Consider the following 56,677-nt stretch of genomic DNA (forward strand, 5'->3'; position numbering starts at 1 on the left):
CATCACCGGACGCAACCTGGCCGAGGCGGTCTACCGGGCGGCGTCCATCGAGCGCGTGTGCCGGCTGGCCTACGACGTGATGCTGACCGGCCGGAAGCCCTCGCCGATGAATCGAGGCGACATGGTGGGCATGCAGGCATCGCTGATCGAACGCGCCGCGAATCGCTGACGCCAGCGGAGGTGTTCACCCGCAACTTCTGGTTCTGCGCGGTGGAGGACCAGTCGTCGTTCCTCCAGCACGAGCGGATCGGCGCGGGCAACATCATGCTCGAAGCCGATTATCCGCACTGCGATTCGACCTGGCCGCACACCCAAAAGACCGTCCACGAGCAGATCAGCGGTCTGCCGGATGACATCATCCGCAAGGTGACGTGGGAGAACGCGTCGCGGCTCTATCAGCATCCCGGGCCTACGGCGGTCCAGGAGAATCCGGACGCCTACTGAGGCCGAGAGCGGCCGCCGACTGCACCGCGTCGGTGACGCTCGCGACCAACGGACTGTCGAGCTTCCAGCACTGCCAGTACAGCGGCACGTCGAGGTACAGCTCGGAGATCCTGGCCAGATCCTTGGTCGAATCCGCCAGCTGTTCGGGAAACATCCCCCAACCGAGGCCGCAGCGAACCGCCGCACCGAACCCCTCCGCCGTCGGCACGAAGTGGGTCGGCGGGGTCAGCTGACGGCGAAACAGCTTGCGCAGAAACATATCCTGCAGAGCGTCGTCACGGTTCCAGGCAATGGACGGAGCCTGCGCGGCCGCCCGGGCGGTGAATCCGTCCGGCAGGTACCGCTGCACGAAGGCCGTGGCCGCCGCCGGGATGTAGCGCATGACGCCCAATGACTGGACGCGGCATCCCGGCACCGCGGCGCGCTCCGTGGTCACCGCACCCATCACGGTGCCCTCGCGCAGCAGACGCGCGGAGTGATCCTGATCCTCGATCCGGACGTCGAACAGCACGGAGTCCAGCCGCTCGAACACCGATGCGAACCACGTCGCCATCGAATCGGCGTTGACAGCCAACGCGATTCGGGCCGAGGTGGCGTCGCCGCCGCCGAGTTCGGCGAGCGCCTCGGCCTCCAGCAGGGCCGATTGTGCCGCGAGCCGCAGCAGGGGCACACCCGCCGCCGTCACCGTGCAGGGCCGCTCGCGTCGCACCAGCACCTGACCCACGCGTTGCTCGAGCGCCTTGACCCGCTGGCTCACCGCAGACGGTGTGACGTGCAGCGTCGCGGCCGCCGCGTCGAACGATCCCGTCTCGACGACGGCCGCCAGGGCCGCCAACTGCTGACTGTCCAGCGCCACATTAGGAAGCCTAATCCTGCACCCAATACATTAGCGGGGCTACGCCCAGTCAGTGCGAGTCCACACTCACTATCCGGTCGATCACCGCTAGCAGCCCGGCCTCGTCGTCATCACTCTCGGTGCGATCGTCGAGCGCGCTGTGCAGGGCGGTGTAGTACAAGCCGTCACCGATCAGTTTGACTGCACGTGCGACGTCAAGGTCACCGAGCGCCTCGTGCAGGACACGCAACCACGTGCCCGATACGTCTTCGAGAACTTCCCGTGCTCGGGTGTCGCCACCTTGGCGCAATCTGGCGACCGCCACCAGCGCGCGATCCAACGGGGTGCCCGCATAACGCGACGTTCTGATGTAGTAGCGGGCGGGCCCGTCGGGCGCGGTGCGCATCTGGTCGACATCTTCGACGGCCAGGGCCAGCACTCGGTCGTATAGCGCCTCGGCCAATCGGTCCTTCGACGGGAAGTGATACAGCACCCCCCCTTTCGACACACCCGCCTTGGCTGCGACAGCCTCCACCGTGGTGTAGCGCTCGCCCTCCGCGGCCAGCACATCCTCGTACGCGTCGAGAATTCGCTGCCGCGAAGAAGTCATTTGCCCAGCCTACGACAGGAGAGCAATACTGTACCGTCTGGACGGTACAGTCCAGTCGTACCGTCAGATCAAGGCGCGCGTGCGCTCCTGTCAGGACGGATGACGGAAGGATTTGCTTGATGGCGGGCTATCGCGACCTGGTCCGAGTACCGGGCGTGTTGAATGTGACCGCCTCACAACTGTTCGCCCGCCTGCCCTTGGGCATGCTCAACCTCGCGATATTGCTGCACGTGCAGTCCAGTTCCGGCTCCTACGCTGTTGCTGGCGCGGTGGTGGCCTGCGTCAGCGTGGGGGAAGCCGTCGCCATGCCGATCACCGCTCGTCTGGCCGGGCGGTTTGGCATGACACCGATTCTGCTGGTGGCAGCCGTGGCCAATGGGGCCAGCATGTTGGCGCTTGCATTCGCCGATCCAGCGCCGATAGTCCTCATGGGAATGGGCGTGCTCATCGGAGCCTCGGTGCCGCCGCTGATACCGGTGTGCCGCGCGCTCTATCCGCTGATGGTGCCTCGCGACGGTGTGCGGGTGCTATTCGCACTCGACACCACAGCTCAGGAACTGATCTGGGTCGTCGGCCCCGTTGCGGCGACGATTCTCGCCTCCGCGGTGTCCACTGCCGCCCCGTTGGTCCTGTCCGCCGGCGTCACGATAGTCGGGACGGGCTGGTTCCTGTGGAGCGCAAGGAGTTTCAAACCGCGAGTCGGACGCAGCACGTCGGCATTCGGCAGGGTCCTGGCTAGCCGGGCAGTTCTACTCGCCATGGTCGCCAGCTTGGCGCTAGTCGCATCGTTCATGGCCCTCGAGGTCGGCATTGTCGCTACGTTTGGCGGCAGCGGTGTCATGGCCGGTGCCGCGATCGCCGTGGCGAGCGTCGGATCTCTGATCGGTGGGCTCACTTTCGGGCATCGGCGGATCGGCGTGGTCGGCGTGGTGGCGGCTCTCGCACTGGTTGGTGTCGGCGTGGCGTTGTTCGGAGTCGTCGAACATCTTGCGCTCCAATTCATCGCGCTGTTCGTCTCCGGATTGGGTTTCGCCCCGGCGATGTCGGTCCTGTACATCATGGTGTCGCACGAGATTGCCGAACACGCGGCGTCCGAGGCTTTCGGATGGCTCACCAGTGCGGCCCTCGCCGGTGGCGCCATCGGCACGGCCATCGCGGGGGTGGCGACAGACGTCTACGGCCCAGACGGTGCGATCGCCGTCGCTGTCGTGCTCGCGGTGTTCGCCGCAGTCAGCCCACTTATCGCTCGCGTCGCGGGGCCCTTGCACGGACTGTCGAACGACACCGTGAAGGAAGCAAAGACAGTGGGCGACATGTGCGTTTCGAACACCAATCCCGCTGACAAGTAGCCCCTATCTCTTTTCGGGCTTCACATAGAGGACTATCGCCTCGCCGACCATACCCACCGAACTCCACGCTCGCGTCGAGCGACAGCCGTATCGACTCAGCGGAGCAGCCCGGGCATTCAAGGCGCACGCGCTGGCCGCGGTATCGATCTACCCGCCGAGTTCGCCCGCGATGCCGCGCTCGAGGCTCGCACGTGTGGTCTCCGGCAGCACGAGGAGACCGTCGAGTTCGACGTCGGCGAGGGTCAGCGACTGCGCGCGTTCCTGCACTGTCGCCGACGGGTCCGCCGCCACCCGAAGCAGGCTCTGCGCGCGGGCGATGCGCTGCTGCGCCTCCCGGGTGAAGTCGCTGCGCCGAAGCCGGATGGCCTCGGCCTCGGCCGCGTTGAAGGTCGTCACGTAGTCCTGCACCGCCGCCAGGTAATCACCGGCCGACTCCCGGTCGTCGAGCAGATCCTCCGCTCGGGCCGGGCGCAGCAGGTCGGCCCGCAGCTTGGCCTTGTGGAAGGCCATGACCTGGGGCGCGCTCAGATCGGTCATCAGCGGGAAGTCGAGAAGCTTCGCCGCGTCCAGTTCATAGTCCAGCCAGCGCGACTCCGTGCGGTCATGCTGCTCGACCGTGCGGGTGATGGTGCGCCACTGGGTGGCCTGATCGGCGGAGCGCCGCGCGACGGGGACACCGTCGGCCGCCTGCCCGGCGGGCTCTTCGGCACCTCCGACGCGGCGAAACGTGCGCCACCCGGCGTACAGCACCCCGGCCAAGGGCACCAGGATGAGCAACAGCTCGGCCAGTCGGAACAACAACCCCACCACACAAGCATGCCACTGCGGCCGAACGGGGCTCCGAACTCAAAGACAGGAAAGGATCGTTCGCCGAACTTAGGGTCGAGGCATGAACCGCCTGGATCGCTTCTTCGAGATCTCTGCGCGCCAGTCGACGGTCGCCGCAGAACTCCGTGGTGGTGTGGTCACGTTCATCGCGATGGCTTACATCATCGTGTTGAACCCGATCATCCTGTCCAGCGCCCCGGACGTCGCCGGGAACAGCCTGGAGTTCACACAGGTCTCGGCGGTCACGTCGCTGGCGGCAGGCGTGATGACGATCCTGTTCGGTGTTATCGCGCGGCTTCCGTTCGCGTTCGCCGCCGGGCTCGGCATCAACTCGTTCCTCGCCACGACGGTGGTCGGCTCACTCACCTGGCCCGAGGCGATGGGCCTCGTCGTCATCAACGGCCTCATTATCGTGATCCTCGCAGCCACTGGGCTACGCAGACTCGTATTCGACGCAGTGCCAATGCAACTCAAGCTCGCTATCACCGCGGGTATCGGGCTGTTCCTCCTGTTCATCGGGTTGGTCGACGCGGGCTTCATCAGCTCCACCGGCCGGCCGTCACCACCGGTCGGCCTCGGCGCCGGCGGAGTCGGCTCGATCAGCACGGTGCCGACACTGGTCTTCGTCTTCACGCTGCTGGCGACCGGCATCCTCGTCGTGCGCAAGGTGCGCGGAGGCATCCTCATTGGACTGGTCGCAGGCACCGTCATCGCGGTCGTGATCGAGGCGATCTGGCACCTCGGGTCCGCGGCCGAGCGTCCCGGCGGCTGGAGCCTGTCGGTGCCCACGCTGTCCGGGTCGCCCTTCGCGGTACCCGACTTGTCACTGGTTGGCGAGTTCAGCTTCGCCAGCTTCGGCCGGATCGGCATCCTCGCCGCGGTCATGCTGGTGTTCACGCTGGTGTTCGCGAACTTCTTCGACGCGATGGGCGTATTCACCGGCGTGTCCCGCGAGGCCGGGCTCTCCGACGAACAGGGAAACTTCCCACGGCTGCGCGCGTCATTGATCGTGGAGGGCGCGGGCGCGGTGGTCGGCGGCGCGACATCGTCGTCGTCGAACACCGTGTTCATCGAATCCGGCGCGGGCATCGAGGAGGGCGCCCGCACTGGTCTCGCCAACCTGGTGACGGGAGCGCTATTCCTCGCCGCCATGTTCATCTCACCGCTCGCGTCGATCGTGCCGACCGAGGTCGCCGCGGCCGCACTCGTGATCGTCGGCTCAATGATGGTGGCTCATCTGCGTCACGTCGACATCTCCGAGTTCTCCGTGGCGCTGCCTGTGGTGCTGACCGTCGCGGTGATGCCGTTCAGCTACTCGATCGCCAACGGTATCGGCGTTGGCTTCATCGCGTGGGTCGTAATGCGTTCCGCGGCAGGCAAGGTGCGCGAGATCAGTCCGCTGCTGTGGATCGTCACGGTGGGCTTCGTCGTGTATTTCGCACGCGGCGGCATCGAGTCCCTGATCGGAATGTGACGCCGGTACACCCGCGAGTTGGCCTCAGTGGCCGTGCCACGGCTCTCGTCCCGGCGGTTGCGGTGGTGGCGGCAACAGCGCGACACGAGGTATGAGCGGCAGGGTCGTCGGAGCGTGGGTAGTCAAGTCCACGTGACGGTTTCCGTGCCTGACCGTCATCGTGCCCTCGGGGCCATCCCGCAGGGTATAGGTCACCTCATCGTGGTCGACATCGATGAGCAGTCGAAAGTTGCGCCAGCGGAGCCTGAACCGTAGCCGCGCGATACCCTCCGGCAACGCCGGATTCAGCATCAGCTCACCCTCGTCGTCGCGCATCCCACCGAAGCCAGCCACCAGTGCGGTCCACGCTCCGGCGAGCGACGCCATGTGCAGTCCGTCACCGGTGTTGTGGTGCAGATCCCGCAAATCGATCAACGCGGCCTCGTAGGCGTAGTCGTGCGCCAGTTCCAGGTGCCCGACCTCGGCGCACAACACCGCCTGCGTGCACGCCGACAATGAGGAATCGCGGGTGGTGCGTCGCTCGTAGTAGTCGACGTTGCGCGCCTTCTGCTCCTGCGAGAACGCGTGGCCCTGCCAGTGCATCGCCAACACCAGATCCGCCTGCTTGATCACCTGAGCCGGGTACAGCCGCACATACGCCTCGTGGAGCAGCAGCGGATACACGGTGTTGTCCTTGAAGTTCCATTCCCGCCGTGTCGTGAACCCCTTGCACTGCTCGTGTACGCCCAGTTCCACGTCGTACGGGATGTGCACTGCCGCAGCGGCATCCCACCACGTCGCCATCTCCTCGGTCGTGACACCGAGTTCACTCGCCTCGTTCGGATGGCGCTCGCAGGCCTCTGCCGCGATGCGCAGGTTGTGCGCGGCCATCAGGTTGGTGAACACGTTGTCACGCACCACCGCGGTGTACTCGTCCGGGCCGGTCACCCCGTCCAGATGCCACACCCCGTGGCGGTCGTGGTGCCCGAGCGATATCCACAGCCGGGCCGTCTCGATCAGGACGGAGAGGCCGCACTCCCTCTCGAGGGTCTCGTCTCCCGTCACCACGCGGTAGCGCTCGAAGGCCATCGCGATATCGGCGTTGACGTGCCACGCCGCGGTCCCCGCCGGCCAGTAGGCCGAACACTCCTCCCCCGCGATGGTCCGCCACGGGAAGGCGGCACCAACCAGGTCGAGTTCTGCGGCACGCGCGCGGGCCAGATCGAGGGTGGACGCCCGCCACCGCAGCGCGTCGGCGGCGGCGTCAGGTGCCGTATAGGTCAGCAGCGGCAGCACGAATCCCTCAGTGTCCCAGAAGGCGTGGCCGTCGTAGCCGGTGCCGGTCAGCCCCTTGCCCGGGATCGCGCGACGCTCAGCCCGCGCGCTGGCCTGGAGTACGTGGAAGAGCCCGAACCGCACCGCCTGCTGACAGTCGGGGTCCCCCTCGACCTCGACGTCAGCGCTGTCCCAGAAGTCGTCGAGATAGGCACGCTGCGCATCCAGCAGTCCCTGCCACCCCGTGTAGCGCGCTCCCGCGATGGCCCCCGCGACCTGATCGCGCAGCGCAGGACGCGAGCGCAGGCTCGACCACCCGTAGGCGAGGTACTTCACGATCCGCAGCTTCTGACCCGGCCGCAGCCCGCAGATGACGGTCGTGCGCGCCCAGTCCTCGCCGACGTCGGTGTCGACCTCCACGCGCCCGGGCACCTCCACGAGGTGGTCCGCAGCAGCCGCCATCGTGAGGCCGCTGGACCGCGTCCGATGTATCAACATCGCACCGCGGTCGGCGATTTCGTGCGCCACCGCCTCCAGCGGTGCCTTGAGCACCGCCGCGACCCGCGGATCACCTGACGGGATGGGCTGATCCTCGTTGGCGACGAGTTCGGACTGCACCGTCACCCGGGTGAACTGGTCGATAGCCTCGACCACATACTCGATGGCGGCGACGCTGCGTTGCGTGAGAGACACCAGCCGAGTGGAGGTCACCAGCACCTCCTTGCCTGCCGGTGACCGCCAGCGGGAGCGTCTGCCCAGCGTGCCGGCCCGCATGTCGAGCACCCGCTCGTGTTCGATCAACTCGCCGTACCGCACGTCGAACGGTTCGTCGTCGACCAGCAGCCGCACGATCTTCCCGTTGGTGACGTCGATAAGCGATTGGCCGTCCTCGGGGTAGCCGAAACCCGCCTCGGCGTAGGGCAGTGGGCGGGTCTCGTAGAACGAGTTGAGATAGGTGCCGGGCAGACCGTGCGGCTCCCCCTCGTCGAGGTTGCCCCGCAGCCCGATGTGGCCGTTCGACAGTGCGAAAACCGATTCGGATTGTGCGAGCAGGTCGAGATTCAGGGTCGTCTCGCGAATGTGCCAGGGCTCGACGGGATATGCGTCGTGGCTGTTCACGTGGTCCCGATCAGTTCGGCGAGATCGGATACCACGACGTCGGCGCCGTTGCGCCGCAGCGCTTCTGCGTGACCGACCCGGTCGACGCCGACGACCACACCGAAGTGGCCCGCCCGCCCGGCCTGCACACCGGCGATCGCGTCCTCGAAGACCGCCGCCTCTTTCGGCGGCACGTCGAGCAGCTGCGCCGCCCGCAGGAACGAGTCGGGTGCAGGCTTACCCGCGATGTTCTCGTCGCGCATCGTCAGCGCGTCGACACGTTGCGAGACGAGGCTCTCCAGTCCGGTGATCCGCAGCACCTCACGGGTGTTGGCGCTCGACGAGACCACCGCCACCGACAGCCCGGCGTCGTGCACCGCCTGCAGATACTTCCTGGATCCCTCGAACACATCGACGCCCTCACCGCGCAGCACCTCTTGAAACAGCGCGTTCTTGCGATTGCCCAGGCCGTACACCGTGTCCGCACCGGGGTCGTCGGATGGCGCACCGTCTGGCAGGGTGATGTCGCGGCTCGCGAGGAACGCCCGCACCCCGTCCTCACGCTTCTTGCCATCGACGTAGTCGCGGTAGTCGCGGTCAGCGTCGAACGGGCGCGCGGGCTCGCCTCGGCTCTTCGCACGTGCGGCCAGGTAGTCGTCGAACATGGCCTTCCACGCCTTGCGGTGCACGCTCGCGGTATCGGTGAGCACACCATCCAGGTCGAAGAGGCAGGCACGGATGTCCTCGGGTAGTCCCAACGCTGTCCTTCTCACTCCCTGGTACCCACTCACTTCCCAATCGCAGCAGCTTCACCGAACCCCCGTACCCATTTCGGGCGATTTTCAGGTGAGCGCCAGCCAGATGCGTGCGCGGCAGCGGCGCCAGGGAGCGAAGACTCCCAGTACGTAGAGCGCGGTTACATCTGCTGTTGGGCCGCCCCGAGCAGCATCGTCGCGAGTCGTTCGGCGGCTGGGCTGGTGTTCTGGGGCCTGGGTCGGGCCAGATGGATCTGCCAGATGATGGGTGCCGTCACCGCGATGCCGACCAGATCGTCGAATCGCACCAGTTCGCTGCCCGGCATGAAGGCGGTCCCCAGGTTGTTGCGGATGAGTCCCGCAGCGACGGTGTAGTCGGCGGGCACCTCGTACTGTGTGCGCGCCGTGACGCCTTCGGCGGCGAACGCGTCGTCGATCAGTCGCCTGATGCCGAAACCCGCTGGAAAGCCCACGAAATCCTCATCCGCGAGTTCAGTCAGCCGCAGCCGCTTACGCGTGGCCAGGGGGTGGTCGGTACGGCAGGCGAACACCATCGACTCCTCCGCCAGCAGGTGCATCTCGATGGCCGGTGGAAAACGGTCCGCCCCGGACACCAGCGCCAGATCCAACGAGCCGTCGGCGACCGATGTCATGTACGCCGAGGAACCGGCCTGGCTCAGGCGCAGCCGGAGCCGCACGAACGGATGCGCCTCATGGAAGTCCCCGAGCACCCGTGCGACGTCCAGGCCGCCGAATGTGACCAGTGAGCCGAACTCGACCGTTCCGGTCAGATGCCCGCGGTAGTCGCTCAGCGAGTCCTTCGCCATACGGGCCGAGCGAAGGAGTTCACGGGCGTGGCCACACAGCGCCTCACCGGCGGGCGTCAGCCGGATCTGTTGTCTCGATCGGTCGAAAAGCTGCACAGCCAGTTCATCTTCGAGCTTCTTGATCGACGTTGACAACGCCGACTGCACGACGTGCACCCTTTGCGCGGCGCGGGTGAAACTCAATTCGTCGGCGACCGCTATGAAGTACTCGAGCTGGCGCAGTTCCATCCTCACGAAGTTATCAGTCGGACAGATGCAGTTCTGCCTGTTCAATCGCTCGCTGCGATGACCGTCACGCACGAGTGGCCTCATGGCTTCATGAACGCGCGACGCGGCCGAGGGATTCTCCACCCCTGCGACTAGGTCATCGCTGAAATCGATGGGTTTCATCAAAAACGATCGTTGGACTCGATGATCGGTCGTTGATGTGATGGATGAGTCCACCCGCCACAACCCCCGAAGGGGCCACCATGACGCTCAGTCATCTCACCCAATCCGACTCTCGCCCAACATCTTCAATGCCGGACCACAGCGATCGCTTCATCGCCGACGCACTGCCACTGCGCCCACAGTTGGCGCGGGCGGCGCGCGGATACACCAAGAATGCCCAGGACGCCGAGGACCTCGTGCAGGAGACCTACGCCAAGGCCTGGGCTGCCTACGCCTCGTTCGACGCGGGCACCAACCTGCGAGCGTGGATGTTTCGGATCATGGTGAACACGTGGATCAGCACGCACCGCAGGGCGGAGCGCCGCCCCCAGGAATCCCTCACCGACTCGTTCACCGATTCCCAGCTCGCCGCCGAGAACCGCTGGTCCCCCGCCCTGTCGTCGGCTGAGTCCCAGGCACTGACGCGGCTGCCGAACGACGATATCGCGCGGGCGATGCGGAAGCTGCCTCAAAACCTGCAGACGGTCGTCTACTACGCCGATATCAGCCAGCTGTCCTACAAGGAGATCGCCGCAGCCGAGGGCATTCCGGTGGGAACGGTCATGTCTCGAGTCCACCGGGCACGCCGCCGTTTGCGTCTCGAACTGTGCGAGATCGCGCGGGAACGCGGCTATGAGGGATGCGGTCCACATGATGTCGCGGCGTAGCGCGTCGACGGCCGCCGCGGCAGCCATGCTCGCGCTGACAATGCTGGTGGCCGCCGGTCAGTAGCCGGCCACCTCGATGACCGCATCGGCGAACTGGCGCGGCGCCTCCTGCGGCACGTCGTGCCCGATACCGTCCAGCACTCGGTGGGAGTACTTCCCGGTGAACTGCTTGCGGTAACCGCTGCCGTCCTTGGCCGGACCGTCGAAGTCACTGGACACCGTGATCGTTGGCACGGTGATGACGGGCTTGGCCGCCAACCGGCGTTCCAGCTCGTCGTAGCGGGCCTCGCCAGGGGCCAGGCTCTGCCGCCAGCGGTAGTTGTGGATCACGATGTCGACGTGGTCGGGGTTGGCGAACGCCGCGGCGCTGCGGTCGTAGGTGGCGTCGTCGAACGCCCACAACGGTGACGCCTCGGTCCAGATCAGCCTGTTGAAGTCACGGGTGTTCTGCGCGTAGCCTCTCGCGCCGCGATCGGTCACGAAGTAGTACTGGTACCACCAGCCGTGCTCCGCCTGCGGAGTGAGAGGTTCGAGATTCGCGACCAGGTTCACGATGAGATAGCCGCTCACCGACACCAACGCCGTGCAGCGCTGCGGCCACAGCGCCGCGACCGCACACGCCGACCGGGCGCCCCAGTCGAAACCGCCGATGACGGCGTCGGGGATGTCGAGCGCGTCCATCAACGCGACGACGTCGCTGGCGAGCGCCGCCTGCTGGCCATTGCGGACGGTGCTCGCCGAGAGAAAGGACGTCCTGCCGAAGCCCCGAAGGTACGGGACGATCACACGAAATCCGCGCTGCGCCAACAACGGTGCGACGTCGACGTAGCTGTGGATATCGTAGGGCCAGCCATGTAACAGGATGACCGGCCGACCGTCGGCAGGGCCGTCCTCGGCATAGCCGATGTCCAGGTCGCCGGCCTTGATGTGCTTGATGCTCGGGAAACCGGTGTACCCCATGGACTGCACCGGTGCGGGTTCCTGCTTGGGCGTGCACGCGCCGACCGTGGCACCTGCCGCTGCCAGCCCGACGACTCGAGCGAGGTCTCTTCTGTTCATCATGAGACACAGAACGTACGACGGCACATATCGATTCACCGTGCCAACCGAGTGAATACGTCATGATCCGAATGCGTTTGGACGCAGGAGCGCGTACGACCGCCGGTCGACGGCGCCACAACGAAGGGAACCGCCATGGACATGAGGCTCGAGGTCGTCGTGATACCCGTCTCCGACGTCGACCGCGCGAAGGAGTTCTACGAGGCACTGGGGTGGCGTCTGGACGCCGACTTCAGCACCGCTCCGGACTTCCGGGTCATCCAGGTCACCCCGCCCGGCTCGCCCGCCTCGGTCATCTTCGGCACCGGCGTCAGCGCCGCCGCGCCGGGTTCGGTGGAGGGCCTTCACCTGGTGGTGACCGACATCGAGGCGGCCCGAACGGATCTCGCTTCCCGTGGCGTCGCCGTGAGCGAGGTCTTCCATGACGCGGGTGGGGTGTTCCACCATGCCGGAACCGCGGCGCGTGTCCCCGGCCCCGATGCGCAGCGCACCAGTTATGGATCCTTCGCCTCGTTCAGCGATCCTGACGGCAACGGATGGATCCTCCAGGAAGTGACCACGCGGCTTCCCGGTCGGTGACCGTCCTAGACTCATCGATCATGGGAGCGATACCGGTCATCGCGTTAACCGGGTACCTCGGCGCGGGCAAGACGAGCCTGCTCAACCACGTCCTGCGGGCACCGGGGGCACGGATCGGGGTCGTCATCAACGACTTCGGCGAACTCAACGTGGACGCCGCGCTGGTGACCGGGCAGGTCGATGAGGCCGCGTCGATCACGGGCGGATGCATCTGCTGCCTACCCGACGACGGCGGACTGGACGAGGCACTGGCCAAGCTCGCCGACCCCAAGCTGGACCTCGACGCCATCATCGTCGAGGCCAGCGGGTTGGCCGATCCCATCGCCATCTCCCGGATCATCCGCTTCAGTGGGGTCGAGCGCATCCGGCACGGAGGTGTCGTCGAAGTCATCGACGCCGCCACACACTTCGACACCGTCGACCGCGGCACCAATCCACCCGCCCGGTACGGCGCGGCGTCACTGGTCGTGGTCAACAAACTCGACCAGATCCCCGAGGCCGACCGCTCCGCCTCACTCGAGCGCATCGAACTCCGTGTGCGGGAACGCAATCCGGATGTCCACGTGGTCGGGGCCATCGGGGCGAAGATCGACCCCACCCTGCTCTATGACGTGGCCGACGCAGCGGAGGGCTCCGGCCAGCTGTCATTCCGGGAACTGCTGATCGACACCCCACACCCCGACCACGGCGATCACCACCACAACGCGCACGTTCATGCCGCAGCCGTCACCGCGACCAGCGACGGCTGCGTGGACCCCGGCGCACTGCTCGACCTGCTCGAAGCGCCGCCCACCGGGGTGTACCGGCTCAAGGGCACCGTCGCCGTCAATTACCGCGCCCGGGCGCGCACCTACGTCGTCAACGTGGTCGGCACGTCGGTGCACATCGCACCCGCGCCACCCGCGGCACGTGCCAACAGTCTCGTCGCGATCGGCACGGACTTCGACGTCGACGCCGTTCGCGCCCTGGTCGATGCCGCATTGCTGCCGCACGACGGTTCCGCGCCGACTGCCGGCATCCGACGACTTCAGCGACACCGGCGGCTCAGCGTGTGACGTCAAGGCTGCAGGTAGCCTTCGGTGTCATGGTGGCGACCCGATGAGTGCTGGACTGTTCGGACTGCTCGACGACGTCGCGGCGCTGGCGCGGCTCGCGGCGGCCTCGGTCGACGATATCGGTGCGGCCGCGGGGCGGGCCACGGCCAAGGCCGCGGGCGTCGTGATCGATGACACCGCCGTCACGCCGCAGTACGTGCACGGCATCACCGCCGACCGCGAGCTTCCGATGATCAAGCGCATCGCGATCGGATCGCTGCGCAACAAGCTGCTGTTCATCCTGCCCGCGGCGTTGCTGCTCAGCCAGTTCGTGCCATGGCTGCTGACTCCCATCCTCATGCTCGGCGCGACCTACCTCTGTTACGAGGGTGCCGAGAAGGTGTGGGGCCGGATCCGCGGGCACGACAGCCACGCCGTACCCACCGCCGCCGTCGGCGAGGACGCCGAGAAGCAGATGACGGCCGGCGCCATCCGCACCGACTTCATTCTGTCGGCCGAGATCATGGTGATCGCGCTCAACGAGGTGGCCGACCAGTCGTTCTGGCCGCGTCTCATCATCCTGATCGTCGTCGCCCTGGTCATCACGGTCGCCGTCTACGGTGTGGTCGCCGTGATCGTGAAGATGGACGACGTCGGCCTGAGCCTGGCGCAACGCTCGTCGACGTTCGCGCAGAAGACGGGCCGGGGCCTGGTCGCCGGAATGCCCAAGGTGCTGGCGGCACTGTCAACCATCGGCACCGTCGCGATGCTGTGGGTCGGCGGCCACATCCTGTTGACCGGAACGAACACTCTCGGCTGGCGCGGGCCGTACGCCCTGGTCCACCACGGCGAGGAGTACGTCCACCACGCCACCGACCAATACGGTGTCGGCGGTGTGCTGGCCTGGCTGGTCAACACCGGCGCGTCCGCGGTGATCGGTCTTGTGGTCGGAGCGATCGTCGTGGCCATCGTGAGTGTCCTGCCGTTCGGCAAGAAGGCCGCGCACTAAGGGTTTTCGGCTAGGCCGGCAGCAGGCACAGCTGAACCATCGCCAACGAGCGTGGGCTGCGCAGGCTGATGCCGGTGGCCTCCTCGAACCTGCGGATCCGGTTCATGACCGTGTTGCGGTGACAGTAGAGCGCGGACGCCGTGTCGGCGACTGAACCACTGTCGGCGAACACCTGGATCGTCTCGATAATCAACTCGCAGTCGTGCAGGTCGTGGAGTGGACCGAGAACGTACCCGCGCAGGTCCTCGATCACCTCCGAGAGCTGAGTTATCGACAGCTGGGCCCAGGAGCGACGCAGTGTGGTCGCCTTGGTGTCCAGATCGACAAGCATTCGGACAGTCGCCGCAGCACGATGCACCTCCGACAGCGGGACCGATCGCGGTGCGACGGCTCCTTCGAGGCCGGGTAGCAGGTCCGCCACCACTGACTCATCGTCGGTCCAGCGGCCGTCCGCGGCCACCAGGATGAGCGTCACACCGCGGTTGACGTAGTCCAGCGCCGCGTGGTGTCGACTGAGCAGACGCCGTGTGACGCTGCGTCCAGCGTCCTCACCGGCAACTCCGATCACCCAGTACGTGGCCGCCTCATCTAGGCCCAGGATCTGGGTGGCACGACGAACGCTGGTCGGTGTCGGCTCTCCGGAGAACACGTCGGACAGGCTTTGCTGCTGTTCCAGCGTGCTGGTCCTTGCCATCGCCAGCCGCTGGTCCACATAGCCCCGCTGCACTCTGATCGCGAAGTCGTCGACAGCCTTCCAGAGCACGTCGACATGCAGCGTCAGCACCGTCATGTCATCGTCACCGGCGAGCCTCAGCAGGGCCGACCACGCTACGAGGAAGTCCGTGCGCACCGCCGCGGTGAGGTTCTCCAACGCGATGCCCTGGCTGGCGCGCAAGGCTCCGACCGCGGCGGGAAACTCCGCCAGTTCCGGGGTCATCGGACGGTCCAGGAGCGTCGCCAGAAGATAGCGGAACGCCAGTCGCGCCGCCTCGAGCAAATCATCTTCCGCGGGCACGCTGTCGTAGAACCGGGCACCCCGGTCGATCTGCACCAGGTACTCGGCGGCGAGGTCGTCGTCCAGGTCGTCGAGCTTCTGCAGCAGCCACCGCCAGCGAAGCCGGGTGTCGTCGCGGCGACCGGACAGATTGCGCATCACCCGGCAGGCTACTGCACTCCTGAACGGTGTGTAGGGCGTGCGACCGGGACCAGACCTGGGCGACACCTGATCACCGATGCCCAATTCGGGCCACGAATCTCGGGCGCATACCGCCCCCCGGTGTGCTCATGCACAATTTGCACGGGTCAACCAGTTGCACCGTGGCTATGGGTTCGATCACCTTGCCGCCCATACGATCAGTTGCCATGACCACGACGTACATCCGCGGCGGCACCGTCGTCTCACCCACAGGTTGTCAGGCGCTCGACGTACTCATCGACGGTGAGCGCATCGCCGCCCTGGTCGATCCGGAGCTGGCTCCCTTCGGCGATCCCCAGCAGACGTTCGACCGCGTTCTGGACGCCTCGGGCAAGTACGTCATCCCCGGCGGCGTCGACGCCCACACCCACATGGAGATGCCCTTCGGCGGCACCGTCGCCTCCGACACCTTCGAGACCGGCACCCGCGCGGCCGCACACGGCGGCACCACCACGATCATCGACTTCGCGATCCAGCGACAAGGCGAGCGGGTCCAGGACACGTTGGCTGCCTGGCATTCGAAGGCCGCGGGCAACTGTGCGATCGACTACGGCTTTCATCAAATCCTGGGCGGCGTGGACTCCGACGCGCTCAAAGCGATGGATGAACTGGTCGATGAGGGCGTGACGAGCTTCAAGCTCTTCATGGCTTACCCGGGGGTGTACTACTCCGACGACGGACAGATCCTGCGGGCCATGCAGCAGTGCGCCAGCAACGGCGCTTTGACGATGATGCATGCAGAGAACGGCATCGCCATCGATCAGCTGGTGGCTCAGCACATCGACCGTGGTGAGACCTCGCCGTACTTCCACGGTGTGTCACGGCCGTGGGAACTGGAAGAGGAGGCCACCCACCGCGCCATCATGCTGGCGCGGGTCACCGGTGCCCCGCTGTACGTGGTGCACGTTTCGGCCAAGCAAGCGATGGAACAGATCGCCACGGCCCGCGGTACCGGAGCCAACGTCTTCGCCGAGACCTGCCCGCAATATCTGTACCTGTCGCTCGAGGAGCAGCTGGGCGCCGCCGGGTTCGAAGGCGCCAAGTGGGTGTGTTCCACACCGTTGCGCTCCCGCGAGGAGCACCATCAGGACGAGCTGTGGCGCTACATCCGCACCGGGGACGTGGCGACGGTGTCCACCGACCACTGCCCGTTCTGCTTCAAGGGGCAGAAGGACATGGGGCTCGACGACTTCTCCAAGATCCCCAACGGGATGGCCGGCGTCGAACACCGCATCGACCTGATGTATCAGGGCGTCGTGAACGGCAACATCAGCCTGCAGCGGTGGGTCGACGTCTGCGCAACCACCCCTGCGCGCATGTTCGGGCTCTATCCCCGCAAGGGCATCATCTCCCCGGGGGCCGATGCCGACGTCGTGATCTACGACCCGAAAGCGCACACCTCGATCGGCTTCGAGAAGACCCACCACTCGAATGTCGATCACTCCACGTGGGAGGGCTTCGAGATCGACGGCGGCGTGCAGACCGTGCTGTCGCGCGGCAAGGTCATAGTCGATCGTGGTCAATACCTCGGCCGAAAAGGCCACGGCGCCTACCTCAAACGCGGACTCTCGCAATATCTGATCTGAGCCCCGATCGACCACATCTGCACAACCTGATCCCGAGCGGGATCATGCAATCCATCATGTCTGGAGGCAAGTCATGACCGCGCGAGCCAACAAGGCCAATTTGCGCATCACCCTCGACTCGACTCGCGACCGCGAGTTCCTGGACTCGTGGGCCGAACTGGAGGTCATCGGGGCGACCCCGGCCGGCGGCGTGGAGCGACAAGCCGCCACCGCCGAAGACGGCCAGATGCGTGAGTGGTTCTCGCAGTGGCTGCGCGAACGGGGATTCACCGTCGAAGTCGACAGGGTGGGAAACCTGTTTGGACTGCTGGAATTTCAAGCCGGCGCACCATACGTTCTGGTCGGCTCACACCTCGACAGTCAACCCCGCGGCGGCCGATTCGACGGCGCCTACGGCGTGCTGGCCGGCGCCGCCGCGGCTGACCGGATTCGCCGTCAAGTCGCCGAATCCGGTGTGACACCGCGCTACAACATCGCCGTAGTGGACTGGTTCAACGAGGAAGGCTCACGGTTCAAGCCGTCCCTGATGGGCAGCGCGGTGTTCACCGGCGCAGCAGATCTCGAGGAGACGCTCAACATCACCGACCACGATGGTGTCACCGTCCGTGAGGCTTTGACGGCCATCGACAGCATCGGCGAGCGAGACGTGTTCGGAGCCGACGAGGACGCGCGGCGGCTGGCGGCCTATGCCGAGATCCATATCGAACAGGGTCGCGAGCTGGAAAAGGACAACGTCACCATCGGGTTGGTGGACCGCACGTGGGCCGCCAACAAGTACGAGTTGAATGTCATTGGAGCCCAAGGCCACACCGGAGCCACAGCGATCGACGACCGTCAGGATGCACTGCTGGGTGCGTCGCTGATCGTGGTGGCGCTGCGCGACATCGCCGACGAGTTCGGAGATGAACTGCACACCAGCTGTGGGCAGATGACCGTGCTGCCCAACTCTCCGGTGGTCGTACCGCGCGAGGTCCACATGCACCTGGACCTGCGTTCCGACAACGATGAACTGCTTGCAGCCGCCGACGCCGCGCTGCGAAAGCGTATCGCCGAGGCCGAGATCCGCGCCAAGGTCAAGGTCGAGCACCGGAAGGCCCACGTCTGGCCCGGCCACCACTATCAGCCGCAGGGCGTGGAGTTGGCGCGCACCGTTGCCGATGACCTCGGCGTGTCGAGCATGCTGGTGCAGACCCGAGCCGGCCACGACTCGACGAACATGAAGGAGATCGTCCCTTCGGTGATGTTGTTCGTCCCCAGCGTGGACGGAATCTCGCACGCCGAGGCCGAATACACTGCGGACGAGGATCTGTGCACCGGAGTGGATCTTCTCACCGAGACGCTGGCCCGCATGCTCGATGGCGCGCTCGATTCGGCTATGGCCGACCGCCCTTGATCCGACGAATACCACCGAACCTCAACAAACCTCACATCTCGACAGGAGAAAACCATGGACCTCGGACTGCAGGGAATGCGGGCACTGATCTCCGGCGCCAGCGACGGCATCGGGCTGGCGACCGCTGAGTTGCTGGCTGAAGAGGGGGCCGACGTGGCCCTGGTGGCCCGCCGCGGCGATGCGTTGAAGGATGCCTGCGCCTCGATCTCGGCCAAGACCGGTGTCAAAGCTGTGTCCGTGGCCGCAGACCTGAGCGACAAGACCGTCTTCGACTCGGTGGTCACCAATGTCGTCGACGAACTCGGCGGCCTGGACATCCTGATCAACAACGCCGGCGCGTCATCCTTCGGCGGCTTCGGTGACCTCACCGACGAGCAGTGGGTCGCTGACATCAACCTCAAGCTGTTCGGTTTCATCCGCATGACGCGGGCGGCACTGCCGCACCTGCTCAAGAACGGCAGCGGGCGCATCGTCAATGTCGCGGGCAACTCCGGTAAGCAGGCGTTGGAGTACCACATGCCGGGAGCCGCCGCCAACGCCGCGATCCTGAACTTCAGCAAGTCGCTGTCGCTGCAGGTCGGCGCTCAGGGCGTCATGATCAACACGGTGTGCCCGGGCCCGGTCCGGACCGCGCGGCTGGTCAAGCAGTTCGCTGCCAACGCCAAGGACTGGGATTGCACACCCGAGGAGGCCGAAGAGCGCTACCTGGAGAACCTCCCGCTGTCCTACATCCCCAGCGCACGCGATATCGCCTACTCGGTTGTGTTCTTGGCCTCGCCGCGGGCCGCCTATCTCAACGGAACCACCATCACCAATGACGGCGGAATCACCCGTGCCGTCTGAGCATTCGCACGCCGCTGGGCCGCGGGTGTCCCGCATCGGAATGATCGTGCCGTCGTCGAATACCTGCCTGGAGCCCACCACGTACCAGATGCTGGACGGCCGGGCCGACGTGAGCGTCCACTTCACCCGCGTCCAGGTCGGCCGGGTTGGGCTCGACGGCGCCTCGGATGCCCAGTTCGACACGGCCGGAATGGAGTCGGCCGCGGCCCTGCTGGCCACCGCCGACGTCGATGTGATCGCATGGAACGGTACCGCGGGTTCGTGGCTGGGCACGGCGCATGACCGCGCGATCACCGACGCCATCACCGCTGCGACCGGCGTGCGGGCTCTCACCAGCACCCAGGCCTACATGGCGGTGTTCGGCGCGCTGGGCGTGCGCCGCCTCGGCATTGTCACCCCCTACCCCGACGATATGAACGCCAAGATCGGCGAGTGCTACGGCGACGAGGGCATCACGGTGACCGCAGCACACGGCTTCGGTCTCACCGAGACCACCGATATCGCCCGGATCCGACCCGAGGAGCTGCTGGCGCCCACCCGGGAAGTCGCACACAGCAAGCCTGACGCGATCGCCTACGTGTGCACCAATCTGCACGGCGCCAACGCCGTCGAGACAGCCGAAGCCGAAATCATGCTGCCCGTGCTTGATTCGGTGGCGGTGACCCTCGCGGCGTGCCTAGCGGCGGTGGGAGCCGATCCCTTGAACCCCCGATGGGGGTCTCATCTTGCGGGGCCGTTGGGTTGACCAGTGCAGCACTTGCCGGAACTTGACGAAGCCCACCGGCGGTGGCAGATCCTCCTTGAGAAACTCGCCGTCATTGACGAACAGCTCGCGGCCGAGTATCTCGAGCGCATCGAGGGTGGCGCACGCTACTACGACAGCGTGCCCGATCCGAACGACCTGAAAGACAGTGCCCGAGACGCATTTCGATACCTTCTCGGACGCCTGCTGAAGAGGCCCCTTTCGGACGAGCTCATCGCGTTCCCGACAGCGGTCGGGGCGCTACGCGCGCGTCAGGGCATAGCGTTGGAGAATCTGAGCGCCGCGGTCCGCAGCGACTTCCTGGTCGCGTGGTCGGCGTTGTTACGCATGGCCGATGACACCGATATGCGCGTACTCGCCATGCACGTGGGTCAACTCTGGAAAGTGGTCGACGACTTCGCCGGCGCGGTCCAACAGGGCTACCTGGATCAGCGACTGCAAATCGCGCGCAACAACATCATCGAACAGCAGCAGAGCCTGTCTGACTTGCTGTCCGACGAGCCGAGCCCCACCACGGTGCGTCGCGCGGCCGAGGTCCTGGGTCTCGACGAGACGGCCTCCTACTGGGTCGTGGGGCTCGCCGCAGAGGGAGTCCCCGCTGCAGCGATCCCACGACTCGTTGGCGTCGACGTTGCGGCGTTGCATCACACGAGTACGGGAGTCACGCTGATCCTGCTGCCCGCACACCGCCGCTGGCCTGATGACGAGACGTTGGCAGCCGACCTGCTGTCTGGACTTATCGGAGCAGTGGCGCCACGAACTGTTCAGCTACAGAACGTCTTCCGATCAGCATCGACCGTGCGGATGCTCACCCAGCTGGGTGTCGAGGCGACGACTCTTCGCCGTTCTTGGTCGAAGTTGTCGATTTCACAACTGTGCACGGTGATCGACGACCTTCGCAGTTACGTGGATGCACCTCTGGCCGCGATGAACGATCGCGTCCTCGTCGTCGAGACGATACTGGCATTCGCCGAGAGCGGGTCGGTCTCGACCACGGCCGCCAAGCTGTACTGCCACCGCAACACAGTGCTCAATCGCCTCCGGAAGTTCGAGGATGCCACCGGGATCAGCCTCCGGACACCTCGGTCGCAGGCCATGGTGCAACTGTGTCTGCTGCGGCCATGAGTTTGGTCGCTCGCACGGACCGAACCTGCCTCGATTGTGCAGGCGCACACTGTGCGAGCTGGATCACGTTGCACCAGGACTATGGGTACAGCCACATCGCGGCTCTAGCATTTTCGCTATGACCGGCAACTATCAGAGGACTACATGAGCCAATCAGTTCCTGCCGCAGCCACTGACACTGCGAGCGCGAAATCGCGTCGTCGGAGAACGATCGTCGCGAGCATGGTCGGCACCACCATCGAGTGGTACGACTTCAACATCTACGGCGCAGTCGCCGCCCTGGTGTTCAGCAAGATCTTCTTTCCCGACGTGGACCCGGCGGCAGGAACACTGTTGGCGCTCGCCACATTCGGAGTCGGGTTCGCTGCCCGCCCCATTGGTGGAATCATCTTCGGGCACATCGGTGACCGGGTTGGGCGCAAGGCAGCCCTGATCGCGACCATCATGATGATGGGTCTCGCAACAGTGGCCATTGGACTGCTGCCCACTTACGACTCCATCGGCATCCTGGCACCCATCCTGCTGGTGGTGTGTCGCCTGTTTCAAGGCATCGGCCTGGGCGGTGAATGGGGCGGTGCCGTGCTGATGGTGGTGGAGCAGGACGAATCCTCGGACAGTCGGGGACGTGCCGGCAGCTGGATGCAGTCCGCCTCACCAATGGGCTTCCTCCTGGCCACCGCCACCCTGGCGGCAGTGAGCGGGCTCATGACCGACGAACAGTTCTTGGCCTGGGGCTGGCGCATTCCGTTCCTGCTCAGTGCGCCACTGGTGTTGGTAGGCCTACTGATTCGCGTGAAGATCATCGAATCCACCGTCTTCACTCGAAATCAAGAGAAACTCAAGGAGAAGGACACCAAGGCCCCGATCCTTCAGGTGCTGCGGCACGCACCGAAGATGATCCTGCTGGTCGTGTTTCTCGGGCTTGGCCAACAGGTCGCGTACTTCGTGATCAACGTGTTCTCGTTGTCCTACGTGACACAGCACACCGATATCTCGAAGGCAACGGTGCTCAACGCCGTCGCCGTCGGCGCCGTCGCGCAGCTCTTGTCAATTCTGTACTTCGGACGACTCAGCGATCGGGTGGGGCGGCGTATTCCATTCCTCATCGGCGGCGTCGGGATGGCGGTGTGGGCATTCGCGGTGTATCCGCTGATGGGCACCGGCAACTTCGCACTCATGGCGCTCTCGGTATCGGTCGCGATGGTGTTCCAGGGCGCGATGTACGGCGTTCTCGCGGCCTTCATCGCCGAGCTGTTCGATACCAGCTACCGCTACACCGGCGTCTCGCTGGGCTACATGCTCATCGGTGTCATCGGTGGAGGGTTCGCGCCGTTGATCGCCTCGGCGCTGCTGGACGCCACCGGCTCGGTGACCTCGGTGGCGATATACATCTCGGCGTCATCGGTGCTGACGCTGATCGCCGTGTACTTCGCGCCGGAGACCTCGAAGCGCAATCTCAACAACATCCTCAACAACGGCACCACCGATCCCGCTCCTCGGCACGGTGAGAGTGTGGCGCACACCGGGTAGGGACCCACTCGATTGCAGTCCTCATCTGCCGTTGCCTGGCCAGCCATGGTCAGGCAACGGCAGATGTGTGACTACGAGCCCCCGCCCTCCTCTGCGGGTAGCGGCGGCGGCAACGGTGTGGTCGGCGCGGCCTTGGTCGACGGCGCACTCGCCGCGCCTCCCCCGTGGAAGTCGATCCACGGTTCCTCCCGGATCACCTTCTCGCCAGCGCTGATGATCAACGACTTCGCCGCAACGGTGTACTCGACACCGTTGTTCTCGGCGATGAACGCGCCATCGTCGGATCGGGTGGCAGACAGAATCAGCTTGGCGCCGTCACGGAGCCGCACGCCCCGGTACTGGTACTCACCTTCGGAGGACTTGCAGACTGCGACGCGCGAGTCGGCGGTGCTACCGAACTCCACCACGGTGTTCGGCTCGGCGCACCGTGCGGTGGAGTCGACGTAACCCAGTTCGTCGGTGGCTGGTGCGGCCGCGGCCGACGGCACCCCGATTGTCAGAAGCGCCGCGCACGCCGCAACCGACGCACACAGGCGAGGGGACAGTCCGAAGGAAGGCATCAAAGACAGCTGATCACGTCAGGCCTATTTACGCGACCGTCGATGCTGAAATTCGACCGATTCGTTCTCCCATCGACACACGCGATGCCGCGCCATTGCCGATTCCTAGACTTGCACTCGCGGGCGCATACCCACGACAATCACGCCCTTTGAAGGGAACCGACGAATCGTGCTGGAAAACAATCCGTCGTGCGAGATGACTCCTGCGACATGGCGAGACAGATTGCAGGGCTACAAGTGGACTCAACAGACGATCGGCTGTTCGGAGGCTGCCGTGTCCCGCCTTCACGCGCAGAGCATGCCGACTCTCTTCGTCAAGTCCGAGCCGGCCCATCCCTTGGGCGAGCTACGGGAAGAGGCGGCACGACTGCGTTGGCTGAGCACGACCGGAATCGGATGCCCACAAGTCCTTGACGAGAAGTGCGAAGCACAGCAGAACTGGCTTCTACTGACAGCCGTGCCGGGCGACGACCTGCTAGCGGCCCCTCTCGATTCTCCAGACAAGGCGGCGATCATGGGTGATGCGCTGCGCCAACTGCACAGCCTCGACCCCGCCACGTGCCCTTTCGACCACAGAGCCGCGTTACGTATCGACCGCGCACACGCACGGATGAAGGCTGGCCTCGTCGACCTAGAGGACCTCGATGACGAACATCAGGGAACCGAACTCGGCCAGCTTTTCGCCAAGCTGCGGGCCGGCCAACCGATGCACGAGGACCTGGTGGTCACGCACGGCGATGCCTGCCTGCCCAACATCATGGTGGAACACGGTCGGTTCACCGGCTTCATTGACTGTGGCCGACTGGGAACGGCTGACCGGTATCAGGATTTGGCGTTGGCCACCCGTGACATCGCAGCAGAGCTGGGCGAGGAATGGGTGGTGCCGTTCCTCCAGCGCTATGGGCTCGACCATCTCGACGTCGACCTCATAGCTTTCTACCGCCTGCTCGACGAGTTCTTCTGAGGCCGGCTTCGCGGGATCGAGCCGGTCGAAAATTGACGAGCCCACGAACCGGGCTTTGTGCTACACATTGTGACTACTCACCACCCGACTCCGATCGAACGGTATGAACATGCATGAGGCGGAGGCAATTGCCGCCAACCGGGCCAACTGGGACGACCGCGCCGATGTTCACGCGCGTTCCGAGATGTATGACGTCGCAGGATTTTTGGCCGATCCCGCAGATATCTCCACAGTGGTGCAGAACGACCTATCGGTCCTAGCTCCTCATCTGCCGGAGGCCGGTGTCCGCGATCGCTCGCTGCTGCACCTGCAGTGCCACATCGGCACCGACACCGTCTCCTGGGCCCGACTCGGAGCCGTCGATGTACACGGACTCGATTTGTCGCCCAACTCCCTGCACCACGCGGCCCGCATCGCCAATGCCGACTCGCGCGACATCACCTGGGTCGAGGGCGATGCCCGGTTCGCCTCGACGCTGATCGATCGCCACTTCGACATCGTCGTCACCAGCGCCGGAACCATCGTGTGGCTACCGGAACTCGGCGATTGGGCTCAGTCGATCCACGATCTCCTGGAGCCAGGTGGGCTGTTCATGATCCGCGACGATCACCCCATCCTCGGCGCGATGGATTTCGAACCGTGGGATATCACCGATGACTACCTCAGCGGTGGTGGCGTCCACAGCTACGAGGACTCGGGCAGCTACACCGACAACTCGGCCGGACAGATTGTGCACACCGCCAATCACGAGTGGCGCCATGATCTGGGCGAGGTCGTCGGTGCACTCCTGCACGCCGGTCTCGAGATCGTGGCGCTGCGGGAACTGCCCTACATGGACTGGCGCGCCTTCCCCGAGTTGGTCTCGTGTGCACAGGGATGGACACTGCCGCCCGGTTCACCGAGCATCCCGCTGAACTTCGCGATCGTCGCCCGACGCCGGTAGGGATCGGACTGTTTCTTGCAGGCCGGCGTCGATCATGTCCTGCATCTGCTCGCGGCCGACCGGACCGAGGGCCCCGCCAAGCGCATCGGCGAGGATCTCGAAGGTGTCGGGATATGACAGCCCCGCGATCCGATCGGCAAGTTCGTCGACTGTCCACTGCTCGGCGTCCTTGGTCACACTGCCCCCACGTGACCACCCGTGGCCGACAGTCACCGCAGGGCCGCGCACGGCCAGGACCTGACCAGTGAGCGCGCAGCGCGCGCTGGCGAGGTATGCGGCCACAGGTGCGACCACAGCAGGCGAGTAGGGGTCGTATTCTCCGGCCGGCGGGAGATCCTGAATACCCGGCACCGGCAGCGTCATCCGCGTCCGAATCATCGACGGTGCAAGGCAATTCACCCGAACACCCAAGGATCCCAATTCCAGCGCCTGCACAATAGTCATCGCCGCGACCCCGGCATTGGCCGCGGCGTAGTTCGATTGGCCTGGCAGCGGGTTGAACAACCCCGACCCAGACACCGTGTTCACGATCGCTCGATCGACTTGCGTGTCACGGCGTTGTTGGTGGCGCCAGTATCGGGCCGCCGCGGCGCTGACGTTGAAAGTTCCCTTCAGTTTGACGTCGCACACGGTGTCGAAATCTTCGGAGGTCATGAAATAGATCGCTCGGTTGCGTTCAATCGCAGCATTATTCACCACGATGTGCAGGTCGCCGAAGGTCTGCACAGCGGTGTCGACCATGCGCTGGGCGCCCGACGGTTCGGTGACGGAGTCGGTGTTCGCGACTGCCTCACCGCCATTCGCGCGAATCTCGTCGACGACGGCAGCGGCAACATCGCGGTCACCGCCCGTGCCGTCGAGATCCACGCCCGCATCGTTGACGACGACTCGGGCGCCTTGGGCGGCGAAGAACACGGCTTCGTGACGCCCAATGCCTCGACCGCCTCCGGTAATCAACGCGACACGTCCAGTAAGGCTTCCCATCAAGAACTCCCAACGCAGATTCCCATTGAAATGACTACATCCAATGTAGCGTTTCACTTGATGTACTGCTACATGCAATGTAGTAATATGTCGCCCATGGCCGATGAAACAGGGCTGCGCGAACGCAAGAAGCAGCGCACCCGGGATGCGCTGATCGCCGCAGCTGTCCGACTGTTCGAGAGGAACGGGTACGAGCAGACCACCGTCGCGCAGATCGCCGCAGCCGCCGATGTCACCACTCGGACGTTCTTTCTGCACTTTCCCGCCAAGGAGGATGTGCTGTTCGCCAACGCCGAGGTCCGGGTCGACATCGGCCTTAAGGCCATCGCCGACCGCAGCCCCGGCGAGTCGATCTCCGATGTGCTGGCCCGCAGCATGGCCGACATGATGGCCAACACCTTCGCCGGCGACTTGACCACCGGACTGGCGGCGCTCCGCGCGCGGTTGGTGATGTCAACGCCAAGCTTGCTGGCCCGGCAGTTGCACAGGCTGCTGGCAGCCCAATCCGAGCTGGCTCAAGCCCTACAGCGGGCGTACCCCGACGAACTGGACCTACTCGGCGCCGCCGCCCGCGTCGGCGCCGTCACCGGCGCGGTCAGTGCTGCAGCCGCGACCAGCCTGGCCCAGGGCGATGGCCCCGAACAAGTGCAAGCGGCCATGTCGCGCGCCTTGGACATCGCACTGCACCGCGCGCGCAGCTGAGGCCGGTGGCGGCGTAATGCCGTGTGCCAGACCGTTGGCCGCGTGCAATCCCGCGGCGAGGGATATCAGTTGGCGAAGCGCGGGGTGGCGGCGCGCCCGCGCCCAGATCGATGGTCGTTGATGCAGCATCTCTCGATCGTGGCCGGGAAGCGACAAAAGCGGGAGTGGCACCAGTGACACTCTTCGATAAGATAGTGACATGCACTCGGTGGCGATCCTCGCCTATGACGGGATGTCCGGATTCGAGTCCGGCCTGGCTGCGGAGATCTTCGGGATCACCGAACTCTCCCCGATGTTCTCCGCAGGCATCTCGCGCCCCTGGTACTCGGTCAAGCTGTGCGCCGAGACACCCGAGGTTCGGATGCTGGGTGGCGCGACCGTGCACACCGCCTACGGGCTGGCTGATCTATCGGAAGCCGATACGGTGATCATCCCGAGCGTGCGCGATGTCAACGAGCCGACATCGCCGGGACTCATCGAGGCGATTCGGACCGCGCACGCGCGAGAGTCGCGGCTGGTGTCCATCTGCTCGGGGGCGTTCGCGCTGGCCGCCGCCGGACTTCTCGACGGTCGGTCCGCCACGACGCACTGGGTCTACGTGGATCTGCTCCAAGCGCGCCATCCCGACGTCAACGTCGATCCCACCCCGCTCTACATCGATGGCGGAGACGTGCTCACCAGCGCGGGATGCGCCGCGGGTCTGGATCTGTGCCTGCACATCGTGCGCACCGACCATGGCGCGCGTATCGCGAACGACGTGGCACGGAGGCTGGTGATCTCGCCGCACCGCGCCGGTGGACAGGCCCAGTACATCGAGACACCAGTACCCGAGCCCACGACGGACGGCGCGATCGCGGCAGGCATGGAGTGGGCGCTGGCGAACCTCGACGCACCGATCACTCTCGACGACATGGCCAGGAAGTCACTGATGTCCCGGCGCACCTATCTACGGCAGTTCGCCGATGCCACCGGAACCACGCCGATCAAATGGCTTATCGGGCAACGCATCCAGGCCAGCATGGAGCTTCTCGAGTCCTCGTCGCTGTCGATCGAGCAGATCGCCACCCGAGTCGGCTTCGAGTCCCCGGTGACGTATCGACATCACTTCGTCCGCAGGTGCAAGACCACACCCACCGAGTACCGCAGCTGCTTCGCGGGCGGTCACGCCTGAGCGACCGTCGAATCCCAGTCCTCGAGCCGGGTGTCGAAGATCGTCGCGTCCTCACGTGGCGTGAGGCTGTGCTCGCTGATCTCGGCGCCGAAGTACCGGGCGCTCGGGTCCGCCAGCACCGTCCGGGGGTCGTCGCGCGATGCCAGGGTCGTGCGGACCAGTTCATCGAGACGGAACCGCTGGGGCCCGGCGACCTCGGTGATGCGATTCAGCGGGGTGTTGACCGCCGTGATCGCCACGGCCTCGGCGACGTCGGCCGCCGCCATCGGCTGGATGTAGACCGGTGCCAGCCGCACGGTGTCACCATCTGTGGCCTCGTCGGTGATGCCCCTCAGGAACTCGAAGAACTGCGTCGCGTGAACAATCGAGTACGGGACGTGTGCCTTCGCGATCAGCGTCTCCTGGGCCAGCTTCGCGCGGAAGTAGCCGCTTCCAGCCGCAGCGAGTTCCCCGGTGCCCACGACTGACAGCGCGACGTGGTGTCCGACCCCGGCTGCGGCCTCCGCGGCGAGCAGGTTGGACGTCGAGGTCTGGAAGAACTGCAGCGCCGCATCACCTTCCAGCGACGGCGAATTCGAGACATCGACCACCACCGCGGCGTTGGTCAGGGCCTCGGCGAGCCCCTCGCCGGTCAGGGTGTTCACACCGGTGTTCGGCGCTGCCGCGATGGCCTCGTGTCCGTGCTCATCAAGAAGTGCCACCAGCTTGGATCCCACTAGACCCGTTCCTCCGATGACGACGATCTTCACATCCAACCCCTCAATGATTGCGCCACACGGCCTGCGTGGCCGTCCAGTCACTAGCAAGGACCGAACACAACCCCAATTCGTGACAATCCCAGCGGAATTGATCGCAGGTGTCACAGACCGCTGGTCAGCCTTGTCCTAACTGATGAGACCAGCGCGAATAGCGATAGCCCGCACCGAAGGAGCCGACATGCCCGACGAGAAGGCAGCACCCAGGCCACACAGTGACGCCTGGCAGACCGCCGTCACCGTCCTTCAGGAGGCCATGCCGCCCGCGATTCCCGAGGGGTCGCACGCCATGACGGTCGTGGTGGAGTTTCCCCCCGGCGATCCCGGCACCCCGCCGCACCGGCACTCGGGACCAGCCTTCGGCTACGTGCTGGAGGGCGAGATGCTCTTCGAACTCGAGGGTGAAGCTCCGCGCGTCATTCGCGCCGGCGAGACCTTCTGGGAACCCGGGGGCGACGTCATCCACTACCAGGACGGCAACAATCGGGACGACGTCAAGAGCCGGTTCACCGTGACGATGTTCTGCGTTCCGGGGCAACCCATGCTCACGCTTGTCGACGACGACGAACTCGAGGCACGTCGAGACCGTCGCGTGCCAGCACCGAACGCCCAATAGTCGAGGAACGTGGCGATGTCGAAGATTCTGTTGCAGAGCACGATTCACAAGAGCCCCGAGGATTGGGATATCAGCCGCTTCGCCCTGCTTGCAGACGAGCTGCGGTCCAGGGGCCACGATGTGACCGCCCGCAACCGGGAGGACGCCGACCAGGATCCGATCTTGATTCGCATCGACGAACTCGACTTCGATCAGCTGTGGTTGATGGCCGTCGACGGTGGTGACGGGCTCACCGCCGCCGAGGCCGACGCCATCATGAGGTTCCGCGAGAGCGGCGGCGGCGTGCTGACCGCGCGCGATCACCAAGATCTGGGCAGCTGCCTGGTCAGGCTTGGCTCATTGGGCATGGTCAACCAGTTCCACGACGAGAGTGTGGATCCGGCGACCATGTGCGATGACCAGGACACCCCGGAGATCTCCTGGCCGAACTACCACTCGGGGGCCAACGGCGACTACCAACCGGTGCTGATCAGCGGGTCGGCCCACCCACTCCTGCGGACCACCCGGACGCCGAGCGGACGAATCGAGTGGTTCCCGGCACATCCGCACGAGGGGCTGGTATCGCCGGATGGCCCATTCGCCACGGCCCTCGCCCAGGGCCGAAGCACCACCACCGGCCGGCACTTCAACCTCGCGGTGCTGCTGGAAGGGGAAACCGGATCGGATGGCAGACCGATGGGCCGCGCGCTCGCCGCATCGACGTTTCACCACTTTGCCGACTACAACTGGGATCTGCGCTCCGGTGCCCCCTCGTTCGTCACCGAACCGCCGGGCACGCAGATCCAGGACGACCCGATCCACCTCGACGTCTTCAAGGACTACGTCGGCAACATCGCGGACTGGCTGCATCCGACGGATGGCCCTCACGCGTCGTCCTCGGTGACGGGAATGCGCGCTACCGTGTGAGAGGAACCGGATGAGGGAGAGGGTCGATGACACAGCCCCACATGGATTGGGAGAGCGCCTATCAGCAGGACGCGCCGCCACCGTGGAGCATCGGCCAGCCCCAGCCCGAGCTGGCCGCGCTCATCGCCGACGGCAGGGTGCGCAGCGAGGTTCTCGACGCCGGCTGCGGACACGCCGAACTCTCACTGGAACTGGCCAGGCAGGGCTATCAGGTGGTCGGGCTGGACTTCAGCCCAACCGCGGTGGCGGCGGCCGCGGCGGCCGCCGCCGAGCGCGGCCTTACCTCGGCGCGCTTCGCGCAAGCCGACATCGCCGACTTTGGCGGATATGACGACAGGTTCTCCACCGTCATCGACAGCGGGCTGCTCCATTCGCTGCCGGTCGAGCGACGAGCGGACTACCTGCGGTGCATAGCGCGGGCCGCCGCTCCAGGCGCAGCGCTCTACATCTTGTCCTTCAACTCCGAGGTCGGCGGTGATGGACAGCAACGCGGCCCCCGCGGCGTCTCCGAGGACGAGTTCCGCGAGGCCGTGGGCGCGTACTGGGTGGTGGACGACGTGCGTCCCGCCGTCCTGTACGGCAACGCCACCGCTGTCCCCGAGGGAACGGACGCACCGAACATGGCGCGTTTCGTCGACGGGGATCACCTGAAGATGCCGGGATTCCTGCTCAGCGCCCACAAGGGCGCCTGACTGCCCAAACTCAGCCGACGATCGCGGGCATGGTCTCCCAGCCCCGCACGGTTGAGGTGGATGACATCTTGGCGTTGGGTAGGTCGATGTCCCACTCGGGGAAACGTTTGAGGATCTCCTCGATCGCAACCCGCCCCTCCAGGCGCGCCAGCGCGGAGCCGATGCAGTAGTGCGTCCCGACACCCAGGGCAAGATGCGAACGGACGTCGCGGTGAATGTCGAAGACATCAGGATCGGGGAACTGACGCTCATCGCGATTGGCGGCACCGGCGAGCAGGATCATCGCGCTGCCCTCGGGCACAGACTGTCCGTAGTACTCGACATCGCGGGTGACGTATCGGGCGAAGTGCGGGGCGGGCGGCTCGAAGCGCAACAGCTCCTCGACCGCCTTGGGGATCAACGATGGATCGGCCACCAGCTCGCGACGCTGATCGGGATGCTCGGCAAGCACTTTGGCCGCCCAGCCGATCAGCCGCGTGGTGGTCTCGTTGCCCGCGGCCGCGACCACGCTGACATACATCAGCAGCTCATCGCGATGCAGCCGCCGAACCACACCGTCCTCGTCGGTGAACTCGACGTTGAGCAGTTCGGTCACGATGTCATCCGAGGGATTCTTGGAACGCCACTCGATGTAGTCGACGAATATCGAGCCGTCATCGAATCCGTCGGACGCAATCTCCATCGGCTCCCCGGCGTCGGTGACCATGTGCGAGTTCGAGTGATCGCGGATAGCCTCCTGGTTCTCCTCCGGAATCCCCAGCAGCTTGCTGATCACGCGCATCGGCATCTGCGCGCCCAGATCGGCGATGAAGTCGAAACCCGCGGAACCGACCAGCGGGTCGAGGCTGCGCGCACAGTACTGGCGAATGGTGTCCTCGAGTTCGCTGATCTTGCGGGGTGTGAACATCCGCGACAACAACTTGCGGTGGATGTCGTGACGCGGCGGATCCTCCATCACGAGCAGCCCCGACGGGACGTCCATATTGGCCTTGATCAACTCCAGGATGTTGCCGCGGGCGGAGCTGAAGGTCTGGTGGTCGACCGCCGCCGCGTTCACGTCGGCGAATCGACTCAGCGCGTAGAAGTCGAACTGCTCGTTGTAGTACAGCGGCATCTCGTCCCGTAGCCGACGGAACATCGGATACGGGTCGACGACGAGGTCGGCGTCGTAGGGATCGAACGAGATCTCACTGGTCGCACCCGCGCTCATGGCCTCAACATACCTGTCCGTATGTGCGATACGGAAGCGTATGCGCACATCCTTTTGGCAGTATGTGCCCAATGGTGGAGCGCTTTACCAAGGAGCGGCGGCTCGAGCACACACGCAATCTGCTGGTCGACGCGGCCGAGGAGGTCTTCGCCAACAAGGGGTTCAGCGCAGCGACTCTCGATGACATCGCCGCCGCCGCCGGCTACACCCGCGGGGCGATCTATGTGCACTTCAAGGCCAAGGAAGACCTGTTCTTCGCCGTCAGCGACCGCTACTGGCGTCGCTACTTCGACAACTTCGCCGAGGTGCTCGCCGCTGTGGACGAGATCGGCGACGACGAGCTGAGCGAGATCGCGCAACGCTGGATCCAGCTCACCCGCAGCGGCGGTGCACGACATGCGGCCCTGGGCTACGAGTTCACCCTCTACCTGCTGCGCAACCCCGACGCTCGCGAGCGCGTCGCCGACAAGCGCCGTGAGGTCGTCGACGCACTCACGGAATTCGTCATCAGCGGCTCACAACGGCTCGGCCTGACCTTGTCCGTCCCGGCAAGGGAATTCGCGCAAGCTCTCATCGCCACAAGCGACGGCATCATGCTCGCCGGTGAACTCGATGACGTCGACCTATTTCAGACCGCCCTGAGGATGTACACGTCGGTCGTCACGCCGAAGGCGTAGGCGAAGCCATCGGCGGCTACTCCTTGAGGTCCAGTGTGGGCGTCGGGCGGGAGAATCCGCGCGTCACACCCAGCAGCCAGATGAAACCGACTGCCAGCCAGCACAACCCGACGATCAGCGTCTCCGACGACAAACTGGTCCACAACCAGACCGTCAACGCGAAACCGATGAACGGCAACACCAGGCTGTTCACGATCTGGCCACCCGAGCGCTGCCGCAGGTCCACGAAGTAGTGCTTGATCACCGACAGATTGACCACCGAGAATGCCACCAGCGCACCGAAGCTGATTAGTGATGCCAACGTCGCCAGGTCAATGACCACAGCCAGCAGTGACACCACCGACACCACCAGGATCGCGTACACCGGGGTGGCGTATCTGGCCGACAACCGACCGAACACCCGCCGCGGCAGAATCCCGTCGCGGCCCATGGCGAAGAGGATGCGGGCCACCGAGGCCTGCGAGGTGATGGCCGATCCGAGCGCGCCGGCAACGTAGGCGGCAGTGAAGAACGTCTTGGCGAAATCGCCGCCGACGGCGGCCATCACGTCCAGCGCACCCGAGTCGACATCGGTGAACTCGTTCGACGGGAACACCACCTGCGACAGGTAGGACAGCCCGATGAAGATCAATCCGGATACCAGCGTTGCGATCATGATTGCCTGCGGCACAGTACGTTTAGGGTCTTTCGCCTCCTCCGACAGGGTGGACACCGCGTCGAAGCCCAGGAATGACAGACACAGGATCGCCGCACCGGCGAACACCGGGGCCAGGCCCGACGTCGTACCGTCACCGCTGAATGGAGCTGCCGGATCCACCGAGCCGCTGCCGAACAACGTCACGCACGACAGCACCACGAACGTCACAATGAAGATGGCCTGGATCGCGATGATGAGGAAGTTGGCGCGGGCCACCGACACGATGCCGATGATGTTGAGCACGGTGACGATGGCGATCGTCACCACGATGATGATCCAGGCCGGGATCGCCGGGAACGCGGCCTCCAGGTAGATTCCGATGACCAAGTAGTTGATCATCGGCAGGAACAGGTAGTCCAGCAGCAGCGACCACCCGGCCAGGAAGCCGATCGGGGCACCGAAGGCCTTCTGCGTGTAGGTATAGGCCGACCCCGCCACCGGGAACGCCCCGGCCATCCGGGCGTAGGACCGGGCGGTGAAAACCATGGCGACCAACGTCACCACATACGCGAACGGCAGTCTCCCACCGGTCACTTCGGTGACGATGCCGTAGGTGGTGAACACCGTGAGCGGCACCATGTAGACCAGACCGAACAGCACCAGGGACGGGAGCCCGAGAACGCGGCGCAGGTGGCCTTCCGTCGCGGCGGAGGTAACGGTCATGGCATCGCCTTTCACTGTTCGGCCGAGTACACCGGCTGGCCCTGCAGATACGTTGCGCGGATCCGCAGCGCCGGAAGGTCCAGCGCGGCAGTCCGAGTGGGATCACCCTCGAGCCAGACCAGGTCGGCGCTGGCGCCGGGCACCAGGCGGCCCCAGTCGGATTCGGCGAATGCCTGGTATGCCACCCCGGCCGTGTACGAGGACAGCGCCTGCTCGATCGGGATGATCTCCTCGGGTGTCCAGCCGCCCTCCGGGGCGCCCTCGGCGGTCTGCCGGGACACCGCGACCGCGATTCCGTCCAGCGGCGCGCCCGATGACACCGGCCAGTCCGAGCCGAATGCCAGTGCCGCACCGGAGGATTCCAGTGACCGTATCCGGTACTGCTTGTCGGCGCGTTCGGCACCGAGCCGCGGAATGGTTAGCACCGTCATCAACGCGTCCATCTGAGCCCACAGCGGCTGCACGTTCGGGATGACGCCGAGTTCGGCGAACCGGCCGATGTCGGCGTCGTCGACGAGCTGAGCATGGGCGATCACCGGGCGCCGGTCACGGGGTCCGTTCTGCCGAACGACGTACTCGATGGCGTCGAGGGCCTGGCGCACCGCGGCGTCGCCGATGGCGTGGATGTGGATCTGGAGACCGAGGTCATCGACGCGGCGTGCGGCCTCGGCCAGCGAGTCGCCCTCCCACAGCGTCATTCCGTGGCTGTGCAGACCCGAGCAATACGGTGCCAGCAGTGCTCCGGTCTCATTCTCCACCACTCCGTCGGCGAAGAACTTCACGGTGTTCGCCGTCAGCAGGGGCGACTTCGTCGCCTCGACGCGATCGCTGGCCGAGGCGAACTGCGTAATCTGGGTGTCGAAATGGCGCGGGTCGGCGTAGAACGCGAGGTTGAAGCGCATCCGCAATGCGCCCTGAGCGGCTGCCGCGAGGTAGGTGTCGACATCGGCCGGCTCAACCCAGGCGTCCTGCACCCAGGTGACGCCGCGGGCCAGGAAGTAGTCGGCCGCGGCCGATAGCGCCGCGATGCGCACTGCCTCGTCACGCGGGGGCATGACGGCGGCGACCAGGTCGGTGGCACCCCATTCCCGCAGCGTGCCGAGCACCGATCCGTCCGACCGCCGCGGGATCTCGCCGAGCACCGGGTCGGGGGTGTCGGCGGTGATCCCCGCTCGTTGCAGCGCAACGGAATTGACCCAGAAGGTGTGGTAGTCCCAGGCCCGCAGCACCACGGGCCGGTCTGGTACCGCAGCATCGAGCCAGCGTGCGTCGAACAGGCCGGCGGGAACCAGGCTGCCGTCGTAGGACGCGCCGACTATCCATTCCTCGTGAGGATTGGCGGCGGCGAATTCCCCAACTGCCGCCACGATTTCGTCCACCGACGAACATGCCCGCACCGCCGGCCCGGCGGATTCCAGCCCGCCGTAGAGCGGGTGGGCATGGCCGTCACCGAAGGACGGCATCAGAAAACCACCGGCCAGGTCGACCTGCGCATCGCAGGGCTGCGCGTGGGCCTGCTCCCCCACCGCGAGGACCACGCCGTCGGCAATCAGCAGCGCATCGGTGGTCTCGGTGCCGGTCCAGATCACGCCGCCATGAAACAACGTCGCCACGGTCGGGACACTACGCGCGGTCACACGCGCTCCGCGCGGTTTATCGGCGATGGTTGCTGCTGTGTTATGCAGTGGATTCCGCCACCACGTTCGAACAGCGGCCGGGCGTCGACCGATACCACGGAGCGGCCCGGGTACTGCTCGGCGAGGATCGCCGCGGCATCGGCGTCCCGCGGATCATCGAAGCTGCAGGCGATCACCCCGCCGTTGACCACCAGGTGGTTGATGTAGCTGTAGTCGACGTATCCGTCGCCGTCGGCGAGGATGGTCGGGGCAGGCATCTCCACAATGTCGAAACCGTACGCGCCTTCCAGTGTTGAACGAATCTCCTTGCAAACCAAGGTGTCCGGGTGTTCATCAGCGGTTTGGGTGTGAAGCAGCAGCCGCCCGGGAGCTGTGATCGCCGCGACGATGTCGACATGGCCGCGGGTGCCGAAGCGCTGCGAGTCACGGGTCAGCCCGCGCGGCAACCAGACCACCTTTGCGGCGCCAACGGTGCGGGCCAATTCGGCCTCGACATCGGCTCTGGACAGGCCGGGATTGCGGCCGGGGTCCAGTTGGACGGTCTCGGTGACCAGCACGGTGCCCTCTCCGTCGACCTGAATACCACCGCCCTCGTTGACAAGTGGCGAATCCACCACCGGGACGCCGGCGAGCTCGGCCACCGTTGCGCCTATCTTGGCGTCGCGGTCCCAGCGCGCCCAGTCCTGGGCGCCCCAGCCGTTGAACACCCAGTCGACCGCGGCCACCGACCCGTCGTCAGCGTGCACGAACGTCGGCCCGATATCCCGCATCCAGGCGTCATTCAGCGGTGCCTCGACTATCTCGATGTCCTGGGACACATAGCGTTTCGCGGCCCCGATCTCGTCCGGGTCGACGAGCATGGTCACCGGCTCGAACTGTGCGATGGCGTGGGCCACCGCCGCCCAGGTGGACCGTGCCTGATGTCGGGCCTCTTCGGTATCTCCGAGCGAGTAGCCCGCACTGGGAAAGGCCATCCACACTCGGTCCTGCGGGGCGCCCTCGGAGGGCATGAGGTACCGCGTCACTTGACGACCGCCGTGGCGTCGTGGCCTTCGCCGTAGGGCCGGGTCGCGTCCACCGGTGCGTGCAGCGCACCGTAACTGTCGGGCCTGCGGGTCAGCAGGAACGGGAACAGCTCCAGCCAGTCGCGGCGCTGGTCCAGGTCGAGGTCGGCGACCAGCACGGCCTCCTCGTCCCGCGGCGCCTGCACCAGCACCCGGCCGTACGGGTCGGAGATGAACGACGAACCGTAGAACGACAGCGCGCCCTCGTCGCCGGTGCGGTTGGGCACGACCATGAACAATCCGCTGTTGATGCCGTTGGCGACGATCACCTGCTGCCACAGCGGCTGGGTGTCGAAGGCGGGGAACACCGGCTCGGACCCGATCGCCGTCGGATAGACCACGATCTCGGCACCGCCCAGCGAGTAGTTGCGGGCCACCTCGGGGAACCATTCATCCCAGCAGGTCGGCATGCCAATCCGGGCGTCCAGGCCGTCTGGTTTGTACACGGGGTAGGGATCGCCGTCCGCGGGACCGGCCCGGAAGTAGGTGTCCTCGTAATAGCCGGCCGAGATCGGGATGTGCATCTTGCGGGTTCTGGCCACCAGGTCACCGGCCGGGGACACCAGGATCGCGGTGTTGTAGCCAAGGCCGTCGGCTGCCGGCGCCTTCTCGTACAGCGATGCGTGCACGAAGACGCCGTTGGCCCGGGCCGCCTCGGCCGCGAGCGCGAACGTCGGGCCACCGGTCAGGTCCTCGGCGTGATCCCCCGGATTCGGCCCGGCCGGAGTGTCCGCCGGATAGCGCAGCAGGGTGATCTCCGGCAGGAACACCGCGCGTGCACCTGCGCCGGCGGCCCGGTCGATGCCTTCGCGCAGGACCCGGGCCAGCTCGGCGGCATCGTCGCGCCAGCGGTGCTGCACCAGCCCGACCCGCAGCGGGGGCCGCTGAGACACCGTCGAGCGGGACAGCGGTTCGGCGGCCGCGGCAGACAACATGAGCATGTCGGTACTCCTAAAACGAATCCATTTCGTTTATTGTGTGATGGAGGACACGCCGTTGTAAAGAGCTTGGGGAGAACTCGTATGGGACGCCCATCGGTGCCGATCCTGTCCACGGACCGGATCACCTGCGCGGCAATGGATCTCGTGAACTCCGGCGGCGGGTTCACCATTCCGGAGCTGGCCCGCAAGCTCAAGGTCAGCCCGTCGTCGCTGTACAACCACGTTTCCGGACGCGAGCAGATCATCGAGCTGCTGCGCGAGAGGGCCATGAGCGACGTCGCGCTCCCCGACACCGAATCCGACCGGCCCTGGGCCGATGTCGTCGCCGAGATCATGCGCTCTTACCGGCGCAGCTACGCCCGGTTTCCGCGGCTGATTCCGCTGCTCACCGCCTATCCGGTCAACAGCCACCAAGCCGTCACCATGTACAACGCGCTGGCCGTCACGCTGGCCCGGGCCGGGTTCGGTGCCGACGACACGCTGCGCATCATCACCATGATCGACTGCTTCGTGCTCGGCTCGGCGCTCGACGTGGCCGCCCCGGAGGCCCCCTGGGCGTCCGGACCCGACGTGGGGCCTGAGCTCACCGCGGCGCTGGCCACCGGGTCCGCCAGGGCCGACCGCGCCGAGGACGCCTTCGAGTTCGGCCTCGCCGTGCTGCTGCGGGGCCTGGGGCCCTACACCGCCGCAGCCAGGCGGGAGCCGGCGTAAACGTCCTTCCACATGCGGGTGGCCGGGTCCGACGCATCCAGCGCATGTCGGCTGCTCCCCAGGAGCCGATCGGCCGCGCCACACGCTCGGGCGACGGCTTGCCGATGGGCCCACAGCGCAGCATCGCCCAGCATGTGCAGCGACGTGGCGACCTGAATTTTGGCGGCATCGATGTCGGACGCCGCCCGGGCCACCTGCGTGGCAGCCTCATTGGTCATCTCGTCACCGCCGTAGGACGCGGCGAGTCGCGCGCGCACCTGGTCGACGTGCTGGCGCCACACGCCATCGGCCGATCCCACGACAGCGGCGGCCGCACCCGCTCCCGCCACCACCGACACGACGTCGCGATGACACGTGAAGACGTGTCGATCGTCAATGGGCAGATCGGTGACGGTCACGTCACAGATACCCGCCGCGTTCAGACCCGTCTGGCTGATCACCGGATCTATTCGGGCCGCGGCACGCGGCAGCAGCACCCGATAGTTCTCAGCGGTCAGCAACAGCCAATCAGCCTGTTCAGCACCGATGACCGATGTCCATCGACCCGTCAGCCTTCTATCGTCAAGACAACCCTCCGCGGCTCGATGGCTGGTGGTGATCACCGCACGAGGGTCCGGGTTCCACACCTCGTCGGCCACATGCTCCGGCAGAGCCGCCACCTCGTGGGCAGCGACATTGAACGCAGCGGCAAGCCAGCCGAGCGATCCGTCGAGTGCCGCGCACTCGAGAACCACCGAGACGAACTCCTCGGTGCCCAGCGCGAAGCCGCCGTACCGAGCCGGTTGCAGTACCCTACCCACCGCCGAACCATGGAGTGCGCCAATAGATTCAGCTGTCACCGAGTCGAGAATCTCGCGTACCGCGCCATTCGGCTCGGCCATAAACGCCTCCTCGGGCCGGCAACGGATGATATCCATGATCGTGACACGGGATAGGCAGCTATGACGGAGACTATGTCGCAATCCGTGCTGGCCGCGGTTCGCTCACTGCTGCCCTCGATCGCCGCTGCCGCGGCCGATGTCGATCGCCGCGGCGCCGTCGATCCGCAGGTTATCGCGAGCCTGCACGACGCGGGTTACTTCGCGATGCTGCAGCCCAAGCCGTTCGGCGGTCTGGAGGCTGAGCCCGAGGACTATTTGACGGCTACCCGCGAACTGTCGGCAGCCTGCATGTCCACCGGCTGGTTGGCCGGATGGCTCGGGGTGAACAGTTGGGGCCTGTCCGTGCGTGATCAGCGCGCGCTGGAGGAGATCTGGGGTGCAGACCCCCGGGCTCTGCTGTGTTCGTCCTACGCACCGACCGGACGACTCGAGCGCACGGACCGTGGTTACTGGCTGTCCGGTCGGTGGAGTCGCTGCACAGGCGCCAACCACGCCTCGTGGATGAGCGCGGCAGCATTGCGCGTCGGACCAGACGGCGCCGCCCAGGACTTCATGGCGGTCCTCGTGCCGCGCACCGACTATGTCGTCGAACCGATCTGGAATGGACTGGGGCTGCGTGGAATCGGTGCCGACGACGTCGTCGTCTCCGGAGCCTTTGTGCCCGAACACCGCACGTTCAGCTGGCTCAACCTGACCCTGGACGCCCACGTGCCTGCACTGGACCGACTTCCGCAACCGACGCTGTACACGCTGGCCGGGACCATGCCGCTGCTCGGCGCGGCGCAACGGATGCTGGCGGCTCGACTGCCGGCAGCATCGACGCCGCTGAGCGCGCTGGCCATGGCCCACACCGATGTCGAGCTGTCGTTGCAGCAGATCCGGCGCAACGTGGGCGATCTCATGGACTGCGCTCGCGGAGGCGGCTATCCGGACGCCGAGCTGATGCTGCGAACGCGTCGGGACCAGGTGATGGCCTCTGACCGTGCCGTGCGGGCCATCAGCGTGGTCATGCAGAGTCCGGGCCACGAGGCCGACGAGGTACTGATGGAACGTGTGTGGCGCGATGTGGCGACGGCCCGCATGCACGTCTCGAGCAATGTTGAGCAGGTGCTGTCAGTGGTGGGCCGGTTCGCCTTCGGCCTCACGGTCGACGATCTCATCTGGTGAGCGTCCGGCTACACCCAGTCGTCGGAGGACAACGTGCGAAGCACCCGGGACAACATGTCGTCGGTGACTGTCACGGAGTCGGCCTGATTGCGCGCCAAGGCGAATTCGGTGCTGCCGATGCGCTCCGATATGCCCCTCGCGGCGCGCGTGAGGAACGGCGCCATTCGTTGTAGACGGTGGATGGGTACCGCGCCGGTGAGCGAGAGGCCCGCCAACTCACCGTCCGCCATTGCGATCGGGGCCGCGACGCTGGATAGGCCGACGGCGAGTTCCTGGTCGTCGTAGGCGAGTCCGTGGCGGGATCTGATCCGGGCCAGCTCCTGATGCAATGTGGGGAGGTCGGCGATCGTTGCCGGAGTGCACTTGCGAAGCGGGTCACCGACTATCGAGTCCACCTCCTCGGCGGCGAGCAGCGCCAGCATCGCCTTGCCCAACGCACTCGCGTGCGCCGGCGTGTGCCCGGCGACCCGTGTCGGCACCACGGTGCCACTGCCCCCGGACACCTTGTCGAGGTAGACGACATCGGCGCCGAGCAGCACGCCGAGGTGAACCACGAGCCCGGTGTCGGTCTGAAGCCGGTCGAGCACGCGGGATGCCACGCCGCGCAACTGGGAATGGTCCACCATGCGGGTCACCGGCAGCGACGGGGCCGCGAGGCGGTATCCGTCCGCGCGGTGCTGCAGCAGCCCGGACGCATGCAACTGGGTGAGGATGCGATGGACCGACGAGCGGGGCAGCCCGGTGCGGATGACGACCTGGTCCAGTCGGAGCAGCTGACCGGGATCGTCGAACGAATTCATGATCAGCGCGACCCGAGCCACCATTGACGTCGCCGCGTCTGATGCGCTGCCGTTCGCGGACCGCTGCAAGACCGCCTCCACGATGAAGTCTCCGCGCCCTGAAGGGGGCGGTTTCCGTACTGGCTGCCGTTGTTAGGCGGCGGTTTTCCGGGTTTGACGCTTCGCAGCCTGCCTAGTGGCGTTGGGCTCCACGTCCTGCGAGGCCACTTCCTGGCCCCGGTATTTGATCACGATCGCGGCATTGGTGTCAGCGTTTCCGGTCCACCCGCATGAGAGGTTTGCGCATCGGAACACCGCTTGACTTTCGCGTTGCCCCTCCGCGGTCGACCCGCATCGGTGACACGTCTGTGACGTGCCGTGTGGCCGGACCCGGATTACCCGCGCCCCTGCTTGATCTGCTTTGTAGGTGAGCAGTGTCAGGATCTGTGTCCATCCCTGATCGAGGATGGACCGGTTCAACCCGGACTTCTGTTTGACGTTCGCCCCCGGGTCCTCGATGGTGCCTCGTGCACTGTGGGTCATGTTCTTCACCCGCAGGTCTTCGACCACCAACGCTGCCACCCCGGTAGCGACCAGTGCGGCGCTCACCTGGTGGGCGAAGTCATACCGGCGCCGGGCTTGCCGTGCTTTGACCGCCGCGAGCTGGGTGTAGGTGCGCAGGAGTCTGCGGCTGGATTTGTGGCCGCGGGGTCTTCCCACCCGCTGCCGAGCGGCTTTACGTTCGAGCCGGTACAGACGCTTCCTCTCTCCCGATCCGAGGGTGGCGGCTTGGTCGATGAACGCCCCGTCTGACAGCGCCAGCGTGTGGGTCACGCCGCGGTCGATACCGACACTGCCCCTCTCACCTCGCCGCGCACGGGGTTTGACAACCCGGTTCTCACCCCGAACCACCAGCATCCAGCCGGTCGCCTCCCTCACTACCCGCGCACCGGTGACGCGGTCAGGCATCGAACGGTGCAGCCGGACCTTCACCGCCCCTACCTTCGGGATCGCGGCCGTGGCCCACTTACTGTTGAGCCGGGTGAGGTTCAAGTCCCGCGCTTGGGGCACGTCAACTGCGCGGCGCGCCCTGCGCGTTTTCCAGGTCGGCCGCCCGTGGGTGCCGTTCCAATGGTTCGACCAGGCCTGCTTATAGGCCCTCAGCACCTGCTGGGCAGCCTGCGCGGGCAGGATCGCGAGCCAGTCGATGTCTTTGCGGGCCTGCCGGATCGCGGCATCGGACTGCGCCCACGACGGCCATCGTTTCGATGCCGCGTGAAACGTGTGGTGTGCGTGGATCAAATTCCACAAGGCCCGGGCAGCGCCAGCCTGGCGGGCCAGCACCTGCGACTGGGCCGGTGATGGCGCCAGCGGGTACTTCACGCACCGCTTGATCACCATCAACTCGCTCACAACAGCAGTATCGGCCACACCTCTGACATTGCGCTGTCGTCGAAGCCCAGTTACGCGAGTTCAACGGTGAACACGACCACTCCCATCTGCTGGTGCACTACCCACCAAAGTCGCATTATCGAAGTTGGTCAACCGCCGCCAAGGCGTCACTGCCCGGCGATTGCGACAGGAATACGACCCCACCTCCGCAAATACTTATGGGGTGAACACTTTGGTCTGGCTCCTACTTCGCCAGCTCATGCGGCGAAGCACCCCTGGCCGTGGTCAAGCAATACATCCAAAACCAGCAAGGCCCGGTCTAACGACCACACGACCTCGCTCCGCGAGGCCGAAAGGGACCGCGATGCGCCACACCCCCGCCCTGAAGGACGGAGCACTGCGCAAAATCAGAGGTAGATGTCGACTCCACCGAAACGATCTCATCACGCGAGCGGCAACACAATCGGCCCCTTCCATCTGATGGAAGGGGCCGACTGTGCTCGTGCGGCTAGCCGCGTGTCGCTACATCACGCGGCGTCGCTCTGGCTGCCGCTATCCGCTCCGCCGGTGGCGTCAGATGTCCCCGCGCCGCCCGAGGTGCCGGTGTTGCCGGCCTTGGCCTTGGCGACGAACTTCTTGGCCGCCTCCTGGAGCTTCTTGACCGAGGTCGCGACCGGGTCGCTGACATCCGTCACGCCGTCCTGCGCACCCTGGCCGGGGGCATCGGAGCCGGTTGCGGGCACACCCGGTACGACCTTGTTGCCGTTGCTCAGATCGGTCGCGCCGTTGGACACACCAGCCTCGGTCTCGACAACCTCGGCCTTGACGTCCTCGGTCTCGACCTTGGCCGGCGTTACCTCGGGCTCGGCGACTGCGTTCGACTTCCGATCCGCATCCGGTGCCGGGTCAGCCACAACCTTCAGCGGCGCCGCGGACTCGGCGGCCGACTTGGCCGTCAGAGCATCGACTGCTGCCGGCGCGGGCGCGGGAGCCGGTGCGGGGAAGACCCGCTTGATCACCTGGTCCACCTCGTGGATGACCTTGGCGGTCACCGCGCGCTGGAACTTGATCATCGAGAACTTCGCCTCGGCGACACCGCGGTTGATCGCCGTCGCAATCGTTGCGAAGTCCCTTGTGGCGAAGGCGGCGGAGATCTTCTGCGCGGTCGCGGCGAGCTGTCGGGTCAACGTGCGCACCTGAAGCTGCACCTCGTTGCCGAGTGTGGGCTCGGGGGCGAACTCCTTGCCGTTCCAGTTCACCAGGGTCCAACCGTCCTCGTTGTTGCCCTCGATGACGACGTAATCGGTGTTGCCCAACTGAGCCGTCTGCAGCAGCTGGAGCTTCTCCATCACGGTGAGGTTCTTAACGTTCATCATCGTCCAGAACATGATGGTCCCGCCGTGCGCGAAGACGACGGCGTTCCGGTCGCCGTTGTCGTAGATGGTCTGCAGCGCACCGTCGACCCTGGCGTCGAACGAGTACCCGTTCTCGGTGGTGCCGGGCATGAACGTGCCCTTGTTGAACATGTCGACCGGGATCTGGGGGATGACGCCCGGGAACGTCCATCCGATCGGGTACAGGCCGTACCCGCCCTGGGCGTTGGCCTCCGGGGTGCCCTCGAAGACACCGGCCGGAATCTCCTGCAGGCCGTCGATCACATTGATGGGCAGGCCCAGGTACTGCGACATCGGCGTGGCCGTGAGCTGCGTCCGCACCATCGTCGACGCGTAGATGCCGTCGTAGTTGTTATCGCCCAGCTTGGCGGCGATATCCCGTGCCTGCTGCTGGCCCAGCGCGGTCAGCACCGGACCGGGTGTCGTCGTGTCGATCAGGCCCGAGGCGTTGCCGGCTGACTCGCCGTGCCGCACGAACGTCACCCTCATCAGCTCGGCTGCGGTGGCGGGGATGGCGGCCCCGAAGAGGAGCGCACACGAGGCCAGGGCGATACCGAAGAATTTCCACACCGCGGATCGACGCCGCAGGCCGACGTCGAGGGCTCTCGATCGAGCCGGCGGACCCGCTGTTGCGTCGGGGTGAGAAGGATCGTTCATTGAACACTTCCTGTTCGTTCGGGCGGACAGCTGACAGTGAACTCACAGGAGCCCGCAAACAAGCGGCAGTCTCGTTCACTGAGACTTGTGTTTGCTGGCGATACCGAATACCTAGTCGCGGAAATAGCGCGGTGCCGCGCGCTGTTGCGGGGTAGATGACTGAGCCAACCGAACTGAGCCCCACCGACTGGGTCCGCGAGCAGACCGAACGCATCCTGGCCCAAGGCACCACCGACGGGGTCGAGGTTCTAGACCGCCCGATCGTCCTGTTCACCACGACCGGCGCGAAGTCCGGGAAGAAGCGCTACGTACCCCTCATGCGTGTCGAGGAGGACGGCCGCTATGCCATGGTCGCGTCCAAGGGTGGCGATCCGGCGCATCCGTCCTGGTACCACAACGTGCAGGCGCATCCCTCTGTGACGGTGCAGGACGGCGACAAGGTGGCCACGCTCACCGCCCGTGAACTCGAGGGCGCCGAGCGCGAGCACTGGTGGGAGCTGGCGGTCGCGGCCTATCCGCCATACGCCGACTATCAGGTGAAGACCACGCGGTTGATTCCGGTGTTCGTCCTGGAGTGATCAGCCGGTTTCCCACCCGGGTTCACTGCTGGGCTCCTCGAGGACGGTAAGCGCGGGGTCGATGGCCGTACGCGTCTGATTGCCACCGGCGCGACGCGCTTCGAACATGGCCGTCTGCGCAATGGTGAGGAGTTCCTCCATGACGTCATGGGAGGGCAGGGCGGCCAGCGGAGCCAGTGGCGTACACACCACCCCGACGCTGGCTGTGACACCCGTGTGCGCGCCGGCGACTCCCCCACGGATGCGCTCTGCCAGTGGGTGAGGGTCAGCCTGGGTGAACAGATCGGCAACCCAGAACTCGGAATCGCTGGGATGGGCTATGGCAGCGCCGCGGCGAGCCGTCTCGCGCAGGGACCGGGCGATCGCCACCCGCACGCGGATAGCTCGGGCCGCACCGTGCATATCGGCCAACAGCGCGTGGTTGTCGAGGTTGACGACGACCACGACCAGACGCCGGTCATCGTTGCGACTGCGGGCACCGATGAGAGTGGCGACCTGCTCGTAGAAGCCGTCGCGAGTGAACAGTCCGGTGACCGGTTCCAGGTCGCCGTGGATGGTGTCGTTGGCGATGAGGCGGATGACCAACCGGCTCGCGAACACGGCAAAACCGTTGACGAGCACGACCAGCAGAGCCGTCGCCAGTGCCACCGACACGTCGTCCTCGGCCAACTGCACCGCCAGGTACACGATGACCCCGGCGCCGACGGCCCAGATGAACGCCAGCAGCCTCATCGAATGGAGGAGGGCGACCAACGACCCGAGCGCCGCGTACGCCGTGGCCCCCAATATGCCCACCACAGGCGACGACACCATGACGCATGACACCGCGATACACACGGTCCCCACAACCGCGGTTGCCTGTGAGACGCGACGACTCGGCCATTTGGGTCGCAGCCACACCCATGCCATCACGACACAGCAGGCCGCCACGACGATCTGGGCGACGCGGCCACCCACACTGTGCGGACCCAAGACTCCGAACGACAGAATCACGCTGATCACGCCGAGTCCGAAGATGCTGCCGGCAATCGCTCGACTGGTGCGGCGCTGCAGGTCGTGCGACGCCAGGTAGGCGGTCAGCCAGTAGTAATGATCGCCCCCACGCCGCCAATCACGCGCGCCCATCACGCGCCGTTACCGCCACTCATTGCTGAAACAGTACAAGTTGACGGCCGCCTGGCACGTCCGACGGGCCGATGCCCTGCAGTCTCGTTCGACACACCAAACTTCTCATCAGACCTGCGTCGAACCACTTTGGAGCACTGCATGATCCCCGGCCCTATGACGCTGAGAACTAGGCACGCGTCGTCAGCGCGTCGGGATCTGATTCAGTGGCTCGGCCTCGGGGCTTGGGATCTGTTGTCCGGATGCCGTAGCGGCCCGGGGTCCGAGTGTGACGCTACATTTGCCTGACGATGGAACTACATCAACTGCAGTGCTTCATCGCCGTAGCTGAGGAGGGCACCTTCACGGCGGCCGGGCTGCGGCTACATCTCGCGCAGTCCGGCGTCAGCGCGCACGTCAAGGCGCTGGAGCGTGAGGTCGGGCAGCAACTGTTCGAGCGTCATCCCCGCGCAGTAAAGCTGACCGCGGCCGGCTACGCGTTGCTGCCGCACGTGCGCGCGGCGATGGACGCTCTCGCCGCCGGCCGCGCCTCGATCGACGGGCTCACCGGCCTGTTACACGGCCACGTGGCGATCGGGACGATCACCTCCATCTCACCGCGCAGCATCGACCTTCCCGATCTGCTCGCATCGTTTCACCGCAAGCATCCCGGCGTGGACCTGTCCCTGGTGGAGGACACCGCTGCGATGCTGACGCAACGGATCTCCGACGGACTTCTGGACGTGGCATTCACCAGCCTTACCGAAGAAACCGCACGCGGAATGCACGTCCGCGAACTGCATCGGGAGACGGTGATCGCGATCTTCCCGCCGTCGGCGGTTCCCCCGCGCGACGACGAGGTCTCGTTGAGCGAACTCGCCGGGCACACGTTGATCGCGCTGCCGGAGGGCTCGGGGCTGCGCTGGCAGCTCGATCGCGCCCTGCGGCGGGCCTCGGTCCGCGCTCGGATTGCTTTCGAGGCCAGCGACCCCGGTGTTCTCGTGGCTCTGGTCAAGGAGGGGCTCGGCGTCGGTTTGGTGCCCGAATCTGCGCTGACGCATGGTGATGAACTTGTTGGGGTGCAGGTGTCCGACCTGCCTTCTGGCCGACTCGGCGTGGTATGGCGCGACGGCCGGCCGGCAAGTGCCGCCGCCACCGCCTTCGTCGAACACGCTACGTCCATGTACGCCAAACATGTTGGACAACAAAAGAAGTCCTGAGCCCTCTGGGAACGTTGAGCTACCCGAGACGCGCCACCCGCTCCTTACGCGCGGCGTCCATGCCGCGCCAGCGTCTCGCTTGAGGGGCGTCGAGACCCACCTGGTCGAGAATGCGGACAACGACGTGATCGACGATGTCGGCGATCGACTGGGGATGGTTGTAGAAGGCGGGCATCGGTGGCACGATGCGAGCCCCCATCCGACTCAGCGCAAGCATGTTCTCCAGGTGGATGGTGTTCAGCGGCGTCTCGCGTGGCACGAGAATCAACCGCCGCCCCTCCTTGAGCACCACGTCCGCGGCGCGGCAGATCAGGTTGTCGGCCACCCCGTAACGAATGGCCGACAACGTCCGCATACTGCAGGGCACCACGATCATCCCCGCCGTCCGGAAGGATCCCGACGAGATGGCCGCACCCTGTTCACCCAGCTTGTACGTGACATCGGCCAGGGCGGCGACCTCACGGACGGTGTAGGGCGTCTCCACCTCGATATTCGACCGGGCCCATGTGCTCATCACCAAATGAGTTTCAACCGTCGCCATTTCGCGCAGCGTCTCTAGTAGGCGCACCGCGAACGGCGCGCCGCTGGCTCCGCTGATCCCCACGATGATGCGGGTTTGTGTATCAGTCATGACGGTCCTTGTCTTCTTTGCGCAGTGCCGTGAGCCGTTCGAACATCGCGGCACTCCTGGGCCAGTCCTCCCGCGTGGAGAGCTCGGCCGAGGTTCGAAATGACAAGGGCTGAATCGGTATTCCGATGTCGTCGCGCTTGTGGTCCAGGACGCTGAATTCACAGCCGAGAATGCCCCGCCCGTCCAGCGAGGCAACCACGCGCAGCTTCAGGTGATGGCAGGTGGTGCCGTTGACCGCGATCAGACCGGCGGTACCGGTGCGCCGGAGGTTGGCACGGGTCCGCGGGCTGGCAACCACGGCGAACAATGTCTGACCATTCGCGCTGGGCTCGAGCTCCGAACGCGACAGCAGTGCACTGTGCGGATACCCGCCGGTGTCGACAGTCAGGAACACGAACGCCTGCTCCTGTGCATCCACATCGGGGAAACCGCGCAGCAACTCGGCCACCTCACCGGGCATCGTCAACACCGTTGCCTCCTCTCGAATCGTTTCTCCCGGCGTCAGAGCGGCAATGTCTCCTTCCAGCGGTGCCGAATCTCGGCCCGGTACGGTTCGTCGAATCGGTTCGCCCGGGGGTAGGAGTCCTTCCACGCGAACGGCTTACACGCGTCGATCAAAACGATCCCCATCGACATGTCACCGGCTTCCCGCTTCGCCGGCGACAGCCGCGGGTCGATCGCCGTTGTCGGAGTGCGCAGCACCTGGATCGACTCTGCGGGATCGACACGGGTGAACAGCGCCCAAAGCACGTGGTTGATGTCGGTGATGTCGATGTCGTCGTCGACCACCACGAAATAGCGGTCCACGCCTCCGGTGCGTTTGCGGCCGGCCGCCGCCAGCAGGGCGTGCATCGCGTCACCCGCTCCGGTCTGTTCGATCGAGATCACCATCATGAGCTGGCGCGCGTACGCCCAGACGCCCTTGATGTTCTGCACTCCAGAAGCCTCCAGATGATCCCAGGTGACAGATGCGGAGTACAGCGGCACTGCCTGATCGCCTGCCGGAACGGTCGGGATCATCGGCGGCGCACCGAGAATGATGGGTGAATCGCGATGCAGGATGCGCTGCACCCGCACGACGGTCTCATCTCCGGCATGCGTGAAATAACCCGTCCACTCCCCGAACGGGCCTTCAGGTACCGATTCCTCCTCCACCGGCGGCATCTCACCCTCGAAGACGATCTCGGCATGGGCCGGAATCGGCAGCCCGGTGCCCGGCGCGGCGATGACTTCAACTCCGACCCCGCGCAGCCCACCGGCGACGTCGTATTCGCACACCCCCGACGGCGCGGCGATGGCCGCGGCGGTGGTCAGGATGGGGTCGCACCCCACCACCACCGCGATGGGACAGGCCACACCGCGATCCCAATACTTCCTCGCGATCGCGAGGGCGTGACGATTGCCCAGCATCCACAGCGACAGCCGATCCTTACCCTGAACGCAGCCCCGGTACGTGCCGACGTTCACCCAGCCGGTGTCGGGGTCGCGGGTGATGACCATGCATGCGGTCCCGATGTAGCGGCCGCCGTCACCGTCGTGCCAGCGCGGCGTCGGGAACATCGTCAGATCGACGTCGTCGCCCTCGAGCACGTTCTCCAGCACAGAACCCGTCGAGACCTCCACGGGTGCAATCGGTTCGATACGTTTCCCGATGTCCTTCCAAGCTCGGACGATGTCCATGGCCGCGGTATCGGCGGGCAAGCCCAACGCCACCGCGCACCGTGGCACCGTCCCCATGAAGTTGGTGAAGACCCGATAACCCGACGGATATCCGGGAATGTCTTCGAAGAGCAGCGCCGGACCCTCCTTCTCGGCTGACAGCTCGGTGATGCAACCGATTTCGAGATCCCAATTGGCGCCCCTGATGGTCCGCACCTCGTCATCGCCGAGCTTCTCAGTGAGCGTGTCGATGTAGTGCCTCAAGTCCCGGAAGACCGCCATGTCGCTTAACCCCTTGCATCCGATGATGTTCCGAATCTGGACCCGGCCGCCGCGATCCGGCGGACCTGTCCCACACGTCCACTTTGCGCCCAAGACGCCCATATGTCCAATAGCTAGTCCATCTGATTGCCATCTGAATTTCGGATGGCGTGGAGGTGTCGTCCGCTCGACAAATTCCCTCGAGTGCCAACCGGTCCGACGCCCGGGAGCGGGTACGGTGGTTGCCGGCCGCCGAGTGTGGTTCCGGCGAAATCCACTGCGGTGCAGGCCGGTACGATCCCTCGGCACCCTTGGCCGCTATCAAGCCATTGGCGATATCCATCCAAGCCAAGGCTCTCGAGGAGGTACGTATGACCGACCTAGCATTTCGCTCCGCACGGGAGCTTGCGACCGCCATCGCGACAAAAGAGGTCTCGAGCGTCGAATTACTCGACTACTACCTCGCCCGGGTGGAACGCCTCGATCCGCAGGTGAACGCCATCGTTGCCCGGGACGAGGCGGGCGCGAGATCCGCTGCTCTGGCGGCCGACCTCGCAGTCTCCCGGGGCGAGCCGCTCGGCCGCCTGCACGGTGTCCCGGTGACCGTCAAGGACAGTCTCGAGGTCGCGGGCATGCGGACCACTGGCGGCTCCACCCGCTGGGGCCAACATGTCTCGACAGCTGACGCTGATTCAGTTGCGTCACTTAAGAACTCGGGAGCGATAGTATTCGGCAAGTCCAATCTGCCGGCCGACGCTCGGGACTGGCAGACCTACAACGAGATCTACGGGACGACGAACAATCCGTGGGACCTCACTCGCGGACCTGGCGGTTCGTCCGGTGGCTCCGCCGCAGCACTCGCTGCCGGGCTGACCGGCTTGGAGCTCGGCGGTGACACAGCAGGCTCGATTCGGATACCCGCACACCATTGCGGCATCTATGGACTGCGCCCTTCGTACGGAATCGTGCCGAGACACGGCAGCGTATCCGGCCATGCTCCAGGAACTCTGGCGAACTTCGACATGGCGGTACTCGGCCCGCTGGGAAGACATGCCGACGACCTCGCCCTCGGCCTCGACGTCCTAGCAGGAGCTGACCGCGACCACGCCCCGGCCTGGCGGCTGGATCTACCTTCTCCGATACCAAGATCACTGCGGGAGTTCCGCGTCGCGGCATGGCTCAACGATCCGTTCTGCCCAGTCGACAGCGAGTTGGTCACGATCATGAAGACGGCACTGGCGGCCATCCAGGCCGAGGGGGCAACGGTCATCGAGCGCAAAGGACCGGTCGGTCTCGAGGAAACGATGAACCTGTACCGGCCGTTGCTGATGGCGCAGAGCGGTCTGATCGAGTCGGACGATTCGTATGCTCAGCTCGTGGGGTTGGGCGCCGCGGAAGGGCCAGAGGGCGTCGCCGCATCCGAGCTGACAATCCGATTCCGCGACTGGCACACGCTCGACGAGCGCCGGCAACACTCACGTCGGCGCTGGGCCAATTTCTTCCGCGACGTCGACGTACTTCTCTGCCCAGTAAGCCCTACGGCTGCGTTTCCCCACGACCAGCGACCAGATCCCGGTTGGTCGGTCCGAACGCTACAGGTGGACGGTGCCGACCGACCATATAGCGACATGCTCACATGGATTGCATCGTCATCACTCAACCACCTTCCGGCAGCGGTCGCGCCTGTGGGGATGACACGGCACGGGCATCCGGTCGGCATCCAGGTGATCGCCCCATATCTGCACGATCGCACGGCAGTGCATTTCGTGCGGTGTCTCGCAGAAGTTATCGGCGGATTCCAGCGTCCTCCTGGATTCTAGGTACAGCAACGCCTCTACCTCGTTCCGCTAGCAAGCCTGCCTCCTAGTCAGATGCGCATTGAACTGACGCACCCTCAGCAGACCATGACAAACCCATCAGGAGCGTCATGGTCGGCCGACGTCGACGCCAGTCTTGCACCGTGGGCCTAGGAGCGACTCCTCGGTCGCGTCGGCGATGTGATCGCATGTTAGAGCGAAGAATTCTGGTGTGGCCGAGGCTTGTCAATCCTCACTGCCAGCCCCTATCGGGCCAGGATCGCACTCGCGGCAGCCCGACCGGTGCGCACGGCACCCTCCATGTAGCCGGCCACCCAGTAGTCCGAACCCGCGACGAAGAACCTTCCCTCTGGCCGACTGTGGGTTGGCCCGATAGCCGTCAAATCGCCGGGCGCGTAATGGGCCATGTAGCCCAGCGTGAACGGCTCGGCGGACCACTCACGGGTGAACAGCGCCTTCGGCTTGGCCGCCTGGGGGCCGTACATCCGGGCCAATGCCTCCAGCGCGTCTCGGTCCCGTGCCGACTGATCACCGGCCATATGAAACGCCAGCTGCGCCGGCGTGACCAATGCCGATATCACGCCCGGGCCCTGGATCCAGGTGGCGCCGACCAGACCCTCACTGTATGACGAGCCGTTCTTGCCCAGGTCACGCCAGAACGACGTCTCGTAGGCCGCAACCACTTTCGCCGACAACGAGTTGCGGATCCGCCGAAGCGCGTGGAGTCGCTCGTCGCTCAGTCCGCTGATTGCGACCCGCCGAAGTGGCGCGACCGGGATCGCGCACACCACATTGGCCGCCGCAATCACCTCGCCGGTGGCGAGCATGACATCGACGTGATCGGGATGCACCGCGATCTCGGTGACCACGCAAGAGAGCCGGATGTGTCCGGCCAGCTCCTCCGCCATTCGCGCAGCCACGGTGGCGCTGCCTTCGGCCACCGTCGACCTCGTCCACTGATCGACGTCGTAGTAGTTGACCAGCTCGTCGCCGGCCACCGCCGCCTTGCGCAGTTCGGCCAGCAATGAGGTGCGCTTGAGGGTGTCCGCCGCCAATCCAGCCTTGGCCAGCTCGAACATCCGTACCACGGCGTCACGGGCACCGACGCTCCGCAGCCAGTGATAGAACGACGTGGCGTCCAGCGCGACCGCATCGGGGTGCGACCACGGATTGTCGGGATCGATCCCCTTGGCCAGGTCGACGAAGAGTCCGACGACGCGATCGTAGTCGGACCGATCCTCATCGGTCATCCACGGGGCGGGATCACCGACCGACACCGAATCGTCTATGTCCCAGACAGTCTGACCGGGCTCGGCAATGTAACTGTCACGCAGCGTGAGCCCCAGTTCCCCAACCAGAGCCCGGTACGCGGTGTGCGTTGAACCGATCAACTCGCCGCCGAGCTGGACCAGCCGGCCGTCGTCGAGCGTGGTCTGCAGAACCCGGCCGCCGATCCGGTCCCGCGCTTCCAGCACCGCCACCTCGCATCCGGAGCTGCGCAGATCACGGGCCGCTGACAAGCCCGCCAGACCTGCCCCGAGCACCACAACGTCAAGCATCACAACTCCTTTGGTTCGTATTCGTAGAATCCGCGCCCGGATTTTCGGCCGGTATGGCCCTGCGCGACGAGATCCCGCAGAATCCCGGGCGGTTCAAATCGCGGTCCGAGCGCACCGGCCAGGTGGCGGGCGATGTCCAGGCGGACGTCGAGACCGACGATGTCGGTCAGCGCGAGCGGCCCCACGGGGTGCTGGTAACCGAGCTTCATCGCGGTGTCGATGTCCGCAGCCGAGGCCACGCCCTCCTCGAGCATCCGCATGGCTTCCAGGGCTATGGCGACGCCGAGGCGGGAGGTGGCGAACCCCGGAGAATCCCGAACGGAGACCGCCTGTTTCCCGAGACCGATGGCCCAGCTCACCGCCTCGGCGCTGAGCTCGGGGTCCGTTCCACTGCCGTTGACGATCTCGATGAGTTCGCTTGTCGGAACTGGGTTGAAGAAGTGCAGGCCGAGGAAGCGGTGGGGTGCGTCAAGTGCGCCGGCCAGCGTGTCGATCGACAGGGACGACGTGTTCGTGGCGAGAACACATGCCGGGCCCACGGACTTCTCGACCGCGCTCAGCACGTCGGCCTTGAGTTCGATGCTCTCGGGAACGGCCTCGATCACCAGGTCACGATCCGCCAGCCCGTCGAACTCGGTGACCACCCGCAGTCGACTCGACACGGTCTCGGATTCTTCGGTGACCGTACCGCGTTCGATTGCCGTGCGGATCGATCTCTCAATCCGGGCGACGGCCGCCTGGGCACTTCCACTATCGGCCTCGCGGACAACGACATCGCAACCGGCCACCAGAAACACATGCGCGATGCCCGCGCCCATCCGGCCACCACCGACGACTCCGACCAGTTCAGGAATCGCGTGCATTGCGCTTCTCCAGGAAGGCGGTCATCCGCTCGAACTTCTCGCCACTCTCGAACAGCAACGCCTGTGCCATGTTGTCCACGACCGGATGGGCAGACTCCGGCATGTGCATGAGCGCCTTGGTCAGCTGGACGGCGGTGGGCGCACCCTTGGCGATCTGGTCGACCAGTCGAAATGCCGCGTCCAAGAGGTCCTCCGGTGCGACCACCTCGGTGACGAGTCCCGACGCCAGTGCCTCGTCCGCGCCCAGGATCCGACCGGCGAGCAGGATGTGCTTCGCCAATGGCTCCCCGACCAGTTTCGAGAGACGCCAAGCCCCGCCCGCCGCGGCGGCGATACCGAGCCCGACCTCGGGGTTTCCGAATCTGGCCCTGGCGGTGGCGATCCGGAAATCGGCCGAGTAGGCGAGTTCGGCACCACCGCCGAGAGCCCAACCGTCGACTGCCGCGATTACCGGCATCGGGAGGTGCTGAAGCCGGCGGAACAAGAACGAGTTGATACCCGCCAGGGCCTCCGGGCTGCGACGCTGCCGCATCTCGGCGAGGTCTGCACCCGCGGCGAACACACCGCCGGATCCGCTGATCACCAGGGTCTTCGGCGTTGCTTCCAGGCGTTCGCAGACCGTGTGCAGTTCGGCCACCATGGCGGCGTCGATGGAGTTCTTCTTCTCCGGCCGCGCCAGCTCGACGTGCACACAGTGCTCGTGAACGGCGACGTTCAACGTCGCGCGGGAGAGGTCTGTCGAGGCAATTGTCATGATTCCTGTTTCGGTCATCCTAGGTCCCTGAGAATGCTTTTCCGCCAAGTCTTCTGGGCGAATGCTTGACCTCCTTCGAATGCCTCGACGTGGACATCGAGGTGAAGATGCGTGGCGTCGATCCGCACCTTCATCGTCGACTGCGTGGCCGTGCGTCCCTCGGGGAACTCAACGTCGAGACGAGCGAATGCCTCCGCCCGCTGATTGAAGGTCCGGGTATCCAGTTCGACCAGGCCGGTGTAGTGGTCCCGGCAGGGAAAGCCCCTTGCGCTCACCCACTCGGAACCATGCTCGGTTCGGCAGACGGTCCTACGCGCCAACATATCCCGCTCGACCTGCCAGGTGATTCCATCAGCGCTCTGCAACCTGTCCGGCACCACAGTGGCGAGGTTGGGTTCATCGAGCCGATCCAGATCCGCGATCACCGGAACCGTTAATCGCGATGCTTCACAGTCGATCTCGATGGTGACCGGTTGAGGCGGAACTGTCACGTTGGGCCAGTCGCTTCCCGCCACGGCAAGCCGCAGCAGGTGTCCATCGTCGAGGCTCCACGCCGTGGCCTCGAGTTCGATGTCGACGTCGACCCACTCGCCGGGCACCAACGCGATGGGGTCGGCGTCGTACCCACCGCGATGGGTCAGGTTGAGCAGACCGCGAGTGATCAATGCCGACGTACCGTCGGGGAACACGTCGCACAGTTTCGCAGAGACGAACGCAACCGGCCGGTCGGCGCGCACCCGCACCCGGAGCACCGGATGGCCGTACACATTCAGACCGTCACCGGGAAAGTCCCAGGTCAGCGAGCCCGCGTTGTCATAGCGCTGATCGGTGGGTTGGCCCCAGGGCAGCGACCCCGCACAACTGTTCCAGGCAGCAGTGCCGATGTCACCGATCATCGCGTGCGCGGCGACGCCGTCGCCCAGATCGAACTCGAGGTTCTTGGTATCGGCCAGCGGCATACCCGGGTGAGCCCGCCACACTCCCCTCAGCTCGGGAAGATCCGGTTCGGGTCGGGTGCTTCGACGGTGGAAGACCTGGGTGCGCGGTTCGCGGTCCACTCCATTGTCGTCATCGCGCAGCCATCGGCCAAACCAGCGCGCCATCTCTGCGGTCAGATCGACCCACGGCCCGGGCAACGACTTCTCGGTGCCCATGTGACTCCACGGCCCGATCAGCAACTTCCACGGCGTACCGGCCTGCTCCAGAGCTTCCACCGTGCGAAACGTGTTGTTGCGGTATCCATCTGCCCAGCCAGCCACAATCATCGTCGGGCAGCTGACGCGCGCGTAGTCGGGCCGAATCGAACCGTGCTGCCAGTAAGGTTGCCGTCGTTGTTCTGCGCGCCATGTGAACAGCCACGGTTCGTTCGTCTCGACGCGGT

Annotated in this window: 53 protein-coding genes and 3 pseudogenes (1 of these 56 cut by a window edge); 28 read left to right on the forward strand and 28 right to left on the reverse strand. The window is 65.6% G+C overall.

Going from position 1 to position 56,677, the window contains the following annotated elements:
- Positions 1-169: pseudogene (locus tag ABIA65_RS00005) on the forward strand (class II aldolase/adducin family protein); the annotation flags it as partial.
- Positions 160-444 (forward strand): annotated as a pseudogene (locus ABIA65_RS00010) (amidohydrolase family protein); the annotation flags it as partial. The pseudogenes ABIA65_RS00005 and ABIA65_RS00010, both read left to right, overlap by 10 nt.
- On the opposite strand, the gene ABIA65_RS00015 reads toward ABIA65_RS00010, so the two are convergent.
- The gene (locus ABIA65_RS00015) at positions 410-1,300 is read right to left on the reverse strand and encodes a LysR family transcriptional regulator ArgP (RefSeq protein WP_354522202.1); all 891 of its coding nucleotides are present in this window, start codon (positions 1,298-1,300) and stop codon (positions 410-412) included. The pseudogene ABIA65_RS00010 and the gene ABIA65_RS00015 sit on opposite strands and share 35 nt — an antisense overlap.
- 49 nt (positions 1,301-1,349) lie before the next feature.
- Positions 1,350-1,889, reverse strand: a complete 540-nt coding sequence (locus ABIA65_RS00020) for a TetR/AcrR family transcriptional regulator (protein ID WP_354522203.1) — start codon at positions 1,887-1,889, stop codon at positions 1,350-1,352.
- 119 nt (positions 1,890-2,008) lie between these two features.
- Here ABIA65_RS00020 and ABIA65_RS00025 point away from each other — a divergent pair, with 119 nt between their 5' ends.
- Positions 2,009-3,238: an MFS transporter gene (locus ABIA65_RS00025; RefSeq protein WP_354522204.1), complete on the forward strand. Its 1,230-nt coding sequence runs from the start codon at positions 2,009-2,011 to the stop codon at positions 3,236-3,238.
- A 147-nt stretch (positions 3,239-3,385) separates the two neighbouring features.
- Here the strand turns inward: ABIA65_RS00025 and ABIA65_RS00030 are convergent, their stop codons facing one another.
- Positions 3,386-4,045, reverse strand: coding sequence for a hypothetical protein (locus ABIA65_RS00030; RefSeq protein ID WP_241401497.1), 660 nt, complete (start codon positions 4,043-4,045; stop codon positions 3,386-3,388).
- A gap of 82 nt (positions 4,046-4,127) precedes the next feature.
- Between ABIA65_RS00030 and ABIA65_RS00035 the strand changes: the two genes are divergently transcribed.
- Positions 4,128-5,540 carry an NCS2 family permease gene (locus tag ABIA65_RS00035; RefSeq protein ID WP_241401498.1) on the forward strand — a complete coding sequence of 471 codons (1,413 nt, stop codon included), beginning with the start codon at positions 4,128-4,130 and terminating at the stop codon, positions 5,538-5,540.
- Between the two features lie 24 nt (positions 5,541-5,564).
- On the opposite strand, the gene ABIA65_RS00040 is transcribed toward ABIA65_RS00035, so the two are convergent.
- The 3 genes from ABIA65_RS00040 to ABIA65_RS00050 all read right to left on the reverse strand — a co-directional run bounded on the left by ABIA65_RS00040 (position 5,565) and on the right by ABIA65_RS00050 (position 9,702).
- Positions 5,565-7,913: a glycoside hydrolase family 65 protein gene (locus tag ABIA65_RS00040; protein WP_241401499.1), complete on the reverse strand. Its 2,349-nt coding sequence runs from the start codon at positions 7,911-7,913 to the stop codon at positions 5,565-5,567.
- On the reverse strand, positions 7,910-8,665 hold the full coding sequence (locus ABIA65_RS00045; RefSeq protein ID WP_354522205.1) for a beta-phosphoglucomutase family hydrolase: 756 nt from the start codon (positions 8,663-8,665) through the stop codon (positions 7,910-7,912). The genes ABIA65_RS00040 and ABIA65_RS00045 overlap by 4 nt, the downstream gene beginning before the upstream one ends.
- Positions 8,666-8,808: 143 nt before the next feature.
- Positions 8,809-9,702, reverse strand: a complete 894-nt coding sequence (locus ABIA65_RS00050; RefSeq protein ID WP_241401501.1) for a LysR family transcriptional regulator — start codon at positions 9,700-9,702, stop codon at positions 8,809-8,811.
- A 290-nt stretch (positions 9,703-9,992) separates the two neighbouring features.
- On the opposite strand from ABIA65_RS00050, the gene ABIA65_RS00055 reads away from it, so the two are divergent.
- A complete protein-coding gene (locus tag ABIA65_RS00055; protein WP_241401502.1) occupies positions 9,993-10,571 on the forward strand; it encodes a sigma-70 family RNA polymerase sigma factor in 579 nt (192 codons plus the stop codon).
- Between the two features lie 57 nt (positions 10,572-10,628).
- On the opposite strand, the gene ABIA65_RS00060 is transcribed toward ABIA65_RS00055, so the two are convergent.
- Positions 10,629-11,633, reverse strand: a complete 1,005-nt coding sequence (locus ABIA65_RS00060) for an alpha/beta fold hydrolase (RefSeq protein WP_354522206.1) — start codon at positions 11,631-11,633, stop codon at positions 10,629-10,631.
- Between the two features lie 132 nt (positions 11,634-11,765).
- Here ABIA65_RS00060 and ABIA65_RS00065 point away from each other — a divergent pair, with 132 nt between their 5' ends.
- Genes ABIA65_RS00065 through ABIA65_RS00075 form a run of 3 tightly spaced genes read left to right on the forward strand, consistent with a single transcriptional unit; the run spans position 11,766 to position 14,252 of the window.
- Positions 11,766-12,209: a VOC family protein gene (locus tag ABIA65_RS00065; RefSeq protein WP_241401504.1), complete on the forward strand. Its 444-nt coding sequence runs from the start codon at positions 11,766-11,768 to the stop codon at positions 12,207-12,209.
- A 20-nt stretch (positions 12,210-12,229) separates the two neighbouring features.
- Positions 12,230-13,264, forward strand: coding sequence for a CobW family GTP-binding protein (locus ABIA65_RS00070; RefSeq protein WP_354522207.1), 1,035 nt, complete (start codon positions 12,230-12,232; stop codon positions 13,262-13,264).
- Between the two features lie 43 nt (positions 13,265-13,307).
- Positions 13,308-14,252, forward strand: a complete 945-nt coding sequence (locus ABIA65_RS00075; RefSeq protein ID WP_241401506.1) for a DUF808 domain-containing protein — start codon at positions 13,308-13,310, stop codon at positions 14,250-14,252.
- Positions 14,253-14,262: 10 nt separating this feature from the next.
- On the opposite strand, the gene ABIA65_RS00080 is transcribed toward ABIA65_RS00075, so the two are convergent.
- Positions 14,263-15,405 carry a helix-turn-helix domain-containing protein gene (locus ABIA65_RS00080; RefSeq protein WP_354522208.1) on the reverse strand — a complete coding sequence of 381 codons (1,143 nt, stop codon included), beginning with the start codon at positions 15,403-15,405 and terminating at the stop codon, positions 14,263-14,265.
- Positions 15,406-15,614: 209 nt separating this feature from the next.
- Between ABIA65_RS00080 and hydA the strand changes: the two genes are divergently transcribed.
- From hydA to ABIA65_RS00110, 6 genes are all read left to right on the forward strand, one after another.
- Positions 15,615-17,033, forward strand: coding sequence for a dihydropyrimidinase (gene hydA / locus ABIA65_RS00085; RefSeq protein ID WP_354522209.1), 1,419 nt, complete (start codon positions 15,615-15,617; stop codon positions 17,031-17,033).
- Between the two features lie 73 nt (positions 17,034-17,106).
- Entirely contained in the window at positions 17,107-18,426 is a 1,320-nt protein-coding gene (locus tag ABIA65_RS00090; RefSeq protein WP_241401509.1) for a M20 family metallo-hydrolase, read from the forward strand.
- A 54-nt stretch (positions 18,427-18,480) separates the two neighbouring features.
- Positions 18,481-19,269 carry an SDR family NAD(P)-dependent oxidoreductase gene (locus tag ABIA65_RS00095; RefSeq protein WP_241401510.1) on the forward strand — a complete coding sequence of 263 codons (789 nt, stop codon included), beginning with the start codon at positions 18,481-18,483 and terminating at the stop codon, positions 19,267-19,269.
- On the forward strand, positions 19,259-20,014 hold the full coding sequence (locus ABIA65_RS00100) for a maleate cis-trans isomerase family protein (RefSeq protein ID WP_241401511.1): 756 nt from the start codon (positions 19,259-19,261) through the stop codon (positions 20,012-20,014). Before ABIA65_RS00095 ends, ABIA65_RS00100 begins: the two co-directional genes overlap by 11 nt.
- Positions 20,015-20,017: 3 nt before the next feature.
- Positions 20,018-21,157, forward strand: a complete 1,140-nt coding sequence (locus ABIA65_RS00105) for a PucR family transcriptional regulator (protein ID WP_354522210.1) — start codon at positions 20,018-20,020, stop codon at positions 21,155-21,157.
- A gap of 144 nt (positions 21,158-21,301) precedes the next feature.
- Entirely contained in the window at positions 21,302-22,687 is a 1,386-nt protein-coding gene (locus tag ABIA65_RS00110; RefSeq protein WP_354522211.1) for an MFS transporter, read from the forward strand.
- A gap of 71 nt (positions 22,688-22,758) precedes the next feature.
- On the opposite strand, the gene ABIA65_RS00115 is transcribed toward ABIA65_RS00110, so the two are convergent.
- Positions 22,759-23,247: a hypothetical protein gene (locus ABIA65_RS00115; protein WP_241401514.1), complete on the reverse strand. Its 489-nt coding sequence runs from the start codon at positions 23,245-23,247 to the stop codon at positions 22,759-22,761.
- A gap of 169 nt (positions 23,248-23,416) precedes the next feature.
- On the opposite strand from ABIA65_RS00115, the gene ABIA65_RS00120 reads away from it, so the two are divergent.
- Positions 23,417-24,211 (forward strand): APH(3')-II family aminoglycoside O-phosphotransferase, encoded by a 795-nt coding sequence (locus ABIA65_RS00120; RefSeq protein ID WP_502919501.1) that lies wholly within the window; start codon positions 23,417-23,419, stop codon positions 24,209-24,211.
- A 109-nt stretch (positions 24,212-24,320) separates the two neighbouring features.
- Complete coding sequence (locus tag ABIA65_RS00125) at positions 24,321-25,154, forward strand: class I SAM-dependent methyltransferase (RefSeq protein WP_241405885.1); 834 nt, start codon at positions 24,321-24,323, stop codon at positions 25,152-25,154.
- Here the strand turns inward: ABIA65_RS00125 and ABIA65_RS00130 are convergent.
- Positions 25,107-26,195, reverse strand: coding sequence for an SDR family NAD(P)-dependent oxidoreductase (locus ABIA65_RS00130; protein WP_354522213.1), 1,089 nt, complete (start codon positions 26,193-26,195; stop codon positions 25,107-25,109). The genes ABIA65_RS00125 and ABIA65_RS00130 overlap by 48 nt on opposite strands.
- Before the next feature lie 39 nt (positions 26,196-26,234).
- Between ABIA65_RS00130 and ABIA65_RS00135 the strand changes: the two genes are divergently transcribed.
- The gene (locus ABIA65_RS00135) at positions 26,235-26,840 is read left to right on the forward strand and encodes a TetR/AcrR family transcriptional regulator (RefSeq protein ID WP_241401517.1); all 606 of its coding nucleotides are present in this window, start codon (positions 26,235-26,237) and stop codon (positions 26,838-26,840) included.
- A 199-nt stretch (positions 26,841-27,039) separates the two neighbouring features.
- Positions 27,040-28,011, forward strand: a complete 972-nt coding sequence (locus ABIA65_RS00140) for a helix-turn-helix domain-containing protein (protein ID WP_241401518.1) — start codon at positions 27,040-27,042, stop codon at positions 28,009-28,011.
- Here the strand turns inward: ABIA65_RS00140 and ABIA65_RS00145 are convergent.
- Positions 28,002-28,760 (reverse strand): SDR family oxidoreductase, encoded by a 759-nt coding sequence (locus ABIA65_RS00145; protein WP_354522214.1) that lies wholly within the window; start codon positions 28,758-28,760, stop codon positions 28,002-28,004. The two genes, ABIA65_RS00140 and ABIA65_RS00145, sit on opposite strands and share 10 nt — an antisense overlap.
- Before the next feature lie 187 nt (positions 28,761-28,947).
- Between ABIA65_RS00145 and ABIA65_RS00150 the strand changes: the two genes are divergently transcribed.
- The 3 genes from ABIA65_RS00150 to ABIA65_RS00160 are packed head-to-tail and all read left to right on the forward strand — an operon-like array spanning position 28,948 to position 30,980.
- Positions 28,948-29,382: a cupin domain-containing protein gene (locus ABIA65_RS00150; RefSeq protein ID WP_241401520.1), complete on the forward strand. Its 435-nt coding sequence runs from the start codon at positions 28,948-28,950 to the stop codon at positions 29,380-29,382.
- Positions 29,383-29,397: 15 nt separating this feature from the next.
- Positions 29,398-30,288 (forward strand): hypothetical protein, encoded by an 891-nt coding sequence (locus ABIA65_RS00155; RefSeq protein WP_354522215.1) that lies wholly within the window; start codon positions 29,398-29,400, stop codon positions 30,286-30,288.
- A 26-nt stretch (positions 30,289-30,314) separates the two neighbouring features.
- A complete protein-coding gene (locus ABIA65_RS00160; protein ID WP_241401522.1) occupies positions 30,315-30,980 on the forward strand; it encodes a class I SAM-dependent methyltransferase in 666 nt (221 codons plus the stop codon).
- 10 nt (positions 30,981-30,990) lie between these two features.
- Here the strand turns inward: ABIA65_RS00160 and ABIA65_RS00165 are convergent, their stop codons facing one another.
- Positions 30,991-32,190 carry a cytochrome P450 gene (locus tag ABIA65_RS00165; RefSeq protein ID WP_354522216.1) on the reverse strand — a complete coding sequence of 400 codons (1,200 nt, stop codon included), beginning with the start codon at positions 32,188-32,190 and terminating at the stop codon, positions 30,991-30,993.
- 71 nt (positions 32,191-32,261) lie between these two features.
- On the opposite strand from ABIA65_RS00165, the gene ABIA65_RS00170 reads away from it, so the two are divergent.
- The gene (locus ABIA65_RS00170; protein WP_241401524.1) at positions 32,262-32,867 is read left to right on the forward strand and encodes a TetR/AcrR family transcriptional regulator; all 606 of its coding nucleotides are present in this window, start codon (positions 32,262-32,264) and stop codon (positions 32,865-32,867) included.
- A gap of 16 nt (positions 32,868-32,883) precedes the next feature.
- Here ABIA65_RS00170 and ABIA65_RS00175 read toward each other — a convergent pair whose 3' ends face one another.
- Genes ABIA65_RS00175 through ABIA65_RS00190 form a run of 4 tightly spaced genes read right to left on the reverse strand, consistent with a single transcriptional unit; the run spans position 32,884 to position 37,869 of the window.
- The gene (locus ABIA65_RS00175) at positions 32,884-34,227 is read right to left on the reverse strand and encodes an APC family permease (protein ID WP_354522217.1); all 1,344 of its coding nucleotides are present in this window, start codon (positions 34,225-34,227) and stop codon (positions 32,884-32,886) included.
- An 11-nt stretch (positions 34,228-34,238) separates the two neighbouring features.
- Positions 34,239-35,864 carry an amidohydrolase gene (locus ABIA65_RS00180; protein WP_354522218.1) on the reverse strand — a complete coding sequence of 542 codons (1,626 nt, stop codon included), beginning with the start codon at positions 35,862-35,864 and terminating at the stop codon, positions 34,239-34,241.
- Positions 35,861-36,874, reverse strand: coding sequence for an agmatine deiminase family protein (locus ABIA65_RS00185; protein WP_354523058.1), 1,014 nt, complete (start codon positions 36,872-36,874; stop codon positions 35,861-35,863). Before ABIA65_RS00185 ends, ABIA65_RS00180 begins: the two co-directional genes overlap by 4 nt.
- Positions 36,875-36,885: 11 nt before the next feature.
- Complete coding sequence (locus ABIA65_RS00190; RefSeq protein WP_354522219.1) at positions 36,886-37,869, reverse strand: nitrilase-related carbon-nitrogen hydrolase; 984 nt, start codon at positions 37,867-37,869, stop codon at positions 36,886-36,888.
- An 81-nt stretch (positions 37,870-37,950) separates the two neighbouring features.
- Here ABIA65_RS00190 and ABIA65_RS00195 point away from each other — a divergent pair, with 81 nt between their 5' ends.
- Positions 37,951-38,580: a TetR/AcrR family transcriptional regulator C-terminal domain-containing protein gene (locus ABIA65_RS00195; RefSeq protein ID WP_354522220.1), complete on the forward strand. Its 630-nt coding sequence runs from the start codon at positions 37,951-37,953 to the stop codon at positions 38,578-38,580.
- Here the strand turns inward: ABIA65_RS00195 and ABIA65_RS00200 are convergent.
- Positions 38,547-39,461, reverse strand: coding sequence for an acyl-CoA dehydrogenase family protein (locus tag ABIA65_RS00200; RefSeq protein ID WP_354522221.1), 915 nt, complete (start codon positions 39,459-39,461; stop codon positions 38,547-38,549). The two genes, ABIA65_RS00195 and ABIA65_RS00200, sit on opposite strands and share 34 nt — an antisense overlap.
- Before the next feature lie 60 nt (positions 39,462-39,521).
- Between ABIA65_RS00200 and ABIA65_RS00205 the strand changes: the two genes are divergently transcribed.
- The gene (locus ABIA65_RS00205) at positions 39,522-40,628 is read left to right on the forward strand and encodes an acyl-CoA dehydrogenase family protein (RefSeq protein WP_354522222.1); all 1,107 of its coding nucleotides are present in this window, start codon (positions 39,522-39,524) and stop codon (positions 40,626-40,628) included.
- Between the two features lie 8 nt (positions 40,629-40,636).
- Here ABIA65_RS00205 and ABIA65_RS00210 read toward each other — a convergent pair whose 3' ends face one another.
- Both ABIA65_RS00210 and ABIA65_RS00215 read right to left on the reverse strand, forming a co-directional pair.
- Positions 40,637-41,509, reverse strand: coding sequence for an IclR family transcriptional regulator (locus tag ABIA65_RS00210; RefSeq protein ID WP_354522223.1), 873 nt, complete (start codon positions 41,507-41,509; stop codon positions 40,637-40,639).
- 51 nt (positions 41,510-41,560) lie between these two features.
- Positions 41,561-42,808, reverse strand: coding sequence for an RNA-guided endonuclease InsQ/TnpB family protein (locus ABIA65_RS00215; RefSeq protein ID WP_354522225.1), 1,248 nt, complete (start codon positions 42,806-42,808; stop codon positions 41,561-41,563).
- 230 nt (positions 42,809-43,038) lie between these two features.
- Between ABIA65_RS00215 and ABIA65_RS33455 the strand changes: the two are divergent.
- Positions 43,039-43,122 (forward strand): annotated as a pseudogene (locus ABIA65_RS33455) (transposase); the annotation flags it as partial.
- A gap of 204 nt (positions 43,123-43,326) precedes the next feature.
- Here the strand turns inward: ABIA65_RS33455 and ABIA65_RS00225 are convergent.
- Complete coding sequence (locus ABIA65_RS00225) at positions 43,327-44,850, reverse strand: histidine phosphatase family protein (protein ID WP_354522226.1); 1,524 nt, start codon at positions 44,848-44,850, stop codon at positions 43,327-43,329.
- A 155-nt stretch (positions 44,851-45,005) separates the two neighbouring features.
- On the opposite strand from ABIA65_RS00225, the gene ABIA65_RS00230 reads away from it, so the two are divergent.
- Positions 45,006-45,428: a nitroreductase family deazaflavin-dependent oxidoreductase gene (locus ABIA65_RS00230; protein WP_241401537.1), complete on the forward strand. Its 423-nt coding sequence runs from the start codon at positions 45,006-45,008 to the stop codon at positions 45,426-45,428.
- Here ABIA65_RS00230 and ABIA65_RS00235 read toward each other — a convergent pair whose 3' ends face one another.
- Positions 45,429-46,553, reverse strand: coding sequence for a GGDEF domain-containing protein (locus tag ABIA65_RS00235; RefSeq protein ID WP_354522228.1), 1,125 nt, complete (start codon positions 46,551-46,553; stop codon positions 45,429-45,431).
- A gap of 290 nt (positions 46,554-46,843) precedes the next feature.
- Between ABIA65_RS00235 and ABIA65_RS00240 the strand changes: the two genes are divergently transcribed.
- Positions 46,844-47,752, forward strand: coding sequence for a LysR family transcriptional regulator (locus ABIA65_RS00240; RefSeq protein WP_354522229.1), 909 nt, complete (start codon positions 46,844-46,846; stop codon positions 47,750-47,752).
- Positions 47,753-47,771: 19 nt separating this feature from the next.
- Here ABIA65_RS00240 and ABIA65_RS00245 read toward each other — a convergent pair whose 3' ends face one another.
- The 3 genes from ABIA65_RS00245 to ABIA65_RS00255 are packed head-to-tail and all read right to left on the reverse strand — an operon-like array spanning position 47,772 to position 50,306.
- Positions 47,772-48,383 carry a non-oxidative hydroxyarylic acid decarboxylases subunit B gene (locus ABIA65_RS00245; RefSeq protein WP_241401540.1) on the reverse strand — a complete coding sequence of 204 codons (612 nt, stop codon included), beginning with the start codon at positions 48,381-48,383 and terminating at the stop codon, positions 47,772-47,774.
- A complete protein-coding gene (locus tag ABIA65_RS00250) occupies positions 48,376-48,843 on the reverse strand; it encodes a hypothetical protein (protein WP_354523059.1) in 468 nt (155 codons plus the stop codon). The genes ABIA65_RS00245 and ABIA65_RS00250 overlap by 8 nt, the downstream gene beginning before the upstream one ends.
- A 41-nt stretch (positions 48,844-48,884) precedes the next feature.
- Complete coding sequence (locus tag ABIA65_RS00255) at positions 48,885-50,306, reverse strand: UbiD family decarboxylase (RefSeq protein ID WP_354523060.1); 1,422 nt, start codon at positions 50,304-50,306, stop codon at positions 48,885-48,887.
- A 368-nt stretch (positions 50,307-50,674) separates the two neighbouring features.
- Between ABIA65_RS00255 and ABIA65_RS00260 the strand changes: the two genes are divergently transcribed.
- Complete coding sequence (locus ABIA65_RS00260) at positions 50,675-52,123, forward strand: amidase (protein ID WP_354522230.1); 1,449 nt, start codon at positions 50,675-50,677, stop codon at positions 52,121-52,123.
- Between the two features lie 242 nt (positions 52,124-52,365).
- Here the strand turns inward: ABIA65_RS00260 and ABIA65_RS00265 are convergent, their stop codons facing one another.
- The 4 genes in view from ABIA65_RS00265 to ABIA65_RS00280 are tightly spaced (each overlapping or abutting the next) and all read right to left on the reverse strand, a layout consistent with a single transcriptional unit that may run on beyond the window.
- Positions 52,366-53,679 (reverse strand): flavin monoamine oxidase family protein, encoded by a 1,314-nt coding sequence (locus tag ABIA65_RS00265; protein WP_354522231.1) that lies wholly within the window; start codon positions 53,677-53,679, stop codon positions 52,366-52,368.
- Positions 53,679-54,542: a 3-hydroxyacyl-CoA dehydrogenase family protein gene (locus ABIA65_RS00270; RefSeq protein ID WP_354522232.1), complete on the reverse strand. Its 864-nt coding sequence runs from the start codon at positions 54,540-54,542 to the stop codon at positions 53,679-53,681. The genes ABIA65_RS00265 and ABIA65_RS00270 overlap by 1 nt, the downstream gene beginning before the upstream one ends.
- Positions 54,526-55,314 carry an enoyl-CoA hydratase/isomerase family protein gene (locus ABIA65_RS00275; protein WP_354522233.1) on the reverse strand — a complete coding sequence of 263 codons (789 nt, stop codon included), beginning with the start codon at positions 55,312-55,314 and terminating at the stop codon, positions 54,526-54,528. Before ABIA65_RS00275 ends, ABIA65_RS00270 begins: the two co-directional genes overlap by 17 nt.
- Positions 55,311-56,677, reverse strand: the 3' portion of a protein-coding gene (locus ABIA65_RS00280; RefSeq protein ID WP_354522234.1) for a CocE/NonD family hydrolase. The gene runs 574 nt beyond the window's last position; 1,367 of the gene's 1,941 nt are visible here — the last part of the coding sequence; the start codon falls outside the window, past its right edge; the stop codon is at positions 55,311-55,313. Before ABIA65_RS00280 ends, ABIA65_RS00275 begins: the two co-directional genes overlap by 4 nt.

Origin of the sequence: Mycolicibacterium sp. 624 (genome assembly GCF_040548615.1) — a bacterium.
Classification (GTDB): Bacteria; Actinomycetota; Actinomycetes; order Mycobacteriales; family Mycobacteriaceae; genus Mycobacterium.

Coding starts and splice junctions, on each gene's coding strand:
- ABIA65_RS00020 (WP_354522203.1), bottom strand. CDS start 1,889: ATGACTTCTTCGCGGCAGCGAATTCTCGACGCGTACGAGGATGTGCTG.
- ABIA65_RS00025 (WP_354522204.1), top strand. CDS start 2,009: ATGGCGGGCTATCGCGACCTGGTCCGAGTACCGGGCGTGTTGAATGTG.
- ABIA65_RS00035 (WP_241401498.1), top strand. CDS start 4,128: ATGAACCGCCTGGATCGCTTCTTCGAGATCTCTGCGCGCCAGTCGACG.
- ABIA65_RS00050 (WP_241401501.1), bottom strand. CDS start 9,702: ATGGAACTGCGCCAGCTCGAGTACTTCATAGCGGTCGCCGACGAATTG.
- ABIA65_RS00055 (WP_241401502.1), top strand. CDS start 9,993: ATGCCGGACCACAGCGATCGCTTCATCGCCGACGCACTGCCACTGCGC.
- ABIA65_RS00060 (WP_354522206.1), bottom strand. CDS start 11,633: ATGATGAACAGAAGAGACCTCGCTCGAGTCGTCGGGCTGGCAGCGGCA.
- ABIA65_RS00065 (WP_241401504.1), top strand. CDS start 11,766: ATGGACATGAGGCTCGAGGTCGTCGTGATACCCGTCTCCGACGTCGAC.
- ABIA65_RS00070 (WP_354522207.1), top strand. CDS start 12,230: ATGGGAGCGATACCGGTCATCGCGTTAACCGGGTACCTCGGCGCGGGC.
- ABIA65_RS00075 (WP_241401506.1), top strand. CDS start 13,308: ATGAGTGCTGGACTGTTCGGACTGCTCGACGACGTCGCGGCGCTGGCG.
- ABIA65_RS00080 (WP_354522208.1), bottom strand. CDS start 15,405: ATGCGCAATCTGTCCGGTCGCCGCGACGACACCCGGCTTCGCTGGCGG.
- hydA (WP_354522209.1), top strand. CDS start 15,615: ATGACCACGACGTACATCCGCGGCGGCACCGTCGTCTCACCCACAGGT.
- ABIA65_RS00090 (WP_241401509.1), top strand. CDS start 17,107: ATGACCGCGCGAGCCAACAAGGCCAATTTGCGCATCACCCTCGACTCG.
- ABIA65_RS00095 (WP_241401510.1), top strand. CDS start 18,481: ATGGACCTCGGACTGCAGGGAATGCGGGCACTGATCTCCGGCGCCAGC.
- ABIA65_RS00110 (WP_354522211.1), top strand. CDS start 21,302: ATGAGCCAATCAGTTCCTGCCGCAGCCACTGACACTGCGAGCGCGAAA.
- ABIA65_RS00115 (WP_241401514.1), bottom strand. CDS start 23,247: ATGCCTTCCTTCGGACTGTCCCCTCGCCTGTGTGCGTCGGTTGCGGCG.
- ABIA65_RS00125 (WP_241405885.1), top strand. CDS start 24,321: ATGCATGAGGCGGAGGCAATTGCCGCCAACCGGGCCAACTGGGACGAC.
- ABIA65_RS00135 (WP_241401517.1), top strand. CDS start 26,235: ATGGCCGATGAAACAGGGCTGCGCGAACGCAAGAAGCAGCGCACCCGG.
- ABIA65_RS00140 (WP_241401518.1), top strand. CDS start 27,040: ATGCACTCGGTGGCGATCCTCGCCTATGACGGGATGTCCGGATTCGAG.
- ABIA65_RS00150 (WP_241401520.1), top strand. CDS start 28,948: ATGCCCGACGAGAAGGCAGCACCCAGGCCACACAGTGACGCCTGGCAG.
- ABIA65_RS00155 (WP_354522215.1), top strand. CDS start 29,398: ATGTCGAAGATTCTGTTGCAGAGCACGATTCACAAGAGCCCCGAGGAT.
- ABIA65_RS00160 (WP_241401522.1), top strand. CDS start 30,315: ATGACACAGCCCCACATGGATTGGGAGAGCGCCTATCAGCAGGACGCG.
- ABIA65_RS00165 (WP_354522216.1), bottom strand. CDS start 32,190: ATGAGCGCGGGTGCGACCAGTGAGATCTCGTTCGATCCCTACGACGCC.
- ABIA65_RS00170 (WP_241401524.1), top strand. CDS start 32,262: ATGGTGGAGCGCTTTACCAAGGAGCGGCGGCTCGAGCACACACGCAAT.
- ABIA65_RS00175 (WP_354522217.1), bottom strand. CDS start 34,227: ATGACCGTTACCTCCGCCGCGACGGAAGGCCACCTGCGCCGCGTTCTC.
- ABIA65_RS00185 (WP_354523058.1), bottom strand. CDS start 36,874: ATGCCCTCCGAGGGCGCCCCGCAGGACCGAGTGTGGATGGCCTTTCCC.
- ABIA65_RS00190 (WP_354522219.1), bottom strand. CDS start 37,869: ATGCTCATGTTGTCTGCCGCGGCCGCCGAACCGCTGTCCCGCTCGACG.
- ABIA65_RS00195 (WP_354522220.1), top strand. CDS start 37,951: ATGGGACGCCCATCGGTGCCGATCCTGTCCACGGACCGGATCACCTGC.
- ABIA65_RS00200 (WP_354522221.1), bottom strand. CDS start 39,461: ATGGCCGAGCCGAATGGCGCGGTACGCGAGATTCTCGACTCGGTGACA.
- ABIA65_RS00205 (WP_354522222.1), top strand. CDS start 39,522: ATGACGGAGACTATGTCGCAATCCGTGCTGGCCGCGGTTCGCTCACTG.
- ABIA65_RS00215 (WP_354522225.1), bottom strand. CDS start 42,808: ATGGTGATCAAGCGGTGCGTGAAGTACCCGCTGGCGCCATCACCGGCC.
- ABIA65_RS00225 (WP_354522226.1), bottom strand. CDS start 44,850: ATGAACGATCCTTCTCACCCCGACGCAACAGCGGGTCCGCCGGCTCGA.
- ABIA65_RS00230 (WP_241401537.1), top strand. CDS start 45,006: ATGACTGAGCCAACCGAACTGAGCCCCACCGACTGGGTCCGCGAGCAG.
- ABIA65_RS00235 (WP_354522228.1), bottom strand. CDS start 46,553: ATGGGCGCGCGTGATTGGCGGCGTGGGGGCGATCATTACTACTGGCTG.
- ABIA65_RS00240 (WP_354522229.1), top strand. CDS start 46,844: ATGGAACTACATCAACTGCAGTGCTTCATCGCCGTAGCTGAGGAGGGC.
- ABIA65_RS00245 (WP_241401540.1), bottom strand. CDS start 48,383: ATGACTGATACACAAACCCGCATCATCGTGGGGATCAGCGGAGCCAGC.
- ABIA65_RS00250 (WP_354523059.1), bottom strand. CDS start 48,843: ATGCCCGGTGAGGTGGCCGAGTTGCTGCGCGGTTTCCCCGATGTGGAT.
- ABIA65_RS00260 (WP_354522230.1), top strand. CDS start 50,675: ATGACCGACCTAGCATTTCGCTCCGCACGGGAGCTTGCGACCGCCATC.
- ABIA65_RS00265 (WP_354522231.1), bottom strand. CDS start 53,679: ATGCTTGACGTTGTGGTGCTCGGGGCAGGTCTGGCGGGCTTGTCAGCG.
- ABIA65_RS00270 (WP_354522232.1), bottom strand. CDS start 54,542: ATGCACGCGATTCCTGAACTGGTCGGAGTCGTCGGTGGTGGCCGGATG.
- ABIA65_RS00275 (WP_354522233.1), bottom strand. CDS start 55,314: ATGACCGAAACAGGAATCATGACAATTGCCTCGACAGACCTCTCCCGC.